57 protein-coding genes and 1 pseudogene (1 of these 58 only partly in view) are annotated in these 56,106 nt (G+C 60.9%); 27 read left to right on the top strand and 31 right to left on the bottom strand.

Going from position 1 to position 56,106, the window contains the following annotated elements; all coding sequences use genetic code 11:
• The 12 genes and pseudogenes from M0D69_RS26895 to M0D69_RS26840 form a co-directional block, all read right to left on the bottom strand.
• Window positions 1-139, bottom strand: partial view of a F0F1 ATP synthase subunit C gene (locus tag M0D69_RS26895; protein WP_301784904.1) — the 5' portion only. Its footprint begins 110 nt before the window's first position; 139 of the gene's 249 nt are visible here — the first part of the coding sequence; the start codon lies at window positions 137-139; the stop codon falls past the left edge of the window.
• Window positions 136-834, bottom strand: coding sequence for a F0F1 ATP synthase subunit A (locus tag M0D69_RS26890; RefSeq protein ID WP_301784903.1), 699 nt, complete (start codon window positions 832-834; stop codon window positions 136-138). Before M0D69_RS26890 ends, M0D69_RS26895 begins: the two co-directional genes overlap by 4 nt.
• The gene (locus M0D69_RS26885; RefSeq protein ID WP_301784902.1) at window positions 831-1,109 is read right to left on the bottom strand and encodes an ATP synthase subunit I; all 279 of its coding nucleotides are present in this window, start codon (window positions 1,107-1,109) and stop codon (window positions 831-833) included. Before M0D69_RS26885 ends, M0D69_RS26890 begins: the two co-directional genes overlap by 4 nt.
• Window positions 1,106-1,441, bottom strand: a complete 336-nt coding sequence (locus M0D69_RS26880) for an AtpZ/AtpI family protein (protein WP_301784901.1) — start codon at window positions 1,439-1,441, stop codon at window positions 1,106-1,108. The genes M0D69_RS26885 and M0D69_RS26880 overlap by 4 nt, the downstream gene beginning before the upstream one ends.
• A gap of 8 nt (window positions 1,442-1,449) precedes the next feature.
• Window positions 1,450-1,881, bottom strand: coding sequence for a F0F1 ATP synthase subunit epsilon (locus tag M0D69_RS26875; RefSeq protein ID WP_301784900.1), 432 nt, complete (start codon window positions 1,879-1,881; stop codon window positions 1,450-1,452).
• On the bottom strand, window positions 1,878-3,371 hold the full coding sequence (gene atpD / locus M0D69_RS26870; RefSeq protein WP_301784928.1) for a F0F1 ATP synthase subunit beta: 1,494 nt from the start codon (window positions 3,369-3,371) through the stop codon (window positions 1,878-1,880). The genes M0D69_RS26875 and atpD overlap by 4 nt, the downstream gene beginning before the upstream one ends.
• A 187-nt stretch (window positions 3,372-3,558) precedes the next feature.
• On the bottom strand, window positions 3,559-5,532 hold the full coding sequence (gene acs, locus M0D69_RS26865; protein WP_301784899.1) for an acetate--CoA ligase: 1,974 nt from the start codon (window positions 5,530-5,532) through the stop codon (window positions 3,559-3,561).
• Window positions 5,533-5,784: 252 nt separating this feature from the next.
• Complete coding sequence (locus M0D69_RS26860; RefSeq protein WP_301784898.1) at window positions 5,785-6,534, bottom strand: YoaK family protein; 750 nt, start codon at window positions 6,532-6,534, stop codon at window positions 5,785-5,787.
• Window positions 6,535-6,547: 13 nt separating this feature from the next.
• Window positions 6,548-7,276, bottom strand: a complete 729-nt coding sequence (gene fnr / locus M0D69_RS26855; protein WP_301784927.1) for a fumarate/nitrate reduction transcriptional regulator Fnr — start codon at window positions 7,274-7,276, stop codon at window positions 6,548-6,550.
• 129 nt (window positions 7,277-7,405) lie between these two features.
• Entirely contained in the window at window positions 7,406-7,816 is a 411-nt protein-coding gene (locus M0D69_RS26850; protein WP_301784897.1) for a response regulator transcription factor, read from the bottom strand.
• 157 nt (window positions 7,817-7,973) lie between these two features.
• The gene (locus M0D69_RS26845; protein ID WP_277044201.1) at window positions 7,974-8,621 is read right to left on the bottom strand and encodes a response regulator transcription factor; all 648 of its coding nucleotides are present in this window, start codon (window positions 8,619-8,621) and stop codon (window positions 7,974-7,976) included.
• Window positions 8,618-9,727, bottom strand: a pseudogene (locus tag M0D69_RS26840) (histidine kinase); the annotation flags it as partial. The gene M0D69_RS26845 and the pseudogene M0D69_RS26840, both read right to left, overlap by 4 nt.
• 387 nt (window positions 9,728-10,114) lie before the next feature.
• On the opposite strand from M0D69_RS26840, the gene M0D69_RS26835 reads away from it, so the two are divergent.
• A complete protein-coding gene (locus M0D69_RS26835) occupies window positions 10,115-10,573 on the top strand; it encodes a universal stress protein (RefSeq protein ID WP_301784896.1) in 459 nt (152 codons plus the stop codon).
• A 96-nt stretch (window positions 10,574-10,669) separates the two neighbouring features.
• Here the strand turns inward: M0D69_RS26835 and M0D69_RS26830 are convergent, their stop codons facing one another.
• Both M0D69_RS26830 and M0D69_RS26825 read right to left on the bottom strand, forming a co-directional pair.
• Window positions 10,670-11,143 (bottom strand): universal stress protein, encoded by a 474-nt coding sequence (locus M0D69_RS26830; protein ID WP_301784895.1) that lies wholly within the window; start codon window positions 11,141-11,143, stop codon window positions 10,670-10,672.
• Between the two features lie 28 nt (window positions 11,144-11,171).
• A complete protein-coding gene (locus tag M0D69_RS26825; protein WP_301784894.1) occupies window positions 11,172-12,011 on the bottom strand; it encodes a universal stress protein in 840 nt (279 codons plus the stop codon).
• Between the two features lie 321 nt (window positions 12,012-12,332).
• On the opposite strand from M0D69_RS26825, the gene M0D69_RS26820 reads away from it, so the two are divergent.
• Together M0D69_RS26820 and M0D69_RS26815 are read left to right on the top strand one after the other, a co-directional pair.
• Window positions 12,333-13,370, top strand: coding sequence for a zinc-dependent alcohol dehydrogenase family protein (locus M0D69_RS26820; protein WP_301784893.1), 1,038 nt, complete (start codon window positions 12,333-12,335; stop codon window positions 13,368-13,370).
• Window positions 13,371-13,455: 85 nt separating this feature from the next.
• Entirely contained in the window at window positions 13,456-13,692 is a 237-nt protein-coding gene (locus M0D69_RS26815; RefSeq protein WP_301784892.1) for a UDP-glucose 4-epimerase, read from the top strand.
• Here the strand turns inward: M0D69_RS26815 and M0D69_RS26810 are convergent.
• On the bottom strand, window positions 13,664-14,860 hold the full coding sequence (locus tag M0D69_RS26810; RefSeq protein WP_301784891.1) for a PAS domain-containing sensor histidine kinase: 1,197 nt from the start codon (window positions 14,858-14,860) through the stop codon (window positions 13,664-13,666). The two genes, M0D69_RS26815 and M0D69_RS26810, sit on opposite strands and share 29 nt — an antisense overlap.
• Before the next feature lie 343 nt (window positions 14,861-15,203).
• On the opposite strand from M0D69_RS26810, the gene M0D69_RS26805 reads away from it, so the two are divergent.
• Entirely contained in the window at window positions 15,204-15,785 is a 582-nt protein-coding gene (locus tag M0D69_RS26805) for an OmpW family protein (protein WP_301784926.1), read from the top strand.
• Between the two features lie 168 nt (window positions 15,786-15,953).
• Window positions 15,954-16,646: a CBS domain-containing protein gene (locus M0D69_RS26800; RefSeq protein WP_301784890.1), complete on the top strand. Its 693-nt coding sequence runs from the start codon at window positions 15,954-15,956 to the stop codon at window positions 16,644-16,646.
• 417 nt (window positions 16,647-17,063) lie between these two features.
• Here the strand turns inward: M0D69_RS26800 and M0D69_RS26795 are convergent, their stop codons facing one another.
• Window positions 17,064-17,981, bottom strand: coding sequence for an AraC family transcriptional regulator (locus tag M0D69_RS26795; RefSeq protein WP_301784889.1), 918 nt, complete (start codon window positions 17,979-17,981; stop codon window positions 17,064-17,066).
• A gap of 101 nt (window positions 17,982-18,082) precedes the next feature.
• Between M0D69_RS26795 and M0D69_RS26790 the strand changes: the two genes are divergently transcribed.
• The 3 genes from M0D69_RS26790 to M0D69_RS43880 all read left to right on the top strand — a co-directional run bounded on the left by M0D69_RS26790 (window position 18,083) and on the right by M0D69_RS43880 (window position 19,995).
• Window positions 18,083-18,832, top strand: coding sequence for an SDR family oxidoreductase (locus M0D69_RS26790; RefSeq protein ID WP_301784888.1), 750 nt, complete (start codon window positions 18,083-18,085; stop codon window positions 18,830-18,832).
• 77 nt (window positions 18,833-18,909) lie between these two features.
• Window positions 18,910-19,668, top strand: a complete 759-nt coding sequence (locus M0D69_RS26785) for an SDR family oxidoreductase (RefSeq protein WP_301784887.1) — start codon at window positions 18,910-18,912, stop codon at window positions 19,666-19,668.
• Between the two features lie 96 nt (window positions 19,669-19,764).
• The gene (locus M0D69_RS43880) at window positions 19,765-19,995 is read left to right on the top strand and encodes a hypothetical protein (protein ID WP_367619769.1); all 231 of its coding nucleotides are present in this window, start codon (window positions 19,765-19,767) and stop codon (window positions 19,993-19,995) included.
• Here M0D69_RS43880 and M0D69_RS26780 read toward each other — a convergent pair.
• Window positions 19,975-21,000, bottom strand: coding sequence for a LacI family DNA-binding transcriptional regulator (locus M0D69_RS26780; RefSeq protein ID WP_301784886.1), 1,026 nt, complete (start codon window positions 20,998-21,000; stop codon window positions 19,975-19,977). The genes M0D69_RS43880 and M0D69_RS26780 overlap by 21 nt on opposite strands.
• A 267-nt stretch (window positions 21,001-21,267) precedes the next feature.
• Here M0D69_RS26780 and M0D69_RS26775 point away from each other — a divergent pair, with 267 nt between their 5' ends.
• From M0D69_RS26775 to M0D69_RS26760, 4 genes are all read left to right on the top strand, one after another.
• On the top strand, window positions 21,268-22,326 hold the full coding sequence (locus M0D69_RS26775; protein ID WP_301784885.1) for a fatty acid desaturase: 1,059 nt from the start codon (window positions 21,268-21,270) through the stop codon (window positions 22,324-22,326).
• 17 nt (window positions 22,327-22,343) lie between these two features.
• On the top strand, window positions 22,344-22,667 hold the full coding sequence (locus M0D69_RS26770) for a non-heme iron oxygenase ferredoxin subunit (RefSeq protein WP_301784884.1): 324 nt from the start codon (window positions 22,344-22,346) through the stop codon (window positions 22,665-22,667).
• Window positions 22,668-22,752: 85 nt separating this feature from the next.
• Window positions 22,753-23,787, top strand: a complete 1,035-nt coding sequence (locus M0D69_RS26765; RefSeq protein ID WP_301784883.1) for a sugar ABC transporter substrate-binding protein — start codon at window positions 22,753-22,755, stop codon at window positions 23,785-23,787.
• 165 nt (window positions 23,788-23,952) lie between these two features.
• A complete protein-coding gene (locus M0D69_RS26760) occupies window positions 23,953-25,059 on the top strand; it encodes an S-(hydroxymethyl)glutathione dehydrogenase/class III alcohol dehydrogenase (RefSeq protein WP_301784882.1) in 1,107 nt (368 codons plus the stop codon).
• 350 nt (window positions 25,060-25,409) lie between these two features.
• Here the strand turns inward: M0D69_RS26760 and M0D69_RS26755 are convergent, their stop codons facing one another.
• Window positions 25,410-26,609 carry a porin gene (locus tag M0D69_RS26755; RefSeq protein WP_367619768.1) on the bottom strand — a complete coding sequence of 400 codons (1,200 nt, stop codon included), beginning with the start codon at window positions 26,607-26,609 and terminating at the stop codon, window positions 25,410-25,412.
• 129 nt (window positions 26,610-26,738) lie between these two features.
• Between M0D69_RS26755 and M0D69_RS26750 the strand changes: the two genes are divergently transcribed.
• The 3 genes from M0D69_RS26750 to M0D69_RS26740 all read left to right on the top strand — a co-directional run bounded on the left by M0D69_RS26750 (window position 26,739) and on the right by M0D69_RS26740 (window position 29,341).
• Complete coding sequence (locus M0D69_RS26750; RefSeq protein ID WP_301784881.1) at window positions 26,739-27,002, top strand: hypothetical protein; 264 nt, start codon at window positions 26,739-26,741, stop codon at window positions 27,000-27,002.
• A 183-nt stretch (window positions 27,003-27,185) separates the two neighbouring features.
• Entirely contained in the window at window positions 27,186-27,932 is a 747-nt protein-coding gene (locus tag M0D69_RS26745; protein WP_301784880.1) for a FadR/GntR family transcriptional regulator, read from the top strand.
• Complete coding sequence (locus tag M0D69_RS26740) at window positions 27,929-29,341, top strand: FAD-binding oxidoreductase (RefSeq protein WP_301784879.1); 1,413 nt, start codon at window positions 27,929-27,931, stop codon at window positions 29,339-29,341. Before M0D69_RS26745 ends, M0D69_RS26740 begins: the two co-directional genes overlap by 4 nt.
• On the opposite strand, the gene M0D69_RS26735 is transcribed toward M0D69_RS26740, so the two are convergent.
• Both M0D69_RS26735 and M0D69_RS26730 read right to left on the bottom strand, forming a co-directional pair.
• Window positions 29,316-30,380, bottom strand: a complete 1,065-nt coding sequence (locus tag M0D69_RS26735) for a 2-dehydropantoate 2-reductase (protein WP_301784878.1) — start codon at window positions 30,378-30,380, stop codon at window positions 29,316-29,318. The genes M0D69_RS26740 and M0D69_RS26735 overlap by 26 nt on opposite strands.
• Before the next feature lie 2 nt (window positions 30,381-30,382).
• Entirely contained in the window at window positions 30,383-31,159 is a 777-nt protein-coding gene (locus M0D69_RS26730; RefSeq protein WP_301784877.1) for a class II aldolase/adducin family protein, read from the bottom strand.
• A gap of 217 nt (window positions 31,160-31,376) precedes the next feature.
• On the opposite strand from M0D69_RS26730, the gene M0D69_RS26725 reads away from it, so the two are divergent.
• From M0D69_RS26725 to M0D69_RS26705, 5 genes are all read left to right on the top strand, one after another.
• The gene (locus tag M0D69_RS26725; RefSeq protein ID WP_301784876.1) at window positions 31,377-31,817 is read left to right on the top strand and encodes a MarR family winged helix-turn-helix transcriptional regulator; all 441 of its coding nucleotides are present in this window, start codon (window positions 31,377-31,379) and stop codon (window positions 31,815-31,817) included.
• Window positions 31,818-32,767: 950 nt separating this feature from the next.
• Window positions 32,768-33,235 (top strand): spore coat U domain-containing protein, encoded by a 468-nt coding sequence (locus tag M0D69_RS26720; protein WP_301784924.1) that lies wholly within the window; start codon window positions 32,768-32,770, stop codon window positions 33,233-33,235.
• A gap of 17 nt (window positions 33,236-33,252) precedes the next feature.
• On the top strand, window positions 33,253-33,978 hold the full coding sequence (locus M0D69_RS26715) for a molecular chaperone (protein ID WP_367619767.1): 726 nt from the start codon (window positions 33,253-33,255) through the stop codon (window positions 33,976-33,978).
• A 137-nt stretch (window positions 33,979-34,115) separates the two neighbouring features.
• The gene (locus tag M0D69_RS26710) at window positions 34,116-36,413 is read left to right on the top strand and encodes a fimbria/pilus outer membrane usher protein (RefSeq protein WP_367619766.1); all 2,298 of its coding nucleotides are present in this window, start codon (window positions 34,116-34,118) and stop codon (window positions 36,411-36,413) included.
• Window positions 36,414-36,466: 53 nt separating this feature from the next.
• Window positions 36,467-37,381, top strand: a complete 915-nt coding sequence (locus M0D69_RS26705; RefSeq protein WP_301784922.1) for a spore coat U domain-containing protein — start codon at window positions 36,467-36,469, stop codon at window positions 37,379-37,381.
• A gap of 38 nt (window positions 37,382-37,419) precedes the next feature.
• Here the strand turns inward: M0D69_RS26705 and M0D69_RS26700 are convergent, their stop codons facing one another.
• Both M0D69_RS26700 and M0D69_RS26695 read right to left on the bottom strand, forming a co-directional pair.
• The gene (locus tag M0D69_RS26700) at window positions 37,420-37,713 is read right to left on the bottom strand and encodes a hypothetical protein (RefSeq protein WP_301784874.1); all 294 of its coding nucleotides are present in this window, start codon (window positions 37,711-37,713) and stop codon (window positions 37,420-37,422) included.
• A 156-nt stretch (window positions 37,714-37,869) separates the two neighbouring features.
• Entirely contained in the window at window positions 37,870-38,028 is a 159-nt protein-coding gene (locus M0D69_RS26695; RefSeq protein WP_301784873.1) for a hypothetical protein, read from the bottom strand.
• A gap of 161 nt (window positions 38,029-38,189) precedes the next feature.
• Here M0D69_RS26695 and M0D69_RS26690 point away from each other — a divergent pair, with 161 nt between their 5' ends.
• The 3 genes from M0D69_RS26690 (at window position 38,190) to M0D69_RS26680 (ending at window position 42,630) form a co-directional block, all read left to right on the top strand.
• Complete coding sequence (locus tag M0D69_RS26690) at window positions 38,190-39,107, top strand: LysR substrate-binding domain-containing protein (protein ID WP_301784872.1); 918 nt, start codon at window positions 38,190-38,192, stop codon at window positions 39,105-39,107.
• A gap of 422 nt (window positions 39,108-39,529) precedes the next feature.
• Window positions 39,530-40,969, top strand: coding sequence for a gamma-aminobutyraldehyde dehydrogenase (locus tag M0D69_RS26685; protein WP_301784871.1), 1,440 nt, complete (start codon window positions 39,530-39,532; stop codon window positions 40,967-40,969).
• A gap of 143 nt (window positions 40,970-41,112) precedes the next feature.
• Complete coding sequence (locus M0D69_RS26680) at window positions 41,113-42,630, top strand: amino acid permease (protein WP_301784870.1); 1,518 nt, start codon at window positions 41,113-41,115, stop codon at window positions 42,628-42,630.
• A 58-nt stretch (window positions 42,631-42,688) separates the two neighbouring features.
• On the opposite strand, the gene M0D69_RS26675 is transcribed toward M0D69_RS26680, so the two are convergent.
• The 4 genes from M0D69_RS26675 to tam form a co-directional block, all read right to left on the bottom strand.
• Window positions 42,689-43,504: an alpha/beta fold hydrolase gene (locus M0D69_RS26675; protein WP_301784869.1), complete on the bottom strand. Its 816-nt coding sequence runs from the start codon at window positions 43,502-43,504 to the stop codon at window positions 42,689-42,691.
• Window positions 43,501-44,535 carry a M14 family zinc carboxypeptidase gene (locus tag M0D69_RS26670; protein ID WP_301784868.1) on the bottom strand — a complete coding sequence of 345 codons (1,035 nt, stop codon included), beginning with the start codon at window positions 44,533-44,535 and terminating at the stop codon, window positions 43,501-43,503. The genes M0D69_RS26675 and M0D69_RS26670 overlap by 4 nt, the downstream gene beginning before the upstream one ends.
• Window positions 44,536-44,609: 74 nt before the next feature.
• Window positions 44,610-45,056 carry a hypothetical protein gene (locus M0D69_RS26665; RefSeq protein WP_301784867.1) on the bottom strand — a complete coding sequence of 149 codons (447 nt, stop codon included), beginning with the start codon at window positions 45,054-45,056 and terminating at the stop codon, window positions 44,610-44,612.
• A 150-nt stretch (window positions 45,057-45,206) separates the two neighbouring features.
• Complete coding sequence (tam, locus tag M0D69_RS26660) at window positions 45,207-45,977, bottom strand: trans-aconitate 2-methyltransferase (protein ID WP_301784866.1); 771 nt, start codon at window positions 45,975-45,977, stop codon at window positions 45,207-45,209.
• Between the two features lie 258 nt (window positions 45,978-46,235).
• Between tam and M0D69_RS26655 the strand changes: the two genes are divergently transcribed.
• The gene (locus tag M0D69_RS26655; protein ID WP_301784865.1) at window positions 46,236-47,138 is read left to right on the top strand and encodes a LysR family transcriptional regulator; all 903 of its coding nucleotides are present in this window, start codon (window positions 46,236-46,238) and stop codon (window positions 47,136-47,138) included.
• A 72-nt stretch (window positions 47,139-47,210) separates the two neighbouring features.
• Here the strand turns inward: M0D69_RS26655 and M0D69_RS26650 are convergent, their stop codons facing one another.
• The 5 genes from M0D69_RS26650 to M0D69_RS26630 all read right to left on the bottom strand — a co-directional run bounded on the left by M0D69_RS26650 (window position 47,211) and on the right by M0D69_RS26630 (window position 53,362).
• Window positions 47,211-48,317 (bottom strand): nucleoside hydrolase, encoded by a 1,107-nt coding sequence (locus M0D69_RS26650; RefSeq protein ID WP_301784864.1) that lies wholly within the window; start codon window positions 48,315-48,317, stop codon window positions 47,211-47,213.
• Between the two features lie 159 nt (window positions 48,318-48,476).
• Window positions 48,477-49,412 carry a ribokinase gene (gene rbsK, locus M0D69_RS26645; RefSeq protein ID WP_301784863.1) on the bottom strand — a complete coding sequence of 312 codons (936 nt, stop codon included), beginning with the start codon at window positions 49,410-49,412 and terminating at the stop codon, window positions 48,477-48,479.
• Window positions 49,413-49,617: 205 nt separating this feature from the next.
• A complete protein-coding gene (locus M0D69_RS26640) occupies window positions 49,618-50,619 on the bottom strand; it encodes an ABC transporter permease (RefSeq protein ID WP_301784862.1) in 1,002 nt (333 codons plus the stop codon).
• Window positions 50,616-52,214: a sugar ABC transporter ATP-binding protein gene (locus M0D69_RS26635; RefSeq protein WP_301784861.1), complete on the bottom strand. Its 1,599-nt coding sequence runs from the start codon at window positions 52,212-52,214 to the stop codon at window positions 50,616-50,618. The genes M0D69_RS26640 and M0D69_RS26635 overlap by 4 nt, the downstream gene beginning before the upstream one ends.
• Before the next feature lie 182 nt (window positions 52,215-52,396).
• Window positions 52,397-53,362 (bottom strand): sugar ABC transporter substrate-binding protein, encoded by a 966-nt coding sequence (locus M0D69_RS26630; RefSeq protein ID WP_301784860.1) that lies wholly within the window; start codon window positions 53,360-53,362, stop codon window positions 52,397-52,399.
• A gap of 250 nt (window positions 53,363-53,612) precedes the next feature.
• Here M0D69_RS26630 and M0D69_RS26625 point away from each other — a divergent pair, with 250 nt between their 5' ends.
• From M0D69_RS26625 to M0D69_RS26615, 3 genes are all read left to right on the top strand, one after another.
• Window positions 53,613-54,485, top strand: a complete 873-nt coding sequence (locus M0D69_RS26625) for a LysR family transcriptional regulator (protein ID WP_301784859.1) — start codon at window positions 53,613-53,615, stop codon at window positions 54,483-54,485.
• A gap of 205 nt (window positions 54,486-54,690) precedes the next feature.
• The gene (locus M0D69_RS26620; RefSeq protein WP_301784858.1) at window positions 54,691-55,401 is read left to right on the top strand and encodes a DUF2968 domain-containing protein; all 711 of its coding nucleotides are present in this window, start codon (window positions 54,691-54,693) and stop codon (window positions 55,399-55,401) included.
• A gap of 164 nt (window positions 55,402-55,565) precedes the next feature.
• A partial coding sequence (locus tag M0D69_RS26615; RefSeq protein ID WP_301784857.1) for an IS5 family transposase occupies window positions 55,566-56,106 on the top strand: 541 nt, incomplete at its 3' end.

Below are 56,106 nucleotides of genomic sequence, written 5' to 3'. Positions count from 1 at the left end.
CGGCCGACTCCGGCTGGCGCGCGAGCGCATCCATCGCGGCCGCGACCGCGCGGCCTTCGCCGAGCGCCGGTCCTATCGCGCCGAATGAAACGGCGAGCGCCGCGGCGAGAATGCTCACTACCTGGATCAGATTGTTCATTGCCGGCCTGCCTGTTTGCTGGAAGTGTTTGCGGAGTTTTCGGCTAGCGCTGCGCCAATGAAGACCATTGCCAGCACGCTGAAGATGTAGGCCTGTACCGCGCCGGTCAGCAGGTCGAGCGCCATCAACGGGATGGGCACGAGCAGCCCGGCGAGCGACAGCACAATGCCGACGACGAAGACACCGCTCATCACGTTGCCGAACAGACGCACCACCAGCGAGAAGGTCCGCGTGATCTGCTCGACCACGTTGAGCGGAATCATGATCCACGTGGGTTCGGCAAAGGTGGCGAGGTAACGGCCGAGACCACGCGTGCGTACGCCGTAGAAAATGGTCGCGCAGAACACGATCAAAGCTAGCGCGGCATCGGTTTCAACGTGAGCGGTAGGAGGCTCGACACCGGGCAGGAGCGACGACCAGTTGCTGACCAGAATGAAAAGAAAGAGCGTGCCCACCAGCGCGCGATATCGTTCGGGCTCGGCTTGCATCGTGTCGCGAATCTGGTCGTCGATCGTGCTGACCAGCAGTTCGAGCACTGTCTGCATTTTCGACGGCGTGAGCGACAACCGGCGGGTGATCCAGGCGAAGCCGCCCGCGAGCAGGGCCATGATGACCCACGTCGCCACTACGGGTGCCGAGATACCGATCGGGCCGATATCGAAGAGGGTGGCAGTGGCGAGAGGCGAAGCAATCATGATGTCACCTGGACACGCCGCAGGATGAGGCCTCTTGCCAGCAGCAGCCCGGCCGCGCCGCATAGGAGCGGCCACGCGCCAAGCTTCGCCAGCGCGGCGAACAGGACGGCCACGCCCGCGAGGCGCAGGAGTTGCAGCCCGATTGCCTTGGCCGGGGTGCCGGCGATCAGCAGCCGGACATTCCAGCGCAAGGTCGCGAAGTGGATCGCACCGGCGGCAAGGCCGACACACAAGCCAATCGCGATCTGGGCTGCCAGCGGGAAGTGATATGTCATTGCCGGTCACTCCGGGTTTGCCGATGCATCCATTTCCATGCCGACCACAGACCGATAGCCGCACCGGCCATCAGCAACGGAGCGGAGAAAAACACGCCGGTGTTGAAGTACCGGTCGAGCCAGTGGCCAAGCACGAGCCCAAGCAGCGTCGGCACGACGATGGTCCAACCGAGAATGCCGATCTGACCGAGACGGGCACCGAGCGATGGTTCCGGTTCTTCCTGCGCCTGGCGTTCGCGCTGTACCGCTTGCCGGGCAACGCGGGCCATGCGGTCGGTGTCAGGTTCAGCGTCGCGCTTGGGATCGATGTCGTCAGGTGAGGGCTGTGTCATGGTTCGGCTCAGTCCGCCGGTCTCGCGCTCGGGCGCAGATAGCGCAGCAACTGACGAACGGCCTGCGCATGCAGACGGGTTTCGTCGACGCGGGCACGGCGCACGGCGTCAATCCGCGTCGCGCGTGCAGCATCGACCTGCGCCTCGAGTACCTCGAGCGACATGCCGCTCGCGCCCATCACACCTTCGCGGCAGGCAATCGAGATCTCGTGTCCGCTCGAAACGCGCAGCACGCCTTCTTTCACAGCGCAAAATTGTTCGATGCCGTCGGCGGCGTGCCAGCGCAGCACGGACGGCGCCAGCACAGTCAGGAACGCCGCATGGCCGGGCAGAATGCCGAAACTGCCCGTAGCGTCCTCGGCGCGCAGCGCAACGACCTCCGTGCTGTCGAACAGCACGCGCGCCGGCGTGGCGATAGTCAGATGCAGGAGCGCACTCATGATTCGAGGGGCTCCGCCACCGGCTTTGCGTTAGTCACAGGCGGCGCTGACGAAGCAGCCTCGCGGGCGCGGGCTTCATCGAGCGTGCCGATCATGTAGAGCGAGCTTTCCTGCCAGGCGTCGCAATCGCCAGCGAGGATCGCCTTGCAGCCGGCAACCGTGTCGGCGACTGCGACGGAGCGGCCGGGGACGCCCGTAAACGCCTCGGTGACGGTGAAAGGCTGGGTCAGGAAGCGCTGCAGACGGCGAGCCCGCCCGACGATGCGGCGGTCGTCCACGCCGAGCTCCTCGACGCCGAGCAACGAGATCACGTCCTGCAGTTCCCGATAATGTTCGATGGTCTTGCGCACCTCGATGGCGATCGCGGCATGCTCGTCGCCGACGAAGGCCGGGTCGAGCAGAATGGACGACGAAGCGATCGGATCGATGGCCGGATACATGCCCTCGGCGGCCATCGACCGTGACAGGACGATCATGCTGTCGACGTGCGCCGCGATGGTCGTCACCGCCGGGTCGGTGAAGTCGTCCGCGGGGACGTAGACAGCCTCGATCGCAGTGACCGATACGCCGCCGACGGACACAATGCGCTCCTGCAGCGCGGCAACCTCGCTTGCGAGCGTCGGCTGGTAGCCAACGCGCGAGGGCAGCCGGCCGAGCAGGCCTGAGACTTCAGCACCCGCCTGGACGAAGCGAAAGACGTTGTCCATCAAGAGCAGCACGTTCTGGTGACGTTCGTCGCGAAAATATTCCGCGACCGTAAGCGCGGTCAGCGGCACGCGCCAGCGCGCGCCGGGCGGCTCGTTCATCTGGCCGTAGACCAGCACGGTACGCGGCAGTACGCCGGAGTCACGCATATCGAGCAGCATCTCGTGACCTTCTCTCGAACGCTCTCCGACGCCGGCGAAGACCGAGATGCCTTTATAACGTTCGACCATCGCATGGATGAGTTCCATCACAAGCACGGTTTTGCCGACCCCGGCGCCGCCGAACGTCGCCGCCTTGCCGCCCTGCGCGAGCGGAGTCAACAGGTCGATGACCTTGATCCCGGTCCAGAAGATCTCGGTGGCTGCGCTCTGCGATGCAAACGGCGGCGGCGCGCGATGAATCGGGCGGCGCGGGACGTCTTCGGCGAAGGCTGTACCGCGGTCCCCCAGCGTGCCGGTGACGTCGATCAGGCGTCCGAGCGTGGCTTCACCCACCGGCACGAGGATCGGCCCGCCTGATGCCCGCACCGGTGTGCCGCGATGCAGCCCGTTGGTGGACTGCAACGCGAGCGCGCGCACCGTGCATTCGTCCAGATGAGCCTGCACTTCCGCGATGATCGGCGGTCCGCGATCGGTGAAGATGGACAGCGACTCTTCGATGAGCGGCAATGGAGCATGATCGAAAGCGACATCCACGATAGCGCCCCGTACTGCGACTACGCGGCCCTGCGGTCCGCAGGCCGGGACCAATGGCTCAGGCGCAACGGCCGCCTGGTCGAACTTCAGAAGCGGCTCGACTGCACTCGGCTTCTCCGCACCGCCCGTTGAGGGAAGGTTTTCGATGGCGGTGCCGGGATAGCGAGTGTTCAATTTGCTTCCTTCAGACGGACTGCTGTCACGCGACTAAAAAGGGGCATGCATCCATTGGCTCGTCGTGAACATGAAGTGCACGCGGCAGCTTGAGTCAGGTGCGTTACGAGGGATCGGCGAACTGCGCGATCACGTCCGGATTTTCGACTGTCGACGTGTCTTGCGAGATCGTTTCGCCCTTCGCGACCGAGCGCAACAGGCGGCGCACGACCTTCCCGGAGCGCGTCTTTGGCATCGCGTCGCCGAAGCGGATCTCTTTCGGTTTTGCAATCGGGCCGATCTCCTTGCCGACCCACGCGCGCAACTCGTCGGCCACGCGTTTTATGTCGGCGCCGACAGGTCGTTCACCCTTCAGCACAACGAATGCAACGATGGCTTCGCCGAAGGTTTCGTCCGGCCGTCCGACGACCGCCGCTTCCGCGACCAACGGGCAGGCCGCCAGCGCCGACTCGATTTCCATCGTGCCCATCCGGTGTCCCGATACATTCAGCACATCGTCAACACGGCCGGTGATCGTGAAATAACCCGTGCCGGGATCGCGAATCGCGCCATCTCCGGCGAGATACAGATTGCCGCCCAGTTCGTCGGGGTAATAACCCTTTCGAAAGCGCTCCGGGTTGCCCCATACGGTGCGGATCATCGAAGGCCAGGGCTTTCTGATGACCAGCACGCCGCCTTGCCCGTTCGGTACCTCCTGGCCGGTTTCATCGACGATCGCGGCATCTATGCCAGGCAGCGGCAGCGTGCACGATCCCGGCACGAGCGGGGTAATACCCGGCAACGGCGTGATCATGTGACCGCCTGTTTCGGTCTGCCAGAACGTGTCGAGGACGGGGCACTTGCCGCCGCCGACATGCTCTGCATACCACGTCCAGGCGCTCGGGTTGATTGGTTCGCCGACCGTGCCGAGGATACGCAGCGTGCTCAGGTCGTAGCTCCCGGGATGCACCGCGCGGTCCGCGTCAGCGCTCTTGATCAGAGACCGGATGGCCGTGGGCGCGGTGTAGAAAATCGTCACCTTGTGGCGCTGGATCATGTCCCAGAAGCGGCCCGCGTTCGGGTAAGTCGGCACGCCCTCGAAAATGACCTGGGTCGCACCGACGGCAGTCGGCCCATAGCAGATGTACGTATGCCCCGTGATCCAGCCGATGTCCGCGGTACACCAGAAGACATCGTCCGGCTTGATGTCGAAGGTCCACTTCATGGTGACGGCGGCCCACAGCAAATAGCCGCCCGTACTGTGCTGCACGCCCTTCGGCGCGCCGGTGGAGCCCGACGTGTACAACACGAACAGCGGATGCTCGGCGCTCACCCATTCGGGCTCGCAGGTGTCCGGCTGCGCGTGCTCCAGCTCGTGCAGCCAATTATCGCGGCCGCCGATCCATGGAATCCGGCCGCCCGTGCGCCGGTAGATGACGACGGTCTTGACGGCGTCGGTGCCGCCCATCGCCAGCGCCTCGTCAACAATGCTCTTCAGCGGCAAGGTCTTGCCGGCGCGAACCTGTTCGTCCGCCGTAATGATCGCCACAGCGCCAACGTTCGTTATCCGCTCATGAAGCGACTTCGCGGAAAACCCGCCGAACACGACGCAATGCGGTGCACCAATACGCGCGCATGCTTGCATCGCGACAACACCTTCGACCGACATCGGCAGATAGATGACTACCCGGTCGCCTTTCTTCACGCCGCGAGCGCGCAGCGCGTTGGCGAGCCGGCATACCCGGTGATACAGCGCCTGATAGGTGACGGTCGAAACCCGGCCGTCGTCCGACTCGAAAATGATCGCGGTTTTGTTCGCGTTGCCGCTGGCCAGATTGCGGTCGAGGCAGTTGTACGACGCGTTCAGTTCCCCGTCCTCGAACCACTTGTAGAACGGCGCATTCTTGTCGTCGAGAATCTGCGTGAACGGACGGCGCCAGCTCAGGTGCTCGCGGGCAAGCCGCGCCCAGAAGGCTTCGTGATCCTGCGCGGCCTCAGCCACGAGCGCGCGGTAAGCCTCCATGCTCTCAATCATGGCATGGCTTGCCAAAGGAATGTCCTGAGCAGGGACGTGAGGGCTCGTTTCGATGGTAGACATAGTCTCCTCGCTTTAATCGTGAGGTCGGCGAGCCAGCAGGGATCGTCGCTTGGGGAAGGGCTCTTGATGGCCCGAATGGATCCAGCCCGCGTAGTGTCCGCGTCAGGGAGTGCACCGGCTGCGCGCGGCCGGCGCTTGTCGAAAAGGCGCAGCCGTTAGCCGACTATGCGTTTGTCCAATGGATATCGCTTTGATACAAGTCAAACAGGCAGGACAGACGCAACCGCCAAGCTCGGCCAAGCGCTCAGACTGCTACCGGCGCTGGCCTACCAGATCGTCCATCAGCGGCACGACCGCCAGTACGACCAGCATTGCCGAAAGCGGCAGGGTCGATATAAAACCCACATACTTGAAGCCCAGCGCGCCTGCGAGGCCGCCGATAAAAAACATGCCGAGCAGCGATGCCAGGAGCCGGAGCCTCGACCGGTCTGCCTTGACAACGACAATACCGTGCCCTGACTCCGACACGTTCCAATAGAATAGTTTGCCGAGTTCGATGCCGATATCCGTGACGAGGCCGGTCACGTGCGTGGTGCGGATCTCGGCTTTGGAGATCTTCGTGATCATCGCGTTCTGCAGGCCCATCACGTAGCACAGCAACGCCACGGTAGCGGGCACGAACAGGATCCGGTTGTTTTCCAGATTCGAGCCGAGCAGACCGAAGACAAGCAGTAGCACGGCTTCCAATATCAACGGCAGCGCGTATTCGCTTTGTGCGCGGCGCCGCCGGCCCCAGTTGATCATGATCGCGGAGGTGGCGGCGCCGGCCATGAACGCCGCGAGCGAACTGAATCCTGCGACCACGAGACCGATCTCGCCTACCGAGAGGTTATCGGCGAGTGCCGACACGATCCCCGACATATGCGAGGTGTACTGCCCGACGGCCAGAAAGCCGCCAGCGTTGGCCGCGCCCGCGATAAACGCAAGCCAGCGTCCAAGGCGCCGGTTATTCTGGTCGGTGCGCTCCGGCCGGGTGAAACTTCGCAGATACTCTATGGGCATGTGTGCGCTTCGATCAGACCCCAGCGAGCTTCTCGCTGTCGAGAATATGTACTTGCTTGCCGTTTGTGTCGATAACACCTGCTTTCTGCAGCTTCGAGAACATCCGGCTCACGGTTTCGAGTTTCAGCCCGAGATAGCTGCCGATCTCTTCCCGCGTCATGCGCAGGTTGAATTGCGCGGCGGAGTAGCCCCGTATTTTCATCCTGGACGAAAGATTGATCAGGAACGCAGCGACGCGCTGCTGGGCGGTCATGGTGCCGAGCATCATCATGAGTCCCGATTCACGCACGATTTCGCCGCTCATCATGCGATGCACATGCTGCTGCATGGCTTTCACGTCGTGGCACAGATCCTCGAGCAAGTCGAACGGGATGACGCACACCTTGCTGTCCTCGAGCGCGATCGCGTCGCAATTCTGTTCATCGGAGCATACGCCGTCGAGTCCCAGCGGTTCGCCCGCGATATGAAACCCGGTGACCTGCTCGTGGCCGTCGCGATGCGTGATGACGGTCTTGAAGCAGCCGACCCGCACGGCGTAGATGCTTTTGAACGCATCGCCGGCGCGGTACAGCGTCTCACCGCGCCGTACCAGCCGCGTGGAGCAGACAATGGCATCGAGCCGGGCCAGTTCGGTCGCGCTCAACTGAGACGGCATGCAGATGGAATGCAAGGAACAAGCGGAGCAGTTCGTGTCCGGGCGGGTAGCCGCCGGCGGCGAATTCATGCTGGCCGCGTGGGCCATATAAGTAGAAGGCGCCACGTTCGAAGCTGCGGACGCGCAAGCGGTAGCTGAGGTCATGCCTGTCTCCAGAAGAGCCGGGTGATCAGTGAATGGGGGCTTGGCGAGCTGTGCGGGTTGAGAGCGGGTTCGTCATGCTGGCTCGCATGGCGTCGGCTCGGCGCAGGGCTTATCGGTCAATCCATTGGCCAATCGCTCGATCGTGTCGCGGGCCAGTTCGTATTCGCAGGTCTTGTCGAAAAAATAGTCCGCACCGGCGCGGCGGCAGGCGGCACGAAACGCCGGTCCCGAATGGTTGGTCAACACCATGGTAAGGACGGGCGGGGTGGCGCGTGCCAGCGACTCGACAATCTCCATGCCGTTGCCTCCTGCCAGATGCGGGTCAACGATCACGAGGTCGGCGCGGGTCATGTGGATGCACCCTAGCGCGGTGTCGGCTTCTTCCGACTCGCCGACGATCACCACGCCGGCCAGCGCGCTAATCAGGGTAGAGAGACGGCGACGCACAAGGCCGGAGTCATCGACAAGGAAGATCTTCAGCATGGCGGGCAACCGTTTGAGTTCATGCCTGAAAGTATCTTCCTGGCTATCTCAAAATAAAATCGGCGGGCGGCCAGACGTGATGTAGGGGTTTGAGAAGCTGTGTAGGGATCGGACTACACGCGGGCAGCGCGAGAGGGGCGCAAGCGTATGAGGCTTATCAGTCGTCGCAGTCGTCGTCGAAGAGCTTGTGCCGCATTGCGTAGCGGACCAGGGCCGTTTCGTGCGGCATCTGCATTTTCTCGAGGATGCGGGTCTTGTATGTGCTGACTGTCTTGGCGCTGACCGACAGCGCCTGCGCGATTTGCGTGATCGTTTCGCCCGCCGCGATCCGTCGAAAGACTTCGAATTCGCGGTCGGAAAGTCGCTGGTGCGGCAGATCATCGGCCGGTTCATTCAAGCTTTGTGCGAGCCGCTCGGCCATGGCCAGGCTGACGTACACCCCGCCCGCGGCGACCTTGCTGACGGCTGTGACGAGTTCAGCGCTCGCGCTTTCCTTGGTCAGATAACCTGACGCCCCTGCCTTGAACGCGCGCACCGCATATTGCTGTTCCGCATGCATCGTCAAGACGAGAATGCGCAGCGCCGGTTTTTCGTCCTTGATCTGTTTGAGCAGTTCGACCCCGTTCCTGCCCGGCATCGACAAGTCGAGCACCAGCACGTCTGCCGCGGTGGCGCGGATCATGGCAATGGTGGTGGCGCCGTCGCTGGCTTCGCCAGCCACCTCCAGGCCGCTCGCGCTGCGCAGGATATGGCGCAGTCCGTCGCGCACGAGGGCGTGGTCATCGGCGATCAATACTCGGGTCATTGCAGTGGTTCTTCCTCGGTGTTCTCGGGATCGTCGGAGAAAGGGCCGTCCTGTTGCAAGGTGATCAGCGGGAAGGTCACGGTCAACGTGAAGCCTTTTCCGGCACCGGACTCGATCGCGACCGAACCATCCAGCCGGTGCGCCCGCTCGCGTATGCCGATCAGGCCGAACGACTTGCGCCCGGCATCGGCACGCTCATGCGCGCCGATGCCGTCGTCAGCGATGCGCAGGATGCAGCGGTCCTCTTCCAGATACAACGACAGATCGACGTGCGTGGCTTGTGCATGGCGCGCCACGTTGGTGAGCGCCTCCTGCACGATCCGGAACACGGCGGTAGCGCCGTCGCGGCTGAAAATGGTATGCCTCGCGTCGATCCGCCGCTCGACGTCGATACCGTATCGGTTCGTAAAGTCGATCGCCAGCCAGTCTATGGCCGGCACCAGCCCTAGGTCGTCGAGCATCACGGGCCGCAGGTCGGCGGCAATCCGGCGCATCGAGGCCACGGTCGCATCGATCAGGCGCTGCATGCCGCGTAATTGCGCGCGCGCTTCTGCATCCGTTCCGGGTGCAAGTTCGAGTGAGGATATATCCATTTTCAGCGCGGTCAGTTGCTGGCCCAGGTCGTCATGCAATTCCCTCGCGATGCGTGATTTTTCTTCTTCACGGATGTTCAGCAGGTTCGCGGAGAGCTCCCGCAGTTCCTCGTGCGAGTGCTGCAGCGAACGTTCTGCGTCGACTTGCGGGCTGATGTCGCGCAACATCACCGTGTAAAGCTTGCCGTCTTCGTCGTCGAATTGAGAAATCGATGCTTCGAACGGGAACTCGTCGCCATTCGTGCGCAAGCCGTACAGTATGCGCCGGCCGCCCATCTGCCGGTCTGACACGCCGGTCACGCCGAACTGACGAACGTGCGCGGCGTGCCCGGCGCGAAAACGCTCGGGCACGAAGCGGGCAAGCGAGGTCCCGATCGCCTCTGCCGCCGGACAGTCGAACAAACGCTCGGCCATCGGATTGAACATGACGATACGCTGGTTTTCGTCGATGGTGATGATCGCTTCCATCGACGACCGGATGATGCCGAGCAATCGTGCTTCGCCAAGCGGTGACGGAGTGGAGGGCACTTGATCCTTCGTCTTGCGCCTGCGCGCCATGGAGCCCGCGCTTGCGGCGAGCAGAAGGGCGCCGGCCATCCCGGCAATGCCAGTTGCGCGGGCGTAGCGAGTCCGTCGACGATTGCTACGCTGCGGTGCCGTGTTACGCCGTGCGGTGGGTGGCCCGGACATGGTGTCTCCGAGAAAGGAAAAAAACGCGCGAGGCCGAGATTGCGCTGAACAGCCCGTGCCGTTCTCGATCTGTTCCGTGCGGCGGGCAGACGTGAAGCTCCATGTCATGAGCCAGCCGACAGTGTGAATTGATGTGGATCAAGCGGCGAGCGGACCTGTGCGCGGACACTGAAGCTTACTAAAGCGTAGACGATATCCGGGGAGCAGATTTTGTACAAACGAATTCTCGTGGCTCTCGACGGCAGCCTCAGCGCGCGTCTTGCGCTCAAAGAGGCGCTCAAGCTGGCGCAGGCCGCCGATGCGATGTTGATGGTGGCGCGCGTTGTCTCGCACGACGTGTCTATTTGCGATTCCGCGCTTGGGGTTGTTGAAGCAGAAGCGGTCGATGTGACCGTACGCCGGCAACTCGATCACGCGCGCGACTTCTGCGCGCGAAACCGGATACGTGGCGTCACCCAGATAATCGATGCGCACGGTGCGAGCGTTCCCGGTGCGCTCATGCAAGCTGCTCAGGCATTCGGAGCGGATCTCATCGTGATGGGCGCGCATGGACCGCGTGCCGTGCGCCGGCATCTGCTGGGCAGCGTTGCGGAAACGGTTTTGCGATCGAGTCATGTTCCGGTCCTCACCGTTCGTGACGATCAACGTGACGTGGCACTGGCGTCCTAGCGCGGTTTGGGTAGGCCGTGCGGCTTCGCTCGGGCATCGAGATGGATCAGGATAGTCTTATCGCTCATAAGGATGCGCCGGCAACGTCCGGTATGCTCACCGCGCGAGGTCCCTCTTTTCCGCGGAATTCAGCGGAACCAGCAGCACCGGCAGGGTTGAAATCCGCAAGAAGCGCTCGGAGACGCTGCCCAGCACGAGCCGCCGCCATCCGCGCCGCCCGTGTGTGCCCATGACCACAAGATCGGCGCCGAACTCTTTCGCGGCGGCCGTGATCTGCTGCGAGATGTCGTCACCGACAAGTTCGACTTCGAGGACGCGTGTCGAGCCTTTGACACCCGCGCGCAGCATCTTCGCGGTAGCGTCGGCGAGCACGTGCTCGCCCTCCTTGACCAAGGCTTCGCGGATGACCGAAGGATCGCTGACCGGCCCCGAATACATCAGTTGCGGTGCGTCCACCACATAAATCGGCTTGAGTTCCGCGTCGTGTTCGCGGGCTAGTTCCAAAGCGGCGTCGAGGGCGTGCGCCGACGTTTCGCTGCCGTCGATCGGCACAAGAATGCGGGCGTACATGAAGAATCTCCTTGGCTTCAACGGATCATCAATGCGACATCAAAACCGGCACCGTCATGGACTCCAGCATGCCGCGCGTCGCACCGCCCATCACGAGTTCCTGCCAGCGCGAGTGGCCATACGCGCCCATGACCACGAGGTCGGCGCCCAGGTCTGACGCGCGCGAAAGCAGTACGTCGCCCAGCGGCAGGTTGCCGACACCGTCGAGTGCCGCCACTTCCGCCTTGACGCCGTGCCGCGCCAGCATGAGCGCGATGTCGGCTCCCGGAATGCGGCTGTCACGCAGCTCGTCTTTGTGTTCGTTGAGTCTGACAACGGTGACGTTTTCGGCCCGCTGCAGCAGCGGCAGGGCATCGTGGACAGCACGAGCCGACTCGCGGCTGCCGTTCCACGCAACCATGATATTCGCGCCGAGCGTGGGAAACACGCCTGTATAGGGAATGAAGAGCACAGGCCGGCCCGCGGACATGACGAGCGTTTCGGGGAAGTGATCGGCGATAAACGATTCCGGATCGTCCGGATCGTCCTGTCCGGCCACGACCAGATCCGCGTAGCGCGCATAGCGAGGGATCGCTTCGCTCGCGGAATCGTGGTGGTCGATCCATTGCCCCGTCACGCCCGCCCGCAACAATTCCGCGTGAAAGATCCGCTCGAGTGCGCCGTGGCGCTCCTGACGGGACTGGCGGTGCGCTTCATAGTAGTCGGCCGCGCCGGCCATGATGTAGAAGGAACGCGGGTCAGGGGTGAATGCCGAGAACACGCCGGTGAGGTGTGCGCCGAACTGCCTGGCGAGACGCATCGCATATTCGAGGCGGGGATGGGCGCGCGCGCTCATGTCGAGTTGAACGACAATGCTCTTGTAGCTCATCGCAAATACTCCGTTGGTGGGCTTGGGGGGCCGGTGAGTCTGTGACTGAGTAAGCAACCGGAGTTGGTCCAGAATCTGTCCAGATCCGCGGACGCTTACAAAAAGTCTATGACTTCGCGCTTTTTTTCCGTTGACGCAGATCAAGCAAGCGCATACCGGCGCATCTTGAACGGACCCGTTGCCATCCTCCGTTCTCCATTCTCACCAGGCCGGCCTCTCCGCCCATGTCCTTATCGGTTGATATAGGTCAACCGCGCCGCCGTCCGCGAGCCTAAAGTTTTGTCATGGAAGCCCCTTTCCCCCGACAAATGGAGATTGACGATGAAGGCACTCGTGTATCACGGACCCGGCAGAAAATCTCTCGACGAACGGCCGATGCCGAAGCTCATGTCGGCCACGGACGCAATCGTCAGAGTCACGCGCACGACGATTTGCGGTACCGATCTGCACATCCTGAAAGGTGACGTGTCAACCTGTGAGCCGGGCCGCATCCTGGGACACGAGGGCGTCGGCGTAATCGAGCAAGTGGGGGCAGCGGTTTCGACGTTCAAACCCGGCGACCACGTCCTTATTTCTTGCATCACGTCGTGTGGGAAATGTGATTACTGCCGCCGTGGCATGTACTCCCATTGCACGACAGGTGGCTGGATTCTCGGCAACCGGATCGACGGCACGCAAGCCGAATATGTGCGCATTCCGCACGCGGAAACGAGCCTGTATCCCATCCCCGCCGGTGCTGACGAAGAAGCACTCGTCATGCTGTCGGACATTCTTCCGACCGGTTTCGAGTGCGGTGTGCTCAACGGGAAAGTGCAGCCGGGCAGCACGGTCGCCATTGTCGGCTCAGGTCCTATTGGCCTTGCTGCATTGCTCACGGCGCAGTTCTATGCACCGGCGCAAATCATCATGATCGACCGCGATGCGAACCGGCTGGAAGTGGCGCGAACCTTCGGCGCGACGGCGTGCGTGAACAATTCGAGTGGCGATCCGGTCGCCGAGATCATGAACCTGACCGGCAACGTTGGCGTGGATTGCGCGATCGAAGCGGTTGGCGTGCCGGCCAGCTTCGAGTTATGCGAATCGATCATTGCGCCCGGGGGCACCATCGCCAATGTCGGCGTGCATGGCGTGAAAGTCGACCTGCATATGGAATGCCTGTGGGACCGCAACATCTCGATTACGACACGGCTGGTCGATACTGTCAGCACGCCCATGCTGCTCAAGACCGTGCGTTCAGGGCGCCTGGAAGCGGGCAAGCTCATTACCCACCGGTTCGGCCTGAACGACGTCATCAAGGCCTACGATACCTTCGCTCAGGCCGCCGATACGCATGCGCTGAAGGTGATCATCGAGGCGTAACGAAGCTGATGCGGTTCCGTCGTTGCGGGCGTCGATGCAGCCAAAAACGGGCGACCGTCCGGTCGCAGAGTAAGGGAGAAACGACATGGCCATCACGGGTCAAGTGACTGGGGACGACTGGATCGTTTCCTCCCAGACTTTCCCGGTCGACGGCGGCTTTGGCTGCGAAGTGTACGTTGGCCACGGTGGCGCGAGTGGTGAATTCAAGCATCGATTCCGGCACTCGGAAATCTTCACAACCGAGTGCGAGACGGTGCTCGATGGCCTGCGCGAGGGCATGGTATGGATCCAGCTCAAGCGCTCGGAAACGATTCATCTGTAGCCCGGCGTGCAAGAGAGGCGTCTTGGTTGCCGTCGTCTTTTGCTTTAACCACTTCGATGGGTAATCGGACGTCGATTCGAAATCCATCGCCAGGCGCGCTGTCAAAGGCGATCTTCCCGCGCAACTGACGCACTCGCTCCTGCATGCCGAGCAATCCGAAATTCTCGTTGCTTCGGTTACCGTCGAGCGTGGTCCCTTTTCCGTCATCCTCGACGTGCAGCCGGAATTCATTTTGCGCGAGCCGCATTTCGACGCGTACCTGGGTGGCTTCAGCGTGACGCGTTACGTTGGCCAGTGCTTCCTGCACCACTCGAAACATCGCGGTTGCGGCCGTTGCCGACAATGACAGTTGACCCGTTGTGTTTTGCACGGCGACGACCAGGCCGTAACGGTTACGGAATTCCGCAGCGAGCCACTCGAGCGCGGCCGCGAGGCCCAGATCGTCGAGCATGGGTGGACGCAGACCTCCGGCAATGCGCCGTGCCGAGGCGATGATCGAATCGATTTGCCTCTGCAACGCGATCGTCTGCGAGATGGCGTGACACGCGGTCTTGCCGTCGCCCGTCGCGGCCTGATCCAGCAAAGCGACGTCCATCTTGAGTGCGACCAGTTGCTGGCCTAGATCGTCGTGAAGCTCGCGCGCGATCCGGGTTCTTTCTTCCTCGCGTGCGCCTTGCACATGTGAGGACAACTCGCTCGCTTGCTGAAGCTCAATCAGCCGCAGGCGATCGGTCATATCGCGTGTCACTTTGGCGAAACCGTGAAGCGCGCCATCTGGTGCGCGGATTGCGGTGATCGTTACGTTCGCCCAAAGGCGCGAGCCGTCCTTGCGCATGCGCCAGCCTTCGTCTTCAATGCGACCTTCCGATGCGGCCAGCGCCAGTTCCGCGTGCGGCTTGCCGCTCGCAACATCTTCGGGTGTATAGAACACCGAAAAGTGCTGTCCGACGATTTCCCCGGCAACGTAGCCTTTGATGCTTTGCGCGCCGCGGTTCCAGCTCACGACACGCCCATCAGGATCCAGCATGAAGATGGCGTAGTCCTGTACCGAGTCGACCAGCAGCCTGAAATGGGTATCGCTCAACGTATGCGGGAAGGCCTTGCTTGCCAGTTCGTCGCTCGCTGGCGCGCTGTCCGGCTGAGGTGAAGACAATGGATCGCTTGGCACGTGGTTCTCCCGCTCGGATTGCTCGTATGGCTTGTTAAACCGCCGGCCCGCCGCCCGCTCGATGCATGGACTGGCTGAGAGCATGTTCGCCCGGGATCAATTGTATACGGCGCGGTACGCCGGGTGGCCAGCCGGGAATGGGCTTGACGCCGGTGTGGAAAGCGGACGGCGCCTCTCTCTGGAAATGCGCAATACCCCGCACCCTTGTTATGCCGGTTTTCTGATCCACGTCATGGCGCAACGCCGGCGGCATTCGGAAAATCCAGAAACGGAAAACGCATTCGCGACCGGAAAAAACAGGGGAAGATTGGTGAGAAAACATTCATTACTTGCAGCGGCTTTATTGAGCGCGGCGTTATCGGCGGTATGCCTGCCGGCCCAGGCCGATCAAGGCGACATCCTCGCGCGAGTCAGGGCAATCAGCATCGAGCCCGAAGTCTCCGCGGGCGGCACGCTTGGAAGCTTCGGGACGGGGGCCAAGAACACGATCGTCCCCGAACTCGATTTTGTTTATATGGTGCGCCCGAGCATTGGTATTGAGTTGATTCTCGCCACGTCGCGCCATCAGGTCAGCTCGAACAGCGGGGCGCTTGGCGGCGTGAACGTTTTGCCGCCCACGCTCTTGCTTCAGTACTATTTCAACGCTGCGGGGAAGGTCCGCCCTTATGTCGGCGCAGGCGTGAACTACACGCTGTTCTACAACAACGGGCTTCACGCCGGAGATACGCCTGTCTCGATCAAGAACTCAAGTTTCGGGCCAGCGCTGCAAGCGGGCGTAGACGTGCAGGTTGCGCACGATCTGTTTGTCAACTTCGACATCAAGAAAATCTGGATGCGCACCAGCGCGTCGGCGGACGGTGTCGCCCTGGGGTCGCTCAAGATCGACCCGCTGGTAGTCGGCGTTGGCGTGGGGATGCGTTTCTAGTCGTGGTTGCGTTGTTGTCGCGTTGTTGGCGGGGTGAACGGCGGCACGGTTGATCTGAGTCAAGTCCGGGGCGCGATCCTTCACTAGCATTCCTACTGTAGGCGAGTCCTGATGAGGGAGGTTCTTTCCTCTTTCAAGCGCTCGCTCGATCACATTGAGGAGAAGCACATGCGAGCAGTCGATATCATGACCAGAACTGTCATCACCGTGGGGCCCGGGACGACAGTGCGAGAGGCAGCCCGTCTACTGGCGGACAATCACATCAGCGGTGCGCCGGTAGTGGACGACGAGGGCCGGCTGCTCGGCATGCTCACCGAGGGCGACTTGCTCCATAGAACGGAGATCGGAACGCAAGCCCGGCGACGTTCGTGGTGGCTCGAATTATTTTCGTCGACTCAGGATCTTGCCGTGGCCTATATCAAGGAAAACGCGCGATTGGTGAGGGACGTCATGACGCCCGAGGTGATTACCGTGAAAGAGACAACACCGATGCGTGAAATAGCCGATCTTCTTGAGCGGCATCGAATCAAGCGTGTTCCGGTGCTCTACGACGGCGAGCTTCTTGGAATCGTTAGCAGGGCGAATCTGGTGAAGGCGTTGGCGAGTGCGCCAAAGGAATCGGGGGTGAAAGTGGTGGCCGCCGATCAATCCATCCGCGAGGCAGTCCTTCGAGAACTTAGCGGTCACCGCTGGGCCGTTCCCGCCGAGAACGTCATTGTGAATGAAGGCACGGTTCATTTATGGGGCGTCGTCACTTCGTCCGAGCAAGCGCGTGCCATGTGCATCGCTGCGGAAAAAGTGCAGGGCGTCAAGGGCGTGGAGGACCATACCGATGTTCCGGTGATGATTCCCGCGATGTAATCGTCGATAAATCCGGCCGCGTGAAGCGGCTGGTACCCGGCCCATAAAGCCGACTGCCGAAATAGCCGTGACGGCTCACACCTTCTTTATGAGTCGCCTTGAGGCACGGGCTCCTCGGCCTTAGCGGCCATTGGCCACCCGTGGGTTGCGCGGTCGCTCTACGAATTAAAGAGAACGGCGCGAAATTTGTTGTTACTCCCTAGCTGTTAGGCCGCAAAGTCGATGCGGCGTCCACTCACCGCGCGAACGGTTTCAGTCCTTCGACCCGTTGCAGCCGTTCCACTCGTCAAACTCGAAAGCGAAAAGCGAATACCCGTGCGCGACCGAGCTATCCGGCGATCGCGCAACACGCGCGTGTGGGACGTGGTTAAGCCAGGGAAGCGCGTCCAGATCTGAGAGCAGCCTGTTCGCGCCGTCTTACGCGCCGCTCGCGACCGCCTGCTCCTCGCGCGCGTACTGAGCCGGCGGCCGGCCGACGTGCCGCGTGAAGGCGACGCTGAACGTGCTTGCGGAACCGTAGCCGACACGCTCCGCGATCTCGGCGATCCGGCCTTCGTTGCGGCGCAGCAGGTTCTTCGCGAGCGCCATGCGCCAGGTAAGCAGATATTCCATCGGCGTGAGGCCGACCGCGCGGCTGAAGCGCTCAAAAAAGGTCGAGCGCGAGAGCGCGGCCTCCTTCGCGAGGTCGGCCACCGTCCACGCGTGCGTTGGGTGTTCGTGCATCCCGCGGATCGCGGCTGCGAGGCGGCAGTCGGCGAGCCCGCGCACCAGGCCCGGTGACGCGGTCGTTCCTGCCGTGGACCGCAGCGCTTCGATAAGCAGCACTTCCAGCAGTCGTGAGAGCACGACTTCGCGCGCGGGCCGCTGCTCGCGTGATTCCTCCCGCACGAGTTGCACGAGCGTGGCCAGTCGCTGTTCGCTGCGGACGTGCACGAGTTGTGGTAGCAGTGAGACCAGCAGGGACGCATCCGGCGAACCGAAGCTGCAGTGACCCACCATCATGCGCACGTCGATCGGGCTGTCTGGGGCGCCGATTCTGAATTCACCGTTGCCCAGCGCGACGGGCGCCGGCGTCTCGACGCCCGGCGGTGGTGGTTCGAGGCTGGATATCGCGACACTGTAGGCCGCGGGAATCAGGGCGAAGTCACCCGACAGGAGATCGATTGGCTCGTGTCCGTCGATCGCGATGCGGCACCCGCCCGCGAGGATCACGCAATAGAACGGTTGGCCGGCATCCGAGCGGCTGATGCGCCAGGGGCTCGCGCCGTGGACGAGTTTGGAGAACCGGGCACCCGGCTGCAGCAGCATCACCACTTCGGCCAACGGATCGATCATTGCCGGACTCCTGCTAATGAAATTTGGATTTTTTATTGTAGCAAGTACGGTCTCGGCGATCTATCGTAGGGGCACACGTCAGCCACCCTAAAGGATCCCCAATGAAAACCGTCCTCATCACCGGCTGCTCTTCCGGATTCGGCCTCGAGATCGCCCGCTGCTTCCTGGCCCGCGACTGGCAGGTCGTCGCCACGATGCGCACGCCGCACGCCGACGTGCTGCCGCCTTCAGACCGCCTGCGCGTGCTGGGGCTCGACGTCACGAATCCGGAGAGCATTCGCGAGGCTGTCGAGGGCGCAGGCCCGATCGACGTCCTCGTCAACAACGCGGGCTTCGGCGCCGCTTCCCCGGCCGAACTCGTCCCGATCGCGACGGTGCGCGAGATTTTCGAGACCAACACCATCGGCACGATCGCATTGACGCAAGCGGTGCTGCCCCAGTTTCGGCAGCGCAAGGCCGGCGTCGTCGTGAACGTTACGTCGAGCGTGACGCTGAAGGCACTGCCCCTGATCGCCGCGTACCGTGCAAGCAAGGCGGCGGTGAACGCATTCACCGAGTCGATGGCGCTGGAGCTCGAGCAGTTCGGCGTGCGGGCACGCCTGGTGCTGCCGGGCCGTGCGCCCGATACCCGCTTCGGAGAGAACGCGCGCACCCACATGCACGGCCTCGACCACGAGGCCTATGCCGAGCTAGTCAAGGACGTCTTCGCACGGCTGGGGGATACGTCTTCCCCGATCACCCGGGCACAGGACGTCGCCGAAGCCGTGTGGCGCGCGGCGACCGACCCGTCATCACCGATGCGCATCCCGGCCGGCGCCGACGCCGAAGCGTGGGCGGCCGAGGTTCGCTGACTGACCGTCGCCACCGCCCTGTTCTGAAAAACGGAAATGGTTTCTGCGCGCTACAGCGCAACGCGAAGGAGATTGCTATGCAGGACAAACCCGTCGCCCTGGTCACCGGGGCTAATCAAGGAATCGGTCTTCAGATCGCAAAGAATCTCGTGGCACACGGCTTCACTGTGCTGGTCGGGTCGCGCAATCTCGAGCGCGGCGAGGCGGCGGCCAAGGAGATTGGGCCGGACGCACGCGCGCTCCAACTCGACGTGACGGATCAGGTTTCGATCGCTGCTGCGGCGGAGCGCGTCCGCAGGGAGCTTGGTCGCCTCGACGTGCTCGTCAACAACGCGGCGATCTCGAATACGAATAAGCAGCCCGGCCAATCCGTCGAGGAGTACGCAAAGACGACCCGCCCGAGCAACGTGTCCCTCGACGAAATGCGCGCGGTCTGGGACACCAACGTGTTTGGCGTCCTCGCCGTTTACCAGGCGATGCTGCCGCTCCTGCGCCAGGCGCCGGCAGCCCGCATCGTCAACGTGTCGAGCGGGGTTGGGTCTCTGACGACGAACTCGGACCCGGCCTTCGCATACCGCGCGATCTTCGGCCCTGTCTACCCAGCGTCCAAGACGGCTCTCAACGCTTTGACGGTCGCCATGGCGATCGAGCTGCAGTCGGAGGGGATCAAGGTCAACGCCGTCTCCCCGGGCTTTACCAAGACGAACCTCAACGGATATGCAGGCACGGAGACTGTCGAGGAAGGCGCTCGCGAGGCGGTGCGCGTCGCGCTGCTGGGCCCGGACAGCCCGACAGGGACGTTCACGCGCTGGGAAAACAAAACGATCCAGTGGTGATGAAGTCGGCCGTTCGCCTAAACCATCGGTCACTGCGGATTTCAGAAAGAGGTGAGTTCGAGAAATTTTTCAAGCCGGTAGCAGAGCAACACTTCGATGCCGATAGCCGATACCCGCGGCGGTTTCGCCCTCGCTGCGTGGTGCGGCGCCAGGACTTGCGAGCGTTGGGCTAAGGAGACGCTGAACGTAACGATCCGATGTCTTCCGTTCGATCAATCAATCGCTCGACGCTGGCTCGGGATGTGTTATCTGCGGAAAGCCTGGAAGCATCGTTGCTCTTTTCGCGAGGAATTATTGAGTTTCAAGTCAATACAACGAGTAGCGTGAATACGTCTCTATCGGGATGATCGCTTGCGTGGGAACGTTCCCGCCTTCGCGTGCAGACCGCAAGTGTTCGACAGCGGTACGCAACAGAAGCCGAAGGTCCTGTGTCAGCAAATAGTCGATCGCGTCGGAACGCAACAGCGGTTCTGTTACCCGGTTGACTTCATGGGTCACGTAGATTGTCCGGCCCGTAAGATCGCGTTCGCGCAGCGCCGCCGCCAATCCTTCGTTTCCTCCCGCAACGTTGTAAATGCCATCGAGCTTCTTGTGCTCGTCCAGAAAGCGTCTGGTCGCTTCGTAGGTCGCGGTCCCGGAATCAGCGCCCTTGATCACTTCAATCAGATTCACGTTCGGGAATCGCTGCCTTAGCAGTGAACGGAACCCGATCTCGCGATCCTCGTGGCATGTGTACGAAAACGTTGCGACGACCACCGCCACATCCGGGGATGTGTGCGCCTGCAGATGCCGCCCCATGAGAAATGCAGCTGACTGTCCGGCTGCCCGGTTGTTGACCCCGACATACGTATGCCGCGCATCGGCATCGACGTCAGTGATCAGCGTGACGACCGGCTTGCCCGCGGCCATGCATTCGCGCAGTGCTGTGGTTGTCGCTGCGGTGTTCGTGCAGATGATGCCGATGCCGTCGGCTTCGGTGGTCGTCTCGCGCACTCTGGCAGCTACCTCGTCATCGGATGCTCCAACGCACCTCACGATGTCCAGACGCGCCCCGGACGCGACAAATTCAGGTTCGAGTTCAGCTGCAGTGCGTGTCAGCTCGTCGGTGAATGCGTCTCCTGCCTGAGCCAACAACCTGAAATCGTAGGTACTCTGCCTCGCACGAGTTGACGACCGTGCCGGCGAGCCGGAGCTCAATTGCCTCAACGCTGCTTCAACAGCGCTTCGCGTGCGTGGATGCACACCGGGCCGGTCATTCAGCGCGCGATCGATGGTCGCGCGGCTGAGCTGCGTGACCTCCATCAGTTGCTTGAGCGTCGGCTTGCCTTTCATCGTATGTCCTCAGACTGTCGTGCGGGCCGAGGCGCCCGCGCAGCCCTCATTTTGCCTCAATTTGAGGCTATTGCGGTCTTTCTTAAGTAAGCCCGACGATTTGAAACCCGAGCCCGCATCCAAGTCTCGTGGAATACCCCTGGTGACTCAAAATGAGTCATTTTAATCTTTGACGAGTACTCATTAAGAGTCTTAAATGCACTCAACGATGAGCAATGCTTCACCCGGTTCATCGCTCGGTCAAACATCAAACACTGGGTGCAACTCATGTCCGTACAGCAAGACAACACGAAAGTGATCACCATGGACGACTGGTATAAATGCCGGCTCGACAGAAAGGTGCTCAAAGAGGTCACGCGGCGCAACGACCGGGACGCTCTCCTGCACTTCGCCGGCTTCATGGGATTGGTAGTGGGAAGCGGCGTGCTCGCCTGGCTGTCGCTCGGCACGCTCTGGTGCGTGCCGGCGTTCCTCCTTTACGGGACGCTCTATGCTTTCGCCGAGGCGATCGAACACGAATTGCGCCACCGTACGCCGTTCAAGAGTGAATGGCTGAACGAGTCGGTGCACTGGCTGATCTGCTTCATGACATGGCGCGAGCAGATCTACAGCCGATGGTCCCACGCGCAACATCACACGTACACGCATCTGACGGCCACCGTGCCATCCGATGTTGAAATCGCTGTCAAGCGTCCGCCGAACTACCTCAAGCTTGCCACCGATTTCTTGCGTGTTTCTCACGGCATCCATCACCTGGGCAACGTCGTCCTGCACAGCTTCGGCACCGTTTCCAAAAGCGCGAAAGCCGTGGTCCCGGTCACCGAATATCGGGCGATGTGCACGAATTCGCGCGTGATCCTGACGCTATACGCGGGCGTGGCGGCGTGGGCAATCGTCGCGCACAGCTGGTTGCCAGTCGTGTTTCTCCTGCTGCCACGATCCTACGGCGCATGGCTGCACGAATTGCTGGCGATCACCCAGCACACCGGGCTGCGTGAGAACGAGCTCGATCACCGCTACTCCACGCGAACCATCAAGCTGAACCGATTCCTGCAGTTCCTTTACTGGAACATGAACTATCACGTCGAGCACCACATGTATCCGAACGTGCCGTTTCACGCGCTGCCGCAACTGCGCAAGGCGATCGAAGCGGATCTGGCGCCTGCCTACGACGGCCTGTTGAGCACATGGAGCGAAATCCTGCACGTCTTCAGGATGCAGCGGCGTGATCCCGACTACATGGTGACGCCCCGCGTGCCCGGAAAATCAGCCGCCGTCGACGCAGAGCGAACCGACGATACGCCGTTCGTGGCTCAAGCACGCTAACCGTAAAGAGACACGCAATGAACATCCTCCAGTGGCATCACGTCTGCGCGTGCGATGACATCGACGAAGAAGATGTGATCGAGTTCCAGCACGACGGCAAGCTTTATGCGGTCTATCACACGCCGAGCGGCTTTTACGCATCGGCCGGTCTTTGCACGCATGAAACTGCGCGTCTTACGGAGGGCTTCGTGTTTGGCGAGGTCATCGAATGTCCGATGCATATGGGACGCTTTCACATTCCTACCGGCGCAGCGAAGGGGGCGCCTGTGTGCATCAATCTCGTTACGCACCCGGTAAAAACCGAAGACGGTAAAGTCTTCATCGGCTTGCCAGTAGATTGAACGCGGCGCCCGAAACCGAGGCAAAGCGACCACGCCCGATAGCCCCACATCGGCAAACAGACCATAAATAAACAAGGAGACAACCATGAAATCCACTATCCGGAAGGCGCTTGGCGTTGCCGCTGCAATTCTGAGTCTGGGACTCGGTACCGGCGCTTACGCAGAACCTGTGGCACATTTTGATTTCATCACCCACGCGCCGGACTCGGATGCATGGTGGAACACGGTCAAGAACGGCATCAAGCAGGCCGACGAGGATTTCAATGTCACGACCGACTACCGCAATCCGCCCAACGGCGATATTGCCGACATGGTCCGGCTGGTCGATCAGGCGGCAGCGCGCAACTATGACGGTGTTGTCACAACCATCGCGGACTTCGACCTGCTCAAGGGCTCGGTCTCACGGCTGAAAGCGAAGAACATCCCGTTTATCACCGCCAATACTGGTACGGAAAAGCAAAGCGCGGAGCTCGGCGCATTGCTGCACGTGGGGCAGCCCGAGTACCTGGCCGGCAAGGAAGCCGGACTGCGCGCCAAGGCCGACGGCATCAAGACATTTGTCTGCGTGAACCACTACGCGACCAATCCGCTGTCGTTTGAGCGTTGCCGCGGATTCGCCGAGGCAATCGGCGCGGATATGAAAGCATCCGTGCTCGATGCAGGCACGGATCCTACGGACATCGAAGCGAAGGTCAGCGCCTTTCTGCGTACTCACCCGAACACTCAGGCCGTCTTGACGCTCGGGCCGACTTCCGCCGATCCCACCATTCGCTCGGTCACCAAGATGGGACTCGCCGGTAAGATCTGGTTCGCGACCTTTGATATCGATGCCGACGTTGCCAAGGCGATCAAGGACGGCACCATCAAGTTTTGCACTGATCAGCAGCCCTATTTGCAAGGCTATATCCCCGTCGCCATGCTGGCGATCATGCACAAGAATCACAATGCAGACGTCATACAGGCCCGCTCCGAGCTGGAGAAGGATCCGAAGTTCGCCAAGCGTCTGCAGGACTATGGGCTGAAACCGGTCTACGAGGCGCGCAACATCAGCTCCGGACCGGGCTTCATCACGCCGCAGAACATCGGGCAGGTATCGGCGCTCGCAGGCCAGTACCGGTAGTCTCGAAGGGGAGCTTGCAGGGCCGGGGCTGGTCGCAGATCGCGATATGAAGCTGCGGTCGCTGCTGGTCGCCGAGGCGCAATGAGTCAACGATGTGGAGCCTAACGTGCAACCGGCAGCCGGCACGGCATCGGAATAACAAACGCGTTAGCGGGAACGAGCACGATGAAAACAAAGGCAGCAATCGCGTGGAAAGCCGGGGCGCCGTTGACGATCGAGGAAGTGGATCTCGAAGGGCCGCGCGCCGGCGAAGTGCTGATCGAAGTGAAGGCGACCGGCATTTGCCACACCGACTACTACACGCTGTCGGGCGCGGACCCGGAAGGCATTTTCCCGGCGATTCTCGGGCATGAAGGCGCGGGTATTGTTGTGGATGTCGGTCCGGGCGTAGGCACGTTAAGGAAGGGCGATCACGTCATTCCGCTCTACACGCCCGAGTGCCGGCAGTGCAAGTTCTGCCTGTCGCGCAAGACCAACCTGTGCCAGGCGATCCGTTCGACGCAAGGCCGCGGCCTGATGCCCGATGCGACGTCGCGGTTTTCCATCGATGGCAAACCGCTGTTCCATTACATGGGGACATCGACGTTTTCCAATTACATCGTGGTGCCGGAGATCGCGGTGGCGAAGGTGCGTGAAGATGCACCCTTCGACAAGATTTGCTACATCGGCTGCGGCGTGACAACGGGCGTGGGCGCGGTCGTGTATTCGGCGAAGGTCGAGGCGGGCGCGAACGTGGTCGTGTTCGGGCTGGGCGGCATCGGCTTGAACGTGATCCAGGGCGCGAAGATGGTCGGAGCGGACAAGATCATCGGCGTCGATCTGAATCCGCGCCGCGTGGAGCTCGCGGAGAAGTTCGGCATGACGCACTTCATCAACCCGAACGAAGTGCCGAATGTCGTCGATCACATCGTGCAACTCACCGATGGCGGCGCGGACTATTCGTTCGAATGTATCGGCAATACGAAAGTGATGCGTCAGGCGCTGGAATGCACGCATAAGGGCTGGGGCCAGTCGTTCATTATCGGCGTGGCGGCAGCGGGCGAAGAGATCAGCACACGGCCGTTCCAGTTGGTCACGGGCCGTGAATGGAAGGGCTCGGCGTTCGGCGGCGCGCGCGGCCGTACCGATGTGCCGAAGATCGTGGACTGGTACATGGAAGGCAAGATCAATATCGACGACCTGATCACGCACACGCTGCCGCTCGAGCGCATCAACGAAGGTTTCGATTTGATGAAGAAGGGTGAGTCGATCCGCTCGGTAGTGTTGTACTGAGGCCGTACTGAAAAGCCCGCGCCGCTCGAACTTATCGAATCGCGCGAGTCGTTCGGCGGCACGCAGCGCATTCATCTTGCGCCAAAGATTACCAATTTGCTGGCGTCTCCACCCGTCAGAAATTTTTCCCACGAAGGCGTGAGTGGGCGATATGGGCCGAGCGCTCATATCGTTTTTCTTTGGGTATTTGTCCTGCAGCAGAAGAATTTCCCGCAAGGGGCGAGCGAAACGCATGGCCCAAAAAAACCGGCCTTCCCTTGCCCGGTAAGAACCGTGCGGGGAAGGCCGGAATCGCCTTAACGCTTCAAGAAATGCCGCCGGATGTACCGGCCGAAGCGTCAGGCCATTGCTTAGAACCTGTGGGTCATGCCGATGATGGCCGCCAACTGATGATTATTGGACGAGAAGGACGAGCCGCTAAAGTCCGCAACAGCCGATTTGCCCGTCGAATCAACACCCGAAGCGGTCTCGAAGAAGCCGATCGCGTAGAACGACGTACGCTTGGACAACGAATAGATGGTGCCAAGGTTGAACTGGTTGTACTTGGCGCTGCCAACGCCGTCGGCGCCGCTGTTATGCGTATAGATGTAGGCGCCGGCAAGCGTCAGGGCAGGGGTCAGCGCGTACTTCACGTTCAGTTCGCCCGAATTGAACGTAGCGGTTCCGCCGTTGTACTTGGTGCCAAAGCTGCCCACCGCGCTGACCGAACCGAGGTTCTGGAACTGCGTGTTGGAGTACAGCACAGCAATCGTCGCCGCTCCCAGCACGTACGAACCGCCAGCCGTGATGATCTGCTGCGATCCCGCCGATGCATAGCCACCGTAAATGCGGCTTGGCATGTTGTTGTTCGCACCCGTGGCCGACGACGACGGCGTCGACGAGTTGCCCTGATTGCCGAACGTCGCGTAATACGGGTCCTTGGTGAACATGTAGCTCGCGCCGAGCTTGATCGGGCCGTTTGCGTACGACACGCCTGCGTCGGTGACTTCGTTCCGCGAGAACTGGCCGGCCTGGCCGCCCAGGCTGTACAGGAAGCCGACCGTCAGACCACGGTAGTTGGGGCTCGTGTACTTGAGGGCGTTCTGAACGCGGTTCGACGTATCCACGTTATCGACGTCGCCTGCACGCGTACCGTAACCGAGGCCGGATGCAGCCCAGTCGGCGCCGGATGCGAACGAGGCGGTGGCGTCGTTGCTCGCCGAATACTGGCGGCCCAACGTGACCGTACCGTAGGTATCGCTCTTCAAGCCGACAAAGGCCTTCCGTCCAAACTCCAGCCCACCCTGGCTCAAGGTGCCGGTGCCGAGGGTATAACCGTTTTCCAGGGTGAAGATCGCCTTGAGGCCGCCGCCTAGGTCTTCAGCGCCTTGCAAGCCCCAACGCGACGAGTTGGCGCTGGAGAACGAGTACAGCTTTGCACCCTTGACGTTGTTGTTGAAGAGCAGCCCGCCGTCGGCAATGCCGTACAAGGTCACGCTGCTTTGTGCGTGTGCGGCGCCCGCAAATGCGGCCATCGTCAGGATGGCAGCCGTGGTCTTTTGAATTTTCATCTGTTCTTTTCAGTTCTAGAAGAGGATTGATCCTCGTTAATGATGTCGGAAGGTCCAGAAGCGTTTTGATGGCATGCCTATTCCATTGCTTTAAACAGCAATATTCCAAAAAATTACCTGGCGGAAATCTTGGTTGAAATAATTGGCAACCCAAATCTTCTGGTTCGCAGGCCGTCCGACCACAAGCAGGAAAATTGCCCGGCAGCCCCTATTTTTAAGGCTGTCGAAGGCTGCTGGGCGTCCGGCTGCACGAACCTTAAAGCGGCTCAGTTTCATTTATATGAAAAGGAATTTACATACGTTTGCGCGCTGGAGATTGGTCCGGACTCGTATTATTTGGACAACAATTTATTGAAACGCTGGAAAATTCTGGAAAATTCAGAACCAATTTGAAGAGCATTCAGCCGTAAAGACGTTCATCGTTCGCTTGGGGTGCTTGCGCCAGCTTTGCGGGACCCGTCCGCTCACGAACCTGGTCGGAGCGTAGGAGCATTCCCCATTCACTTGTCAAAAGTTTTCATATAACATGCAAACCGGATAACCTGAAAACGGACGGCGGAAACGCCTGCACCCCTCGTGACGAAAGCGCTAACCCTGACCCAGCAGGTCGCCGAGCAAATGACCGGCGACATCCGCGACGGGGTCTACCCGGTCGGTACCAAACTTCCGTCCGGCAAGGATCTCGCCACCCGCTTTGGCGTAAGCCAGTCGGTTATCCGCGAAGTGACGGAGCGTTTGCGCTCAAACGGCCTGATCGACAGCCGGCAGGGCGCGGGCTGCACCGTAAAGGCGCGCACGGAAGCGGGAGGTTTCCGCGTCTCCCACGCGGTCGGGGCGGACCGGGCGGATCTTGCCGACGTGTATGAACTTCGGCTCGATCTGGAGGGCGCGGCAGCGGCGCTGGCAGCAGAGCGCCGGACCGACGCCGACATCGACGCGCTGGCGGCCATTCTCAGATCGCTCTCCGATAATCTCTACACCCCGGATCAGGCGGTGGAGCTGGACATCGCTTTTCATGTGGCGATCGCTGAAGCCACCCACAACCGCTACTACGTCGACCTGCTCCAGTACCTCAACCTCCAGATCCGCCAGGCCGTGCAGACGGCCCGCACGCATTCGCTCGCAAGTCAGCGCCTGCCGGACGAAGTGCAGCGCGAACACGTCCGCGTATTCGAAGCAATCCGCGCCGGCGATTCGCGGGCGGCCCGCATCGCCGCGACCTCGCACCTGCGGCGCGCCGCTGCCCGTCTCAACCTGAAGATTCCCGGCCGCGACGCGCTCACCGGCGCCGCCACCCTAAACTCATCGACCGCCAATAAATGACCGACTCCACTTTCTCCCAACGTCTGATCGACCAGCTCGGCCCCGACACCGTTGTCACGGCACCGGACGCAATCGCTCCGTGGCTGTCGGACTGGCGCGGTCTATATACAGGCCACGCGCAGGCGGTCGTGCGCCCCTCAAGTACAGCCGACGTTGCAACGTGCCTCGCGCTGTGCTCGGAAGCCCGCGTGCCGGTCGTGCCGCGCGGCGGCAACACGGGCCTGTGCGGCGGCGCGACACCCGACGCCAGCCCCGCGAACGTGATCCTGAGCCTGGACCGCATGCACGCGATTCGCAGCATCGATACGATCGGCAATACGCTGGTCGCCGAAGCCGGCTGCATTCTCGGCAACCTACGGCGCGCCGCCGCCGATGAACATCGCCTGCTGCCGCTCAGTCTCGCCGCCGAAGATTCGTGTCAGCTGGGCGGGAATCTGTCGACGAATGCGGGCGGCGTCAATGTCGTGCGCTACGGCATGACGCGGGAACTGGTGCTGGGTCTTGAAGCCGTGCTGCCGAACGGCGAAATCTTTCACGGCTTGCGCACCCTGCGCAAGGACAACACGGGTTACGACCTGAAGCAATTGCTGATCGGCGCGGAGGGGACGCTGGGCATCATCACCGCTGCGGCGCTGCGGCTCTATCCGCGCAACGACGTGCGCGTGGTCGTGCTGGCGGCCGTGAACTCGTCGCAGCAGGCGCTCGATCTGTTCGAACTCCTGTTCGAACGCGGCGGCCCGCGCATGCAGGCGTTCGAGTTCTTCACAGCCGAATGCCTGGACATGGTGCTCGAACAGGTCGAGGGCATGCGCGCTCCGTTCGCGGAACGTCATCCCGGCTACGTGCTGATCGAACTCGCCGATACTGTCGATGAAGCGGCTTTGCGCGAACTCGTGGAGACGGTCATTGGCGAGGCACTGGAACGGGAGCTGTGCGTGGATGCTGCGGTATCCGAATCAATTGCGCAGGTGAACAGCATGTGGCGGCTTCGCGAGGAAATCTCCGAAGCGCAGCGCGCGGACGGTCCGCACGTGAAACATGACGTCTCGCTGCCGATTGCATCGATTCCGGCGTTCCTTGCGTCTGCGGGAGAGCGTATCGGCAAGCATCACGCGGGCGTGCGCCTGATCGTGTTCGGTCATTTCGGCGATGGCAATCTTCACTACAATCTCTCGCGTCCGACCGGCGCACCGCGCGATTTCTTCACGCAACACGGCGAGGGATTGACCGCCGAAGTGCTGGACGAAGTGGCACGTTACGGCGGCAGCATCAGCGCCGAACATGGCATTGGACAACTTAAGCGCGAGTATTTCAGCCGCTATAAAGACCCGCTGGAAATTCGCCTCATGCGCGAGGTTCGAAAGGTTTTCGATCCCCACGGCATCATGAATCCGGGCAAGATTTTCTGATGAAATACGGGCGCGTGGCTGAGGCGTCGATGCTTAGCGCGTCGACGCGCTGGTTGGCGCTTAAATTCGTATTCAACTGGCTCGCGAGTCCATACAACACGCTAAGAAACGGCACCGGCACTCCGGCTTTTGCTGCGAGTTCATGAGGCGCGCCAAGGATCGCTTCGATCTCCATCGGACGGCCTGCTTCCACGTCCTGAAGCATCGATGTCTTGAACGCACCGAGCTTGCGCGTTTGTGCGTTGCGCGCCTGGGCGGTCATGTTCAGTTTAATCCCGATCTGCTCTCCGATCAGCCGCGCCTCCTCCATGATCGAAACGACCAGTTGCTCCGTCAACGGGTCATCGAGAATCACATCGCCAGTTGAACGCGTGATCGCGCTGATGGGGTTCATGGTCATGTTGCCCCACAGCTTGGCCCAGATATCGCTGCGAATCTGGTTCGATACCGTCACGTCGAACTGGGCGAGCCGTAACAGTTCGATTGCGTGGGCCGCCTGATCGACGACTCCGGCAGAGCCCGGCCCGACAATGAGTTGATTGCCATACCCCTTTCTAATGACGCCCGGTCCGGCGATCGACGAGGAAATATGCACGGAGCAGCCCGAGACCTGCGATGGCGGTAGTGCAGACGACACGATGCCCCCCGGATCGACCGATTCGAGCCGTTGCCCCGCAAGACGCCCACCGAACCCGTTGAGGAACCACCACGGCACGCCATTCATGGCAGAGACAATGTGCGTGTTGCCGTCAACCAGCGGCGCCAGCGATCTCGCCGCCTGTATCAGCGCCGGTCCCTTCAGGCAGACAAACAGCAGGTCTTGAACACCGAGCGTGGCGGGTTGATCGGTCGCGTTGACGTTGACGACATAACGCTCGTCTCCTTCGATGACGCTCAGGCCATTGCGTTGTATCGCGTCAAGATGCGGGCCGCGCGCCAAGAGGTTCACGGCAATGCCCACACGCGCGAGACGGGCAGCAACGATCCCGCCGATTGCGCCCCCGCCGACCACGGTGATTTTGACGGCTTGCTGATTCAAATCTATCTCCTGTACGAAGCGTCGATGCGATCGACGCGTCGAATAAGTGCGGCCAGAACATTCTCGCCGGCGCCGTGTGCGGGCGAGAACTGTAGTGAATCCCGCGTAGTGCCTTTCACGATTTCATCGCTGATGGGCAGCGTGTTGCCACGCATGCAGTGCGTGACGACCTGAATCTCGCACGCGCGGTTCAGGGTCCACAGCAAGGCGAACGCGTGAGCGATCGTGGTTCCATGCGAGAGCAGTCCGTGGTTTCGAAGAATCAGCAGGCGCTTGTTGCCCATCGAGCTCAGTAGCCTCGACTTCTCCTCGTCGTGAACGGTGATGCCTTCGAACGGATGGTAGGCAACCATGTTGTGCAGCTGAGCGGAGTAGAAGTTCGTGTACGACAAACCGTCCTCCATGCATGCAACCGATAGCCCCGCGGTCGTATGAGTATGCATGACGCAATGTGCATCCTCCACATGCTCGTGAATCGCACTGTGGATGACAAATCCTGCTGGATTGATAGGGTAATCGGACGGGCTCAGGATTTTCCCACCCAAGTCGATCTTGACCAGATTGGACGCGGCGACTTCGTCGAATGTCAGCCCGAAAGGGTTGATCAGGAAGTGTTTGTCGGGCCCGGGCACACGCAACGTAATGTGGTTGAAGATCAACTCGGTCCAGCCGAGCAAATGAAATACGCGGTACGTTGCGGCAAGTTTGAGGCGGGCCTCCCATTCTTCAGGCGAACACCAGGCGGGTGAGGGCGGAGTGCCAAGTTCGGAATGGGCCATGATGTGTCTCCCTATTCTGCTCCGCTGCATTGACTGAAATTCGCAGGCGGCAGCCAGGCTCATAGTATGACGCCGTTGAAAAAACTAACCCGATGCTAGCGATAAATTGATGCGTGCGCAAGCATATAATGCTTAAGGAAATGCTTACGGTAAGCGCTATTCTGGGTGATATGCTGCTTGCGTGCAGATGAAGGGCAACGAATAGTCGAGGGAGAGAATGAAGAATCGAAACGTGATCGAGGGCTTGTTTACCTATCGGTTGCACGTGCTTAAGAAGCAGACCGACCGGACGATGAACGAAGCATTTACCGATGAAATAGCGCTGACGCTAACGGAGGCTCGTGTCCTGCTAAGCGTGGGTTCGTTCGGTACGCTTTCGGTATCGGATCTTGGCAAGGCATCGAATCTCGATCGCAGTCAGGCAAGCCGCGCCACGGACATACTTGAACGAAAGGGCCTGGTCGAGAAAGCGTCGAGCGCCACGGACGGACGGGGTGTGGCCGTTACCTTGACTGCCAAGGGCAAGAAGACATACACACGCGCCGCGGCGATCGCGAAGGCGCGCAATGACGATATCCTCGCAGCGCTGGGTCAGGCAGAGCGGGAGGCGCTCGGGAAGATACTGGCCAAATTGATCGCGGCGCAAGGGGAGGACTAGACAGCAGGGTGACAGAGGGCCGGAGGTTGTCGAGTGTACATACCGCGCAATCGACGACCTGCGGGCCGGTCTCGAATAATCGGCGGTTTTGCGCACTGCAGTTTGTTCGACTACGCTTCTAACTCCGTTTCCATTTTAAAAACAGCCAGCTTCGCAGGGCTTTCGCACTCCACTCGCTCTTTGAATTCTTCATGGCGAGCGTCATTTAAAGCCCTGGCTTCGACGCGCCAGGACTAAATCCCAGTTGATGAAGGAGGGCCGTCCGAGATTACAAAGAGAAATCAATGTCTGCGATATCCGTGTCTACCCTGAATATCGGGCTTTGGCTTCAGGCGGGAAATACGCCAACCCTTTGTAATGTGGAGCGATATTTTGCCGATCGGATTAAGCGATTAACCTCCCCGGTGCACAATTGTGCGACAGACAGTGAAGTCGCGGAAATAAATTCACGACACTATCTTTTCCGTTTGAATAAAGTACCTATGGAACTCGCGCTCTGCGGCCGCTGCCTACGGGCCTTTCAATAATATTCAATTCCGGTACATCAAATAACCGTAGCAAAGAGGGCTGCTTGACGTCGCGACAAATACCGGATCGGGAGATAACTTCCGTGCATGCAGCGATAAAGTCGTTTAATAGACGCCCAAACTTCCCAAACTTCCCAAACTTCCCAAACTTCCCAAACTTCCCAAGCGCCCCAAGGTCATGACGGAATAGATCGCGAAACCGTTAGCCGGCAGTTAAGCCGCACTATGATCTGCATCATCATTAGGTCAAATACTGTTAAAAATTATTTAATTTGGAGAGGATGTGTTCAAAAGGTAATATGATTCTGAAGCTTGAGATCGGCTTTGCCGTGTAAATAGCAACAGCGCATATAGAGGGTTAACGTGATGAAACCAAAACTCATTTTGTCCGCGCTCACCGGCGTTCTGCTTTCTGCACAGGTCATGCCCGTTGCCAATGCCGCCATCTATTCAAACGGCACGGCCACGGCCACGTTCAATGTCACGCTGACGCTGCAAGCCAATTGCACGATTACGGCCACACCGCTGAGTTTCGGCACGAATGGCGTGCTAGCTACCGCGCTCAATCAGCAAACCAGCCTCGCGGTCACCTGCACGAACACCACGCCCTACAACGTCGGACTGGACGGCGGCACGGTGGCGGGTTCAACTGTCACAAGCCGTTTGTTAGCCGGTACGGCCACGGGGAACACCGGCACGACCGTAGGTTTCCAGCTCTATCAGGACGCCGGCCGCACGACCGTATGGGGCACGACCCAGGGCACGAATACCGTGGCCGGGACGGGCACCGGGTCCGCACAGTCACTTACTGTTTATGGCCAGGTACCCCCGCAAGCCACGCCGAAGCCTGATCTCTATCAGACCACCGTCACTGCAACGGTCTATTTTTGATCCGCCCAGGCGGTCTCATGATGAGGACCTCGACCGTCTTTGCGCTCTTGTTGTTCGCGGCAGCGCTGACTGCGCAGGCGGCAACGTTGCAGATTTCGCCGGTGATGGTGGATCTCCAGTCGAACGAGAGTGCAACGGGCATTACGCTTCGCAACCCCGGTGACCGGCCGCTGTATGGCCAGGTGCGCGTGTTTCGCTGGGACCAGTCCGGTCACGAGGACACGCTGACACCCACGCAGGAACTGGTAGCGAGCCCACCGTTGATCCAGATCGGCGCGCAGGCTGACCAGCTCGTCCGGCTGGTGCGCACCGCGCCCGCTCCGGTCACGGCCGAGCAGAGCTACCGGATCCTGATCGACGAACTGCCTTCACCGGACGCAGCGCCTACTAGCGGCGTGATGATCCGCCTGCGTTATTCCGTACCCGTGTTCGTGGAACCGGCCGGCAAGGCGCCTCAGCCCGTGCTTTCCTGGCACCTCGTTCGTACCGACAACGGCTGGGTGTTGCGCGTCGATAACGGCGGTCAGAAGCGTGCGCAGATCGCTGCTGTTCAACTGGTGGACAGCGCGGGCAAGGTCTATGAGATCAACAAGGGATTGCTCGGCTACGCACTGGCTGGAAGTGCACGCCAGTGGCCGGTGCCGCTGCCGGCTGACGCCGACATGCGCGGCACGGTGAAGGTGCGGGCCGCGGTCAACTCGCTGCCGTCCGAAGCCGCCGTCACGGTTGGGCAGCCGGGTTAGGCAACGCATGACTTCATCGCTGCATGCCTGTGTACTGCCGGGCGTTGACATGATGCATCCCAATTCAATCGATGAGAATCCGACGACGGTCAACACGTCATCTGCACCACCTCCGCATAGCGCTAGTCGCAACGGGGATGAACGTCGTCTTCGCCTGCTCGCCCGTCTACGGACAAGCGCCGCAGCTTGCCTTGCCCGTGAGCGCGAACGTCCCGCATGACGTGTATCTGGAAGTGGAACTCAATGGCCAGCGCACCTCGGTGATCGCCCAGTTTCGTGAGTTGGGCGGGCATCTCGCCGCCACGGCCAAGGACCTGGACAACATGGGATTCGCGCTCGACCGGCTCGGTATTGTGGAGACCGCCGAGGTGCAACTGGATTCCATCCCCGGGCTCCATTACACCTACGACGCCGCGCGCCAGATTGTATCCCTGCAAGTCCCGGACAACCTTCGCAAGCCCTATAGCTTCGACACACGCGCGCAGATCAAGACGCCCCCGGCTACCTCGTCGCGTGGGTTGCTCATCAACTACGACGCCTACGCGCAAAGCAACACGGACGCGCAGCTAGCGATCTGGAGCGAGGAGCGTTACTTCGATCCCACTGGCGTATTCAGCAATACCGGCATCATGTATTTGTATCGCAACGACCGCCGCTATACGCGCTACGACACGTCGTGGAGCATGTCGGATCCCGTCAAGCTGAGCACGACGCAGTTCGGCGACACCATCTCGTCGTCGCTTGCGTGGTCGCGCTCGGTGCGCATCGGCGGATTCCAGTGGCGCAGCAATTTCGCGTTGCGCCCGGACCTCGTGACGTTTCCCGTGCCCGCGTTCGCGGGGTCGGCGGTGGTGCCGTCGTCGGTGGACCTGTATATCAACAGCATCCGGCAATTCAGCGGCAATGTGCCAAGCGGGCCGTTCATCGTCAACAACGTGCCCGGCATCACAGGGGGCGGCCAGGCGACCGTGATCACGCGCGACGCGCTGGGCCGCACGGTTGCGACGTCGGTGCCGCTCTACGTGGACACACGTCTTCTCGCAACCGGACTGTCCAGCTATTCGTTCGAGGCGGGTTTCCTGCGCCGTGCATACGGCCTGAATTCGTTCGACTATGATCCGCGGCCTGCGGTCAGCGGATCGGCTCGCTACGGCGTCACTGACCTCCTGACAGTCGAAGCGCACACCGAGGCGACTAGCGGGGTCTACAACGCCGGTGGCGGGGCGCTCGTGCGGCTAGGCATGGCGGGCGTTGTTAACGGCTCGCTGTCGGCGAGTGCGGGGCGTCTTGCCGGTACCCAGGCAAGCTTTGGTTATGAACTGATCGAGCCGCATTTTTCCATCGATGCACAGACCATTCGCGCATTCGGCAACTATGGCGATCTCGCTGCCCGGGATGGCACGCCTGTGCCGACCACGACCGACCGCGTGACGCTGGCCCTGCCGATCTTCAACAGCCAGACTTTTTCGCTCAGCTATATCGGCTTCAAGTTTCCGCAGGCGCAGCCTTCGCAGATTGGATCCGCGTCGTACACGCTGAACATCGGCAACATAGCGTCGCTCAATCTCAGCGCCTACAAGGATTTCAAGCAGCGCGACTCGCGCGGTGTGTTCCTGAGCGTGAGTTTCGGACTGGGCAACAATACCTCGGTCAACGCGAACGTCGGCAGACAGAACGGGCAGTCGAACTACAACGTCAACGCTACACGCCCGCCCGATTACGACGGCGGCTGGGGTTGGGGCGTGCAGGCCGGCGACGCGGGCGCCGCGGCTTATCGGCAGGCTCAGGTGCAATATCTCGGCAAGGGCGGACAGGTGACGGCCGTGGCGCAGGACATCGCGGGCCACGGTACCGCGTCGCTCGATGTCACCGGCACCGTGGTGCTGATGGACGGCAGCGTGCAGCCGTCGCGCCGCATTTATGACGGCTTCGCGCTGGTATCGACCGATGGTGTCGCCGGCATTCCCGTGCTGCATGAAAACCGCGTGATCGGCGTCACCGATCGCGGCGGCCATTTCCTGGTTCCCGATCTCAACTCGTATCAGGACAATCAGGTGGCCATCGACAGCATGAAGCTGCCCGCCGACGCGCGCATCGACACCACCTCGATGAATCTTGTGCCGCAGGCGCAGTCGGGTGTGCTCGCCCGTTTCGGGCTGACTCGCTACAGCGCTGCATCGGTGATCCTGCAGGGTCCCGATGGCCGCGTGCTGCCGCCCGGAGCGGCTGTGCATCACGAGGAAAGCGGCAAGGATACGATCGTAGGCTACGACGGGCTGACCTTCATCGAGGGCTTGCAGCAAGACAATCACCTGGTCATCGAGAGCGGTCCGCTGCATTGCGTGGTGGAATTTGCTTACGCGCGTCCGGTCGATGGCTCGCTGCCGACGATAGGCCCGTTGACGTGCCGTCCACAAGCAGGGGCCACACGATGAGCCGGATCCTGTTCCTCGTGTGCCTCGTGTTCGCCGTGGCGCTGGCGCTGGGTATGCCGAACCGCGCGAGTGCGCAGAGCTGCTCGGCGGTTGCATCGGCGATCAGTTTCGGGTCGGTGAGTCCGATCAGCAGCGCGGCTGTCGCCACGACGGGGAGCGTCAGCGTGACGTGTACATGGCCCGCAATCACACTGGTGCCGAACGCCCAGGTATGCCTGAACCTGGGGGGAACCAGTCCTCGCTCGATGACTAACGGTACGAATCAGTTGCAGTACGACCTGTATCAGGACGCGGCCCACTCGCTGGCGTGGGGTTCGATCTATTCCGGCACCAATCCAATCTCGCTCACGCTGGTCAAACCCGCGCTCAGCACGAGCGCGACCCAGTCCGTGACGATCTACGGACAGATCGCAGCCAATCAACCCACGGTGCCCACTGTCGGCAACGCCAGCACGATATACACACAAGGGTTTGGCGGCGGCCAGACATCGATTAACACAGGCTTTTATCTGCTTGGGGCGCCGACTTGCGCGTCGCTGACTGCATCCGCCGGCACGTTTCCATTCAACGCTACCGCGACGGTCGTGAACAACTGCAACATCAGTGCAACCAACCTTAATTTTGCGGCCACCGGGGTGCTGAGCAGCGCGTTGAACGCCACCGCTTCGATTACCGCGCAATGCACCAATGGAGACGCGTACCGGATCGCGTTGAACGGCGGCACGAATGGCACGGTAGCGGCGCGGCAGATGACACGCACAGGAGGAGGGGGCACGGTGAACTATCGACTCTATCTCGATGCGGGCTTGACCACAACGTGGGGCGACGGCACTGCGGGCACCACTCAGGCGACCGGCACCGGCACGGGAAATTCGCAGGCGCTCACCGTGTACGGCGTGGTGCCCGCGCAAACCACGCCCGCGCCGGGCGCGTACACGGACACGATTACCGCCACGATCAGCTTTTAAGACCGCATTGCGTCAGCGCGGCGCGTGCATTCCAGAATTCAGAAGCCCACCATCCACACCGTGGACTGTGCAGCGCCGCGATTGGCGTACTGCACAGTAGCAGGGGCTTGGGTTGGATCCACCGCCACGAGCGCGATGTCATAAGGCTGGCCGTGCAGGCAGGACACGCTGGGCTTTGCGATGGCCGAGGGCTCGGCGGCCGACTGGATCACGCAGCTTTCCTGCACGACCAGGCTAACCGACAGCGTTGTCAGTTCTGTGGGCGACACGTCCGATGCAAACACGCCCAGCAGGACCGCCGTGAGCGTGAGTGGTGTATTTTTTTGCAACATATGAAGTCGAATAGTGACGCCGCCGGCGTGTAAGTGCCCTTTTTTGAACTCCGAAAATGGGTCCGAACCTGCTCCCTAAGGTATCGGCAGATCGACGGAAGACTTTAGGGAAATTCCTGACAATAAGCCCTTCCGGCAGGTAGTGCGACGGTTGGATTAATTCGTGTCCGGTTTTGCAACGTCGAGCTTTTTCGTATCGGCGGCGGGACGTCCCTCCAGACGCTTGATGCTCTCGAACACACGCCATAACGACGCGTTCGCATGCTGATCGGGCGCCAGCGTGATTACGTATTCGTCGCCATCGACTGAGATCAACGCGCCGGGTCCCGGTATCGGACTTGTGACGCTCGTAAGCTCAACGCGATGATTCGGATTCGGCGGAGCCGGCGAAGACAGCCATTACGTGACACACGAGGGTCCGTGCTTTTATCGGCTCGGCTATAGTCGCGGCTTAACCGTTTCGACGCCGGAGTCCCATGAGCCTGTCACTCAGAAGCGTGCGCTATTTCATCGCCGTCGCCGAAGCTGAATCGGTGACGGGCGCGACCCAGTCGCTGAATATTTCGCAGTCGGTCATCACCGACGCCATCAAGGGACTCGAGACCGAAGTCGGCGCGCAGCTTTTCGTGCGCCACGCGCGTGGCATGGTCCTCACGCACGCGGGGCATCAGTTCCTGCGCCATGCGCACCAGATCCTCGCCGCGGTGCGCAACGCACAGCAGGCGATGTCGTCTCGGCCCGACACCATGACCGGGCGGCTGAACATTGGCGTCACGACCATGATGACGGGCTACTTCCTGCCCTATCTGCTCGACCACTACCGCCGCGTGTTTCCGAAGGTGGAGGTCAACGTGATCGAGGACCAGCGTGACTACATCGAGCATTTGCTGGTGAATGGCGAGCTCGATGTGGCCGTGCTGATCGTGTCGAACATCGAGAACACGCAGGCTATAGAAACCGAATCGCTCATCACGGCTGCATGGCGTTTATGGCTGCCGGCGAACCATGCATTGCGCGGGCTCGGCAGCATCTCTCTGCGTGAAATCGCTGACGAGGCGATGATCATGCTCAAGGTCGATGAGCTCGAAGACAACACCAATACTTACTGGCGCGCATCCGGCCTCAAGCCGAACGTGGTGATGCGCACGGCGTCGGTAGAGGCGGTGCGCAGTCTTGTTGCGACGGGCGCGGGTTTGTCGATCCTGCCCGATGTGCTGTATCGCCCATGGTCGCTCGATGGCGACCGGCTCGAAGTACGTAACATCATGGAAGAAATGCCGAAGATCGATATTGGCATTGCATGGCGGCGCGGGCTCACACAGTCCGAGACGGCTCAGAATTTCCTCGTTGTCGCGCGCGAACATACGCGCGGACACGCCAAAATGTCAATCTGATTTTCCGATATAACAGCGCATGCGTTCTGTTTTGTGGAATTCTGAGCGATGTCGGGAGAGGGTTATCCCGTAACGACCACGCATTGGCCACAGGACCCACATTGCGGCGTCCTGCGCCGCGGCTGAAGCTGGCAGCGGCGAAAGGCCGTTGCAACCTGCTGGTCATCCTTTGCTCACTCAATTACCGTGCGCGCCAAAAATGCTCAAATGCGCGCTAACCATGCATTCCGTTCGGAATTATCGATAGCTCCTATCTGTGATGCTGGCTGGCGGTCAAAAAAATCGCGACCGTAAAATCGCTGCATTCCTCGTGACTCCTGCTTACCTGATGTAAATGCTGTCCGAGTCCATTGCCGAGAAAGCGCCCGCGTAACGCAGCAACCGGGCGCCGCATTGCTTCTTCCAACAAGAGAGACCGACATATGGAACAGACCTTGCAAACCAGCCTTCTGATCGGCGGCGAATTCGTGCCCGGCGCGGGGGATGTGGAAGACGTCCTGAACCCGGCAACGGGCGACACCATCGCGCGTATTGCCGAGGCATCGCTCGATCAGGTGCAAGCGGCGGTGGCTGCCGCGAGCCGCGCGTTTCCCGTGTGGGCGAAGACCGTGCCGAAAGATCGCGCGAACTTGCTGCTCAAACTCGCCGATGCCATCGAAGCACGTGCGACTGAATTTGCGCGGCTCGAATCGCTCAATTGCGGCAAGCCTTATCTCGGCGCGCTCAATGACGAGATCCCGGCGGTGGCCGATGTGTTCCGTTTTTTCGCAGGTGCATGCCGCACCCAGCACGGACAGCTCGCAGGCGAATATTTGCCGGGATATACCAGCATGGTGCGACGCGATCCGCTCGGCGTGGTGGCATCGATCGCGCCCTGGAACTATCCGTTGATGATGGCCGCCTGGAAGATCGCGCCGGCAGTGGCGGCGGGTAACACGGTCGTGCTCAAGCCGTCCGAGCAGACGCCCCTCACCACGCTGAAGCTCGCCGAACTCATGGCCGCGATCTTCCCGCCCGGTGTGATCAACGTGGTGATCGGACGTGGCGACACCGTCGGTGCGCCGCTGATCGCGCAGCCGGACGTACGCATGATCTCGATTACCGGCGATGTATCGACGGGACAGAAGATTCTTGAAGCGGCGTCGCGCACCGTCAAGCGCACGCATCTGGAACTGGGCGGCAAGGCGCCGGTGATCGTATTCGACGACGCCGATCTGGAGCAGGTCGTAGCCGGCCTGCGCACGTTCGGCTACTACAACGCGGGGCAGGATTGCACGGCGGCGTGCCGGGTGTACGCGGGGCCGAAGATCTACGAGAAGCTCGTGGCGGACCTCTCCAGCGCGGTGAGCACGATCCGTGTTGGCGAGCAGCATATGGACGGCGTCGAGATGGGGCCGCTGATATCGGAGCGCCAGAGAAGCCGCGTGGCGAGCTTTGTCGAGCGCGCCGCGAGCCAGAGTCATATTGAAGTTACCGCAGGCGGCAAGGCGGGTGCATCGCGTGGATTTTTCTACGAGCCGACAGTGATCGCGGGCGCGTTGCAGACCGACGAGATCGTGCGGCGTGAAGTGTTCGGACCCGTGGTCTCGGTGACCCGTTTCGACGACCCCGCTCAGGCGATCACGTGGGCCAACGACTCCGACTTCGGACTCGCGAGTTCCGTGTGGACAGCAGACGTGAGCCGCGCGTTCAAGGTCGCGGCCGAGTTGCACTATGGCTGCACCTGGATCAATACCCACTTCATGCTCGTGAGCGAGATGCCGCATGGTGGCATGAAGCGCTCGGGTTATGGCAAGGACATGTCGGTCTACGCGCTCGAGGACTACACCTGCGCGCGCCATGTGATGGCGAAGTTCGAGTAAGACGCAAACCTCGCGGCCGCCAGGCAAGTTCGCCGCGGGTCCCTTGCGGAAGATGGTTTTCATGCGTTCCAGCCGTTCTCGTTTTTAAGCCGGTCCTTACCCGTCCTTCAATCTTCGAAGTCAAACCGAGCAAGAGGAAAATCATGGAACCAGTCAATCAGGCCGACGCTCCAACCGCGCTGGACCACGACGCCCGGCAACTAAAAAGCATGGGTTATACCCAGGAGCTCGCGCGCCGCATGAGCGGTTTTTCGAACTTCGCGATATCGTTTTCAATCATTTGTATTTTGGCGGGGGGCATTACCGCGTTTCCGCAGGCATTGAGCGCGGTGGGCGGAGCTTCTATCGGTATCGGCTGGCCGGTCGGCGCGCTGTTTGCGTTGGTCGTCGCGGCTTCCATGGCGCAGATCGCGTCGTCTTATCCGACCGCAGGCGGCCTGTATCACTGGAGTTCGATTCTCGGCAACAAGGGCTGGGGTTGGGCGACCGCGTGGTTTAACCTGCTCGGGTTGATCTTCGTGGTGGCGTCGGTGAATTTCGGCGTCTACGATCCGTTCTTCAAGACGCTGATCGCGCCGCTGTTCGGCATCAATCCCGACTCGCTCACGTTCTGGCACCAGACCGCGTTCATCGCGGCGGTGACGCTGAGCCAGGCGTGGCTCAACCATAGCGGCATCAGGATTACGACGATCCTCACCGATCTCTCGGGCTACCTGATCTTCGCGATTGCCGTGCTGCTGACACTGGCGCTGCTCGGTTTTTCCAAGACGCCGCTCGACTTCGGACGGCTGATCGACTTCAGCAACTTCACCGGTTTCGATGGTGGTGCGTGGCCCAAGCAAGGCATGCTGGCCGCGTTCCTGTCGGGCCTGCTGCTGACCATCTACACCATTACCGGCTTCGACGCCTCCGCACACACCTCGGAGGAAACGCACGACGCCGCGCGCAATGTACCGAAGGGCATGCTGCGCTCGGTGGCCTGGTCGGCGCTGTTCGGCTACATCATGGTCTGCGCATTCCTGCTCGTGATGCCGGACATCAAGGAAGGCGTGAAGCAGGGTGGCGGTTTCTTCAACGCGCTGCTCGGCACCTTGCCGGCATGGCTGCGCGTGGCGCTTGGCATGGGCATCTTCCTGTCGAACTATTTGTGCGGCCTCGCGTGCCTGACATCGTGCTCGCGGATGATGTATGCGTTTGCGCGCGATGGCGGGCTGCCTGCATCGAACTGGCTGAAGAAGGTCAACGAGACCCACTGCACGCCCGGCGCCGCAATCTGGGTCTCCTCAATCCTCGCGATTGCAGCGACGTTGTATGGCGATGCGTTCGCGGTGCTCTCGACGGGCAGTGCGGTGTTCCTGTACGTATCGTACGTGATGCCGGTCGCGGCGGGCTTAGGCGCCGAAGGTAAGACGTGGGTGCGCAAGGGGCCGTTCAACCTTGGCATGTGGTCGAAGCCCATCGCGTTGCTGGCGGTGCTCGGTGGGGCCGTGCTTGTTTATGTCGGGATTCAGCCGCCTAACGAGAAGGTGCTTTACATCAGCCTGCTCCTCATCGTCGTGATGGCTGTCTTCTGGTATGGGCTTGGCGTGAGGACGCGGTTCGCAGGACCGCCGGAAGTCAAGATCGAGATGGCAGGGGAAGTGGATGTCGCCAATACTTGATACGGAACCTATTGATCAGTCCGGTCAAGGCGTGGGAGATGATTCGCGCCGGGTTCGCTCACAAAGCCGGACATCCATCCGATGCAACCGGCGGTTCGTCCGCGTGTCTTTGCAGCGCACGCAGCCAGTCAGCGATAGCCTTGCTGGTCCAGACCGGATCGTCGTGAGGCAGATCGTGTCCGGCCCACGGATGCACAGCGTGAGCCGCGCCCCATCGGGTTGCTATGCGAACGGAGCAGACCGGATCGACCAGCCGGTCCGCCTTCGATGAAAGCAGCAGCGTAGGGCAGGCCGGAGCGCGACTATCCGCCCGAAAACGCGCCGCCGCCCACAGTTGGCGCAGGCCGTTCGCCGCGCTCACACCGGCAGTCCTGCGAATCCCGGCCCATGCGGCGATGTCTCCGGCCTGGGTGTCCACGCGATTGCACGTGAGGTCATGGATGATCTCTTCGCATCTCAACGGATCGGACCACGAAGCGGCGGCACGCATCAGCGCGGGCCAGACAGCGGGTCGAAGGCGCTCGCTCATGGCGCAGAACGGCCGCATGCTGGTGTTGATGAGCACCAGCCGCTCGATCTCTTCCGGATGGCGTTGCGCCCAGCCGGTCGCCACCATGCCGCCGAGTGACATCGCGACCAGCCGGTACGGTGGCGGCAGTCCGGCATCGGCCGCTCGCGACCGGACGAACTTCATCATGTCTTCTACATTGAGTGGCGCCGGCAGTGCGTTCTCGCGGCCGTTCCCCGGGAGGTCGAGCAACGTGAGTCCGCTCGCGTCCCGATTGAAGCCCGCTTCAACGCCCAGTTGTTTCGGAAACGATCCCCAGTGGCGACCCTCGCGCGTGAGTCCGCGCAGCAAGATCCACGTGCTCATCGCGAGGATTTTCGCTGCCAGTGTTCCATGGCGCGCTCGAGGATCTGCTTTCGCATATCGCCTTTGGGGAGCCATCTATTCGATGCGAACGCGGCGCGTGTCAGGAAGTCCAGGAAGTTCACGTGACGGCGCAAGACCCGTTCAACCCTGTGCGCCTTGACCGGATTGAACATGCCCAGGCGGGAAAAGATCTGGCTCGGGTTCTTCTTGATCCAGCGCCAGGAGCCGAGTTCCAGCGTCATGGGCAGGAACACATTGGGCGCGGGCGTCTGATCGTACGCGCAGTCCCACAGGTCGCCGTGAAGAAGATATTGGTGGCTTTGCGGCTCGAACGCGTAGCCGTGATGCGGGTACGCCTGTTCGAACATGGTCTTGAGTTGGTACATCTCGGGGAGATGAGGCATTTGCCGTTTGGTTCGCGCGTAGGGGAACCAGATGCTGTCGCCCCAGCCGTAACCTGAATGACAGTCGAGAGCAAGGCTGAGCGGGCGTGTCATCAACTCCTGCTTCACGACGTCGAGCAAGGCGGCGCTCTCGAGTTCCAGCGAACCCCTGGCCGGACCGCGATACCACGGCAACCATGAACCGATACGCTGGCCTCCCGCAAGGAAGGGAACACGTCCTTCGGCGTTTTGAGGGGCATTGCGCATCAGGTCGACGCCGTTCGGATTCGAGCGGGTATTGGCCCACATGCCGCCGGGGTTCACGATGGGCATGAAAACGAGCCGCACCGAGCGCAATTGTTCGTGCAGCAGTTCGTCCCATTCGAGGCGCCGCAGCAGCGCGCGCATGTAGTCGAGGATCAACTGCGTACCGATGCGTTCCAGGCCGTGCACGCCGCCAAAGAAGCCGATTGCGGGCGCTTGAGGATCGTTCGAGCCGATGGCCGCGGTCAATATGGGGAAGCAGTTTGTACCAGTGCGCACTTCACCGACCGTACGCAGGTCGAAGCAAGAGGCGCCGGCCGCGAGGATGGCATTGAGGTCATCGAACTCCGCAAAGCTTGCGGAGGCTAAACGTAATGTACTCATGCCCGCGGCCTGTTTTTTCGATGCGTCCTCGGCGGCCGGAAACAAGAATGGCGGCATCAGGACGCTTGGTACGCTCAGGACTTGCCCGGCCTTCCCGTTTTGACTGTTTCGACGGCGGCGACAGCCGCAGTAAGTTGCTCGATGTTCGCTCTTTCAAGTATGAGCAAACCGGCTCGCAAGAGCTCGCCTTTTTTAACGTGCACGCCGTTCGCGAGGCATTTTTGCTTCAGAAGGCCGATTTTTTCGTAATCGGACTTCGGCATCGTAAAGCTGTCACGGACCACCTTTTCTTTTTTCGGCCGTTTGACTTTGTCTTCGGGTGCGGCGGATTCTACCGGCGCCGCTTTCGTCTTCGATTTGACGGGCGCTTGCGTGGCCTTGACCTTGGTTTCCGGCGCTGCCTCGGCCGCTACCTTGGTCGTCTTGCGCTTGCTTACTGCCGGTTCGGCAGCAGCCGTTTCCGCCGTCTTGGGGAAATGAAAAGCCTTTTTGCTGGGGGCCTTCGTAGTGGGTCCGGGCATGGAGTCTCCAGGTAGGGTAATAGTACAAACAGTATATACTCTTTTTGAGATGATTCGCGCAAGGGTTTTCGAGGTGCGGTACTACTAAGGTTTTGGGTTTCTTTCGCGCCGGCAGGAACCCCCGTCCACCGGTGCGAGCAGACCTCAGCCTTAGCGGCTGGCGACCACGAACAGCCTTGGAAACGGCAGCAAAACCGTACCGTCCGGCAAAGCTGGATAAGCCAGCCCTACCGCCGTCTTATAGCGATCCAGAAATGCCAGACGCTCATCTTCAGTAAGCGGTTCCAGAAACGGCCGCAGACCGCTTCCCTTGAACCACTCGACGACCGCACCCGCTCCGCCCGCCAGCGCATGATGGTAAGTAGTCCGCCAGACATCCGCTTTTGCGCCACACGAACGAAGCAGTTCGTAGTACCAACTCGCACTTGCCCTCGGCGCCCTGAGCTCCGTCGCCCCGGACAGCTTGCTGGCCCAAGGCCCGTCTGCAGCAATCTCGCGCATCAGCCTGTGGGCCGGCTCATCGAGATTGTCCGGCATCTGAATAGCCAGACTGCCCCCGGGCGAGAGCTTCGCAACGAGCTTGGGTAACAAGCTGGCGTGATCGGGCAACCATTGAAGAACGGCGTTGGCCAGGATCACGTCGAAAGGGCCGGGGGTGTTCCACGCCTGGATATCTGCCGTCTCGAAATGAACCTGCGGCAGGCGCTTGCGCGCAGCGTCGATCATGTCGGGCGAACTGTCGAATCCGCTGATTGCGGCGTTGGGAAAACGCGCCATCAGGACCTCGGTCGAATTGCCAGGACCGCACCCTATGTCCACGACCGAGCATGCGTCGATGTCCGGAACGGCCGCGAGCAGATCGCGTATCGGGCGCGTACGCTCGCCTTCAAAGATTACATATTGCTTGGCAGACCAGCTCATTGTGTAATTCCTCAATAGATTAATGACGGTGTACAACGCGGCCCGGCCGGCTTGACTAAGCCGGAACGATACGCCGGTGCACGATCTCCAGCTTGCGGACCATCTCGGGATAGAGGCGCGGGGCCATCGCAATGGGGGATTCGTCTTGGGCAGGCATCGTGGTTTCCTCTGCGGGAACTGGTGTGGGGTGCCGCCATTTTGCGCACCGCCGATGTTTGCGTAAAATGAATTTATTATTCTGATTGGTTCATATTTCTTATGAAAATCGACATCCTCGGGGTCCAGGCATTTGTTGCCATCGCCGATAAAGGCAGCTTTCAGAACGCTGCCGATTCATTGCATGTCACGCAGACGGCGATCACCCAGCGCTTGCGCAAGCTCGAGGACTTTCTTGGTGTGATGCTGGTCGAGCGCACTACGCGTTCGATCGCACTCAGCCTGATCGGCCGCGATTTCCTGCCGCAAGCGCGGCGTCTGCTGGAGGAGTTGGGGGACGCGCTGCTTGAGATCCGCGAGACGGGCAAGGCAGAGCGCGGCGATGTATCCATTGCCTGTGTACCCACGGTCGGCGTTCAGTATTTGCCGCGCATCATGCAGGAGTATTCGGCGCGGTATCCGAATAACCGGATCAAGATTCTCGATCATGCATCGTCGGCTGTGGCCGATGCAGTGCTGCGTCGCGAGGCGGAGTTCGGTATCAATATTGCGGGCGCGCATCATCCTGAGCTCATGACGGTGCCACTGCTCGAAGACCAGTACGTGCTGATCTGCCACGAGGACCATCCGCTCGCCAAACGCAAGCGCGTGGCTTGGAAGCAATTGCAGCCGTATCCGCTGATATTCGCGGGGCAGGTCAGCGGCAATCGCGCATTGCTCGATACAGCGCTGGGCGCGAATGGCCTGGGTTTGCAGTCGTTTTATGAGGTGCAGCGCAGTTCGACGGCGGTCGGGCTGGTTGCCGAGCGGATTGCTGCGGCTGTGGTGCCGCGGCTCGCGGTGCAGAAGGGCGCGTATCCGAATATCCGCACGATCGAGCTTGTTGATCCGGTGGTCTCGCGGGCACTGGTGCTGGTGGTCCGTAAGACTGCGCGGTTGTCGCCGGCCGCGCAAGCCCTCTATGACATGATCAAGGTGCGGGCGGTGCGTCCGAAGGGAGGTTAGGGTTTTCGGGTTTTTCGCTCGCGCCAGCGGACCAAAACCCAAACCCCGTCCACTGGCGCGAGCGAAACCAACCTAAGGCAAGGTCACCGGAACCGGGCGCGTCAACAGATCGATGTAAAGACTGAAGAACCGGTTGTTATCGAATTGGGTGACGTAGGTGATCTTCTGCGGCGAAGCGCCCGCGACCGGCTGATCGGGATAGACCATGACGTGACCCTGGTCCTCGCCGCTGGTTGTGTCTATATCCAGGTACGCGCTTTTTGTCTGCGTCGCGTAAGTCGCATCGAGGAAATAGGCGATAGTCAGCGTATCGTAGATGTGAGTATTGGTGGCAAAGGCATTGGCATTGGTCGTCGCATAAGCTTTCGTGACGGCGGTCTGCTTGCTGGGATTGTTGGCGATCTGGTCGTAGACGCTTTCGGTTAGCTGCACGGTATTAGTCACATCCAGCGGGATCACGGACTGAGGAATGGTGGTTTGCAGCACGGTGCGGGTCGCGAGCGGATCGAACCACCAGTTCAGCTCACCCACGGCATTCGCATTCCCCGGCACAGCCATGGCGCCGCCCATATAAACAATCCGCTTGATAAGCGGTGCGATTTCCGGCGCCTTGCGCAGCGCGGTCGCGAGATTGGTCGGCGGTCCGACTTCGATAATGGTAACCTGATTCGGATAACGCTTGATCGTATCGATCATGAAGTCCGACGCGTTCTGCGCCTGCAATTTCGTGCTGGTGGCGAAGCCATCGGGCGGTGCGATCAGTTGGGAAGCCTGAGTGGGTTCGGGTCGGCTCCATGCGCCGAAATATCCGTTGGGATTGGCTGCTTGCTGGGCGCGGATGCTGGCGACATCGTATTGCAGCGGGTAATTCGCGCCGGCATAAACACCGACCACGTTCTGCACGCCCATTCGTTCCACGGCCTTAAGCGCATCCGCTTGTTCCTGCAATAGCCAGTCATTGCCGGTTACCACGGTCAAGCCAAGCAGATTCACTTTCCCTTGGGCCATTAACTGCGTGGTCATTGCGAAGAGCTGGCCATCGTCGCCCATCGTATTGAAGTCCGAATCCATGATGACCTTCGGCGTATTGGCCAAAGGCCCGGGGTTCGTGCTTCCGTTTCCACCGCAAGCCGCCAGAACTACAGAAGCCATCAGGACAAACGCAGGTCTCAGGTTCATTGCTTTTCCCATTCGAGATTGGTTGGATGACGAAAAACCATTGCGGCATGTCGCCATGCCGCAGCTTGGACGAGAGCGTGCGTGGCCCCTGCAATTAGGCAGCACGTTTTCGACGTTTCAATCTAAATCGAGTGATCCGAACCCTGCGACCATTCCAGACTAGGAGGGCATGTTGTCGACTTCCCCTCGGGTCGGTATGGAGGGCTGTGCGCCCGCGCGCGTGACGGAAATGGCGGCGGCTCGCTGGGCGAGGCTGATCGCGGCTTCTATGGGTTGCCGTGCCGCTAACTGCGCGGCAAAGACACCGATGAAGGTGTCGCCGGCGGCAGTCGTATCGACCGCATTAACCCTGGGGGCAGGGAAGTGCGTGCCTTCCCCTGTTTCAGGCAAGAGATAAGCGCCTTGCGACCCGAGCGTGACAATGACGTTACGCGCGCCCGATCTCTGTAGTTCTTTCGCGGCCCTGCGTGCACCGCTTTGCGATTCGACCGGCAGTCCTGCGAGGATGGCGGCTTCGACTTCGTTCGGAACCAGATAATCGACGAGCGGCAGCCATTCAGCGGGAAGCGGACCGGTAGCCGGTGCTGGATTCAACACGGTCAGCTTGCCGAACCTTCGCGCGGTGAGCAGCGTCGCATATACCGAATCCCAAGGTGTTTCGAGCTGACATACCACGACGTCCGCGGCTTTGATCACCGCTTCATGGCGCTTGACCATCTCGGGCGTAACCTGGCCGTTGCTGCCTGGCACAACGACTATCGTATTCTGGCCGTCGTCCGCCACCGTGACGATTGCGACGCCCGTTGGCACCGACGGATCGGTTTCAACTGCGCTGCAATCGATGCCTTCCACTTCGAGACCGGCCAGCCGCAACGCGCCGTTGGCATCCGCGCCAACGCATCCCGCCATGACCACACGACCGCCGATACGTGCAGCCGCGACCGCCTGGTTTGCCCCCTTGCCGCCGGAGATTTGCGAGAACTCATGCCCGCTGATTGTCTCGCCCGGCCGGGGCAGATGCGGAGAACGCGCGACCAGATCGGTATTGATACTCCCCATGATGAGGACGGAGCCTTGCTTTACTTCTTTGGACATTTTCAGATCTCCTGCTGGCGAACATCTGGATCATCGGGCCTAAGCGCCTTATTAAGCACGCTAAGCCAAGCCTGACCTCACGAACATCGCCGGTAATAGGGAAGCACTTTCACAAGCCGCCCGCCATTCGCACCTGCTGACCACGAATGAAACGTCCAAAGCGCCGCTGTAAAAGCGCCAGGCACCGGGCTTGCCAACACTTGGCTCACATGATGCGCCGTTTGCTGCGATAGGTATCGAGTACGACCGCCACGACAATCACCGCACCGGTGATGATCCGCTTGGTCGGTTCGTTCGCGCCTATTTGCGCGAGACCTGCCGCAAGCACGGATATGATCAGGACGCCAAAGAAGGTGCTGATGACAGAACCGCGTCCGCCCATCAGACTCGTGCCGCCGATCACCACCGCCGCGATCACCTGCAGTTCGATCCCCGAGCCCGCGTTGGGGTCCGCCGCTTCAAGCCGCGAGATCTGGAACAGCGCCGCGAGACCCGAGAGCAGGCCCATCAGCGCGAACACGATGACCTTGTACGGCCGTGGGTTGACCCCGGCCAGCCGCACTGCTTCCTCGTTGGTGCCGATGCCGACCAGATAGCGGCCAAAAACCGTTCGGGTGAGCACGAGCTGCGCCACGACCATCACGAATATAGCAATCAGGAACGACGGAGAAATACCGAACGCGATGGGATTCGAGAGAAAGTCGAAGGCGTCGCCTATGTATGCCGTGCGCGAGTTCGTCATCTGGTAGGCAAGGCCGCGTGCCGCTTCCAGCACGCCCAGCGAGACGATGAACGAAGGGATGCGCCAACCCACCGTCACGGCGCCGGTCACGCAGCCGGTGAGCGTGGCGCCGGCCATGCCGAGCAACGCTGCCGGCAACGCGCCCCAGTGCCATTGCAATGCCGCAACGCTGGTGACGGCCGCGCCTAGCGCCAGCACCGAACCCACTGACAGATCGATGCCGGCGATGATCAGCACGAACGTCATGCCCACCGACATCACGACCAGATCGGGAATCTGGTTCGCGATTGTGCTGAACGTGTCGTAGGTCAGGAAGTGCGAGCTCAGCACGGAGAACAACGCGATCATCGCGATCAGCGCGCCGAGCAGCCCCAGGTAATTGGAAAACCCCAGCCGCGTGCCGATCGGCTTCGCGCTTTTGGGCGGCTCCGTCTGCGATTTCTGCGTAGTGGTTTGTAGAGTCATGACTGGTGCTCCGTAATATGTTTTTCTGGCTCGATAGATTCGCTGAGGATTTTATCGCGGCCCGCATAACCCGCGAATGCTGCAGCGAGTAGCGCGTCCTGTGACCAGTTATCGCGTTCGAAGACGCCGGTCATGCGTCCCGCAGACATGACGCCGATCCGGTCGCAGATCAGCATCAACTCGCGCAGGTCGCTGGACACCACCACCAGCGCGCGGCCTTCGCGAGCCTGGGCGCCCATCAGTGCATAGATGTCGAACTTGGCACCGACGTCGATGCCGCGCGTGGGTTCGTCGAAGAGCAGCACCGTGCAGTCGCGTGCCATCCAGCGGCCGATCACCACCTTCTGCTGATTGCCGCCCGAGAGCTCGGACACCGGCTGCGCGGCACTCGACGTGCGAATCCGCATGGCGTCGATCTGCTTTTGTGCGAGCGCAGTTTCCCGGCGGGCGTCAATGAAACCATGCTTCGATACCGCACCGATATTGCCCAACGAAATATTCGCGGCGATGGGCTGAGGCAGCAGCAAACCTTCGCCCTTGCGGTCTTCGGTGATGAGCGCAATACCTTGATTCACTGCATCGGATGGTGATTTGATGCTGACCGCCTTGAGCGCCGAACCGCGATGCGCGACTTCAATGCTGCCGCTATCCGCGCGGTCTGCGCCATAGATCAGCCGCATGAGTTCGGTGCGTCCTGCGCCGATCAGACCGCTGATGCCGAAGATCTCACCGGCCTTGACTTCAAACGATACGTCGCGCACGGCGTTACCGCGCGTCATGCCTTGCACCTTGAATGCCGTTGCGCCGATCCGGCGTTCGCCGAGATCGATGCGCTCGCCAATATCGCGTCCGACCATCAGCGTGACGAGTTTGTCGCTGGTGAGGTTACGCATGGCGTCGACGTGGACGAGCCGGCCGTCGCGCAACACTGCTGCGCGCTCAGCGATTCTTGCCAATTCTTCCAGCCGATGCGAGATATAGACCAGCGCCACGCCGCGCGATTTCAGGCGGTCGACTTGCTCGAACAGCAGGTCGACTTCGCGAGCCGTGAGCATGGCGGTGGGTTCATCGAGGATCAGCACACGGCAATCGCCGATCAGGTTGCGGGCGATCTCGACCATCTGTTGATGGCCGATGCCGAGTTCACCCACGAGCGTGTCCGGGTCGATGGCGTCGAGCCCGACCTGGGCCATCGCCTGACGCGCATCTTCGCGCAGCGTGGCGCGGTCGATCCAGCCGAGGCCGCGTTTGGGCAGGCGATTCAGAAAGAGATTTTCGGCGACGGACAGCGTGGGCAGCAGGTTCAGTTCCTGCATCACCATGCGCACGCCGTGCGCTTCGGCGTCGCTGCGGCTCGACGGCGCATACGAGATGCCTCCCAGCTGCATCGAACCGGTCGTGGGCGTCACAAGACCGCCTACGATCTTCGACAGCGTGCTCTTGCCGGCGCCATTTTCGCCTGTCAGCGCGAGTACTTCGCCGGGACGCAGATGGAGCGAAACGTCCGCGAGCACCGGTTCGACGTAGGTCTTGCCGATCCCGTGAATGGTCAGCACTGGCGCTATGTCGGCGGAAGGGACGATTGGACTTGGCATCGCTTATGAGAGGCTGGGGAGGGTACTTGACTGCGAGTTCCGCCCCGGCCATAAAGAGCCGGAACGTACTACACGTTTGAACGCTTGAAACCAAAACAAGGCGCGTCGGGACACTCTACGCTCATGCAGCGTTCATGTATGCGTCATCGCAGCTAACCGCGATGACGCATGACTTGATGCGCTTACTTGGTGACTAGGTTGACCGGCGTTTCCACCACGCTCGACAATTCCGACTGCTTCTGGTGCGTGGAGAGCGCCTTCAAAGCCGTGTCGATACCGAATACTGCTTGCTTCGCGGCGTATTGATCGGCGGTGGCGAGAACCCGGCCGTCGGCGAGCATCGGCTTGATGGCGTTGATGTTGTCGTAACCGACCACCTGCACCTTGCCCGCCTTGCCGGCCGCCCGCACTGCAGCAACCGCGCCGATCGCCATGTTGTCGTTGCCGCACAGCAATGCTTTCACGTTCGGGTTCGCGTTCAGGATCTGCGATGCCACTGCGTTGCCCTTGTCGATTTCCCAGTCGCCCGACTGGAGCGCCACGACCTTCATGCCGCCCGCCTGCATCGCCTCCTTGAATCCGGCCGTGCGTTGCTGCGCGTTGGTCGTGGTCGATACGCCTTCGATAATGCCGACTTCATCGCCGGATTTGAGCTTCTTGGCAAGATAGGCGCCCACCTCTCTCGCACCCTTCGCGTTATCCGGACCGACAAACGGCACGTTCAGGTCTTTCGACTTGAGCACGTCCGGATCGAGCCGGTTATCGATATTCACCACAATGATCCCGGCATCCACGGCCTTCTTGATGACCGGGACCAGAGCTTTCGAATCGGCCGGGGCGATCACAAGCGCATCGACCTTCGAGACGATCATTTGCTCCACGATGCGAATCTGGTTCGCGGTGTCGGTTTCGTCCTTGATGCCGTTGGTGATGAGCGTGAACTTGCTCGCGTTATGGGCCTGATAATCCTTGGCGCCCGTTTCCATGGTGAGGAAAAACTCGTTGGCGAGCGATTTCATCACGAGGGCAACGGTGGGTTTTTTCGCCGACTGAGCGAATGCCGATGAGACAGGCAGCAGCGAGAATGCGGCGAATACGGCGGTTGCAGCGAGTACACGGCGCCGTGCTTGGTTGGCCTTGCGGGTCATAGAGTCTCCATTAGTTCGCTCTTCGGTCTACTGAGTGAATAGCCGGCGAGTCGCTTAGTCGGTTAGTCGATTCGTTAATTAATCGATTTGGAAGGGCATTCTTATTGGCACATCCTTTAACGCCGCATCGAGAAAAGGCGATGCATGAGCCTTGGCGTATAGCGAGTGCCAATCCGGCCCATCGGGCTCTAATGCTATCCTCGCGATTAGCGATATTCTACCTCTAAAATCGAAAGCGAGCGTTTCAAAAATGGAACACGTTGACTGGGACGACCTGCGAATTTTGCTTGCCATCGCCCGCGAAGGAACCATGAGAGCCGCCGCCACGGCTTGCGATCTGAGCGCTGCGACGTTGTCGCGTCGTCTGACGGAGCTTGAAAGAAGATTAGGTGAACCCCTGATTGACCGGATGCCTTCCGGGTGTGTAGCAACGGCTTTCGGGCAGAGGGTGCTTACGTGGGCCGAACAGATGGAGGCGCTCGCGCACCAGATCGAACGCGCAGGAGACGTCACCGGTTCTCATGGGCTGGAAGGGACGGTAAGGATCAATGCGGTCGAATGGATGTCCTACATCCTGATGAAGCTGCTTGGCTCGTTCCAGGAGCGGTTTCCTGGACTGGCTATCGAAGTGCTGACCTCGCAGCGGCCGTACAACCTTGCCCGGCGCGAAGCGGATATCGCCATCTGGTCGGAATGCCCCGAGGAGGGCGACCTGTATGTACGCCGGATTGGTAAAGTCCGCTTTGGCTTGTATGCATCGCGGGACTATTACCTGCGCCACAAGGTAGCCATCAAGAAAAAGGAATGGAGCAAGCTGTCCTTTGTGGGTTATGACGAGCGCCGGGGCGATCATCCTGCAGCCCGCTGGCTGAAGACACTGCCGGGTGCGCCTGCTCCTAGTCTTCGCAGCAGCTACGTCCTGGGTGTGTTCGACGGCGTGCTGGGCGGCTCAGGGCTAGGCGTGCTCGCTCAACTTGCCGGCGATACGACCAGCGATCTTGTTTGCGTCGAACCGCATATCAGGGAGCTGGACCAGGATGTCTGGATGGTGCTGCATCCGGCGCTTCGCGGGAGCGAGCGGATCCGGGCGGTGTCGAACCTTGTTGCGGATATTTTCAGGTGATGCCGGGGTGTCGGGGTGTCGGGACGGGGGCCGTGTTCTTGGCAAGGTGTTTGAAAAATGTCGCGGCTGACTCTGTAGCTGACTCTGCAGTTGTCTTACCAAGCACCGGGATTATCCGGCGCTCCCATTTCCTTCATTAATGTCCGGGCATTCTATCTGCCATAATTCCGTCGGTTTTGCTTTGTTCAAAGAACTCGGAAATTCCATGAAATCCAATAATAAATGGTCGTACGGGGTAGTTCTATTGGCATGCGCGGTGGTCTGCACGACGGCTTACGCTGCAACAACCGCGACAACCATCGTGGCGGCGCAAGATCCGGCGTCGGCACCGGGGAATGCCCTCGGCGACGCGAGCGCGCGGCGCAGTCTTCTGATCAACGGCGCGGCGGACGAACCGCAGGCGCAGGGCAACGGCAATGTTACCGAGTTGCAGCAGATGATCCGCGACGGCAAGGTGGTCGAAATGCGCACCACTTATAACGGCAGCTACGGTGCAAGCCTGTTGTTCTATCCCGATGAGATGTTGTATTACGTCGCGCTTTTCCAGCAAAAGAAGTTCTGGCGGGTGATCAAGACGCAGACCGATACACGCGCCGAAGTTGTCTATGCCGACTTCGCCAAGACCACGGCTCAGCTAGCGGATTCGGAAATCCGCCGTGAGAAATTGCAGGCGGAAAACGCTTTCGCGGATCGGCTGATCGCTTTGCAGCAGCAGCGAGCGAACCGTCTTCAAGCGGATGTCGATGTGGCGCGCGCGCAGCAAAGCCTGGTGGTCGACCGTCAGGCACAGCAGCAGGAAGCGATTCGTACGTTGCGTGCCCAGCAGGACGCGGCGCAAGCCGAATTGCGTGCGTTGCAGAGCAAGGTGCAGGATCTTCAGCGTCAGGCAGATGGCGATCTGATGCCGGCGCGGTGATTTTTCGTTCGCACTCGGGGTTCTGTTTGGGGGTTTTGGGGCGGGTGGTCGGGGTCAGTGCCGGGTTGCTGCTGCTTAGCAGGCTGCGGAAATACCTCGCCCCGAAGTCACCCAAAAGGTCAGTTCAAACGTTGTTAGTAAAGACCCCACAACTGTGAGAAGCGATGCGCGGCGCCGATAGCTTTACCGAGAACTTGTTCACCTTGCGTAAGTTGGAGGACTTTGTTCCAGCCGATCATCCGCTGCGCTCGATTCGCAAGATGGCCAACGCAGCTTTGGCCAAGATGGACCGCTTGTTTGCCGGCATGTACGAGGCTGAGATCAAAGGTGGGCGGCCCAGCATTGCCCCGGAGAAGCTGCTGCGCGCGATGCTGTTGCAAGTGCTCTATAGCGTTCGCTCGGAGCGCCAGTTGATGGAGCAGGTTCAATATAACCTGCTGTTTCGTTGGTTTATCGGGCTGTCGATGGACGATGCCGTGTGGGTGCCCACCGTCTTCACCAAGAACCGCGAGCGCCTGATCAAGCATGACGCGGTCATCGAGTTCTTCAACGAGGTTGTGGGCATTGCCGAGAAGAAGTGCTGGCTTTGCGGTGAGCACTTCAGCGTCGATGGCACGTTGATTCAGGCGTGGGCCGGTCATAAAAGCTTTGTGCGCCGCGACGATGATCAGGCCCCGGGAGACGGCGCGAACTTCGAGGGTAAGA

Origin of the sequence: Caballeronia sp. SEWSISQ10-4 2 (assembly GCF_030464885.1) — a bacterium.
GTDB lineage: Bacteria > Pseudomonadota > Gammaproteobacteria > Burkholderiales > Burkholderiaceae > Caballeronia.
This window is presented reverse-complemented; position numbering and strand designations above follow the sequence as displayed.

Coding starts and splice junctions, on each gene's coding strand:
- M0D69_RS26640 (WP_301784862.1), bottom strand. CDS start 50,619: ATGACTCTACAAACCACTACGCAGAAATCGCAGACGGAGCCGCCCAAA.
- M0D69_RS43880 (WP_367619769.1), top strand. CDS start 19,765: ATGCCGATAGCCGATACCCGCGGCGGTTTCGCCCTCGCTGCGTGGTGC.
- M0D69_RS26760 (WP_301784882.1), top strand. CDS start 23,953: ATGAAAACAAAGGCAGCAATCGCGTGGAAAGCCGGGGCGCCGTTGACG.
- M0D69_RS26710 (WP_367619766.1), top strand. CDS start 34,116: ATGAACGTCGTCTTCGCCTGCTCGCCCGTCTACGGACAAGCGCCGCAG.
- M0D69_RS26770 (WP_301784884.1), top strand. CDS start 22,344: ATGAACATCCTCCAGTGGCATCACGTCTGCGCGTGCGATGACATCGAC.
- M0D69_RS26730 (WP_301784877.1), bottom strand. CDS start 31,159: ATGGCCCATTCCGAACTTGGCACTCCGCCCTCACCCGCCTGGTGTTCG.
- M0D69_RS26815 (WP_301784892.1), top strand. CDS start 13,456: ATGGCCATCACGGGTCAAGTGACTGGGGACGACTGGATCGTTTCCTCC.
- M0D69_RS26670 (WP_301784868.1), bottom strand. CDS start 44,535: ATGAGTACATTACGTTTAGCCTCCGCAAGCTTTGCGGAGTTCGATGAC.
- M0D69_RS26620 (WP_301784858.1), top strand. CDS start 54,691: ATGAAATCCAATAATAAATGGTCGTACGGGGTAGTTCTATTGGCATGC.
- M0D69_RS26795 (WP_301784889.1), bottom strand. CDS start 17,981: ATGATCGATCCGTTGGCCGAAGTGGTGATGCTGCTGCAGCCGGGTGCC.
- M0D69_RS26885 (WP_301784902.1), bottom strand. CDS start 1,109: ATGACATATCACTTCCCGCTGGCAGCCCAGATCGCGATTGGCTTGTGT.
- M0D69_RS26625 (WP_301784859.1), top strand. CDS start 53,613: ATGGAACACGTTGACTGGGACGACCTGCGAATTTTGCTTGCCATCGCC.
- M0D69_RS26755 (WP_367619768.1), bottom strand. CDS start 26,609: ATGAAAATTCAAAAGACCACGGCTGCCATCCTGACGATGGCCGCATTT.
- M0D69_RS26630 (WP_301784860.1), bottom strand. CDS start 53,362: ATGACCCGCAAGGCCAACCAAGCACGGCGCCGTGTACTCGCTGCAACC.
- M0D69_RS26675 (WP_301784869.1), bottom strand. CDS start 43,504: ATGAGCACGTGGATCTTGCTGCGCGGACTCACGCGCGAGGGTCGCCAC.
- M0D69_RS26860 (WP_301784898.1), bottom strand. CDS start 6,534: ATGCCCATAGAGTATCTGCGAAGTTTCACCCGGCCGGAGCGCACCGAC.
- M0D69_RS26825 (WP_301784894.1), bottom strand. CDS start 12,011: ATGAGCTACAAGAGCATTGTCGTTCAACTCGACATGAGCGCGCGCGCC.
- M0D69_RS26880 (WP_301784901.1), bottom strand. CDS start 1,441: ATGACACAGCCCTCACCTGACGACATCGATCCCAAGCGCGACGCTGAA.
- M0D69_RS26875 (WP_301784900.1), bottom strand. CDS start 1,881: ATGAGTGCGCTCCTGCATCTGACTATCGCCACGCCGGCGCGCGTGCTG.
- rbsK (WP_301784863.1), bottom strand. CDS start 49,412: ATGTCCAAAGAAGTAAAGCAAGGCTCCGTCCTCATCATGGGGAGTATC.
- M0D69_RS26800 (WP_301784890.1), top strand. CDS start 15,954: ATGCGAGCAGTCGATATCATGACCAGAACTGTCATCACCGTGGGGCCC.
- M0D69_RS26830 (WP_301784895.1), bottom strand. CDS start 11,143: ATGTACGCCCGCATTCTTGTGCCGATCGACGGCAGCGAAACGTCGGCG.
- M0D69_RS26820 (WP_301784893.1), top strand. CDS start 12,333: ATGAAGGCACTCGTGTATCACGGACCCGGCAGAAAATCTCTCGACGAA.
- M0D69_RS26845 (WP_277044201.1), bottom strand. CDS start 8,621: ATGACCCGAGTATTGATCGCCGATGACCACGCCCTCGTGCGCGACGGA.
- M0D69_RS26700 (WP_301784874.1), bottom strand. CDS start 37,713: ATGTTGCAAAAAAATACACCACTCACGCTCACGGCGGTCCTGCTGGGC.
- M0D69_RS26850 (WP_301784897.1), bottom strand. CDS start 7,816: ATGCTGAAGATCTTCCTTGTCGATGACTCCGGCCTTGTGCGTCGCCGT.
- acs (WP_301784899.1), bottom strand. CDS start 5,532: ATGTCTACCATCGAAACGAGCCCTCACGTCCCTGCTCAGGACATTCCT.
- M0D69_RS26705 (WP_301784922.1), top strand. CDS start 36,467: ATGCCGAACCGCGCGAGTGCGCAGAGCTGCTCGGCGGTTGCATCGGCG.
- M0D69_RS26655 (WP_301784865.1), top strand. CDS start 46,236: ATGAAAATCGACATCCTCGGGGTCCAGGCATTTGTTGCCATCGCCGAT.
- M0D69_RS26690 (WP_301784872.1), top strand. CDS start 38,190: ATGAGCCTGTCACTCAGAAGCGTGCGCTATTTCATCGCCGTCGCCGAA.
- M0D69_RS26635 (WP_301784861.1), bottom strand. CDS start 52,214: ATGCCAAGTCCAATCGTCCCTTCCGCCGACATAGCGCCAGTGCTGACC.
- M0D69_RS26765 (WP_301784883.1), top strand. CDS start 22,753: ATGAAATCCACTATCCGGAAGGCGCTTGGCGTTGCCGCTGCAATTCTG.
- M0D69_RS26790 (WP_301784888.1), top strand. CDS start 18,083: ATGAAAACCGTCCTCATCACCGGCTGCTCTTCCGGATTCGGCCTCGAG.
- M0D69_RS26715 (WP_367619767.1), top strand. CDS start 33,253: ATGATGAGGACCTCGACCGTCTTTGCGCTCTTGTTGTTCGCGGCAGCG.
- M0D69_RS26775 (WP_301784885.1), top strand. CDS start 21,268: ATGTCCGTACAGCAAGACAACACGAAAGTGATCACCATGGACGACTGG.
- M0D69_RS26725 (WP_301784876.1), top strand. CDS start 31,377: ATGAAGAATCGAAACGTGATCGAGGGCTTGTTTACCTATCGGTTGCAC.
- M0D69_RS26890 (WP_301784903.1), bottom strand. CDS start 834: ATGATTGCTTCGCCTCTCGCCACTGCCACCCTCTTCGATATCGGCCCG.
- M0D69_RS26680 (WP_301784870.1), top strand. CDS start 41,113: ATGGAACCAGTCAATCAGGCCGACGCTCCAACCGCGCTGGACCACGAC.
- M0D69_RS26650 (WP_301784864.1), bottom strand. CDS start 48,317: ATGAACCTGAGACCTGCGTTTGTCCTGATGGCTTCTGTAGTTCTGGCG.
- tam (WP_301784866.1), bottom strand. CDS start 45,977: ATGAGCTGGTCTGCCAAGCAATATGTAATCTTTGAAGGCGAGCGTACG.
- fnr (WP_301784927.1), bottom strand. CDS start 7,276: ATGGCCCACGCGGCCAGCATGAATTCGCCGCCGGCGGCTACCCGCCCG.
- M0D69_RS26720 (WP_301784924.1), top strand. CDS start 32,768: ATGCCCGTTGCCAATGCCGCCATCTATTCAAACGGCACGGCCACGGCC.
- M0D69_RS26685 (WP_301784871.1), top strand. CDS start 39,530: ATGGAACAGACCTTGCAAACCAGCCTTCTGATCGGCGGCGAATTCGTG.
- M0D69_RS26785 (WP_301784887.1), top strand. CDS start 18,910: ATGCAGGACAAACCCGTCGCCCTGGTCACCGGGGCTAATCAAGGAATC.
- M0D69_RS26740 (WP_301784879.1), top strand. CDS start 27,929: ATGACCGACTCCACTTTCTCCCAACGTCTGATCGACCAGCTCGGCCCC.
- M0D69_RS26665 (WP_301784867.1), bottom strand. CDS start 45,056: ATGCCCGGACCCACTACGAAGGCCCCCAGCAAAAAGGCTTTTCATTTC.
- M0D69_RS26780 (WP_301784886.1), bottom strand. CDS start 21,000: ATGAAAGGCAAGCCGACGCTCAAGCAACTGATGGAGGTCACGCAGCTC.